Genomic DNA, 57,671 nt, shown 5'->3' with positions numbered 1-57,671 from the left:
AAGGCCCGCGACCGTCGAGCCCCCCGCGCTGGAGCCCCTCCCGGCCCCGCCAGCGCGCCCCGAGCGCGAGCCCATCGCCATCGTGGGAATGGCGGCCCGCCTGCCCGGCGCCGACGACACGGACGCCTTCCTGTCGCTGCTGGTGGACGGCAGGAGCGCGTTCCAACCCTTCCCCGCGGGGCGCCGCTCCCCGGCGGAGAAGGGGCCGCCGCCCCTGGGTGCGTATGTCGAGGATGCGGACTGCTTCGACGCGGCCTTCTTCGGCATCTCCGCGCATGAGGCGCGGTTGATGGACCCACAACAGCGGCTGCTGCTGGAGACGACGTGGGCCGCCATCGAGAACATGGGACAGCGTCCATCGCGGCTGCGAGGCAGCAGGACCGGCGTGTTCGTGGGCGTCTTCTCCCATGCCCACGTGACGCGGCTGCGGGAGGAGGGCCAGGTGGATGACCCCTACCTGCTGTCCGCCAGCGATCACGCGATGATCGCCAACCGCGTCTCCTTCTACTTCGACTGGCGCGGCCCGAGCGAGTCCGTGGACACGGCCTGTTCCAGCTCGCTCGTGGCGCTCCACCACGCCCTGCAGGCCCTTCGCTCCGGGGACTGTGACACGGCGGTCGTCGCGGGCGTCCACCTGCTGTCCGAGGCGGGCTTCGCCGTCACCACCAAGGCGGGACTGCTGAGCCCGGACGGGGTCTCGCGGCCCTTCGACGCCGAGGCCCGTGGCTACCTCCGTGGCGAGGGCGTGGGGGTGCTCCTCCTCAAGCCCCTCTCGGCCGCGACCCGGGCGGGCGATCCCGTGCACGCGCTCGTGCTGGGCTCCGCCGTCACCCACGGAGGCAAGGCCTTCGCGCTCACCGCGCCCAGTGCTCCTGGCCAGACGCGCGCGGTCGTGGACGCCCTGCGCGCCTCGGGCGTGGATCCGCGAAGCGTGAGCTACGTGGAGGCCCACGGAACAGGCTCTCCCGTGAGCGATGCCACCGAGCTGCGTGCGCTGCGGCAGGCGTTCGTGGAGGTGGGCAGTCCGGTCGCCGAGGGAGTGCTCCAGGTGGGCTCCCTCAAGGGCAACATCGGTCATCTGGAGGCCGCCTCCGGTGTGGCGTCGCTGATCAAGATGGCGCTCTGCCTGTCCAGCCGACAGCTTCCCGGTGTCGTGGGCTTCTCCCGCATGTCGGAGGAGACCCGCGCGCTCGCCGGTCCCCTGCGCGTGTCGTCCCGGACGGAGCCGTGGCGGGCTCCCTCGCCGCTGCGCTGTGGCGTCCACACCTTCGGGCTCGGTGGGACCAACGCGCACGCCATCCTGCAGGAGGCGCCGGCCGGGCTTCGTGCCGCCATGTCCCGGCCCGCCGGCGCTGTGCTCCTGGTCTTCTCGGCGCGCACCCGCCAAAGCCTGGAGGGGGGACTCATCCGCATGGTGCGCGCTCTCTCCACGGAGCCCGCGCCCTCGCTGGAGGATGTGGCGCACACGCTGGCGCTCGGGCGTGAGCCGTTCGAAGTCCGCGCGGCCCTGCTCGCGGCAAGCCCCGCGCAGGCCGTCCAGCGGATCCTCCAGTTGATCCAGTCGGGGCCGGTGGAGGGCAGCTCCTGGACGAGCTGGGCGCGGGCGTCCCGGCCGGTGGAGGGGCTGGATGCGGCCGTCGCCCGGGGCGAGCTGTCCGTGCTCGCCGCGGGATGGTGCGCCGGGGCGGACATCGCATGGGAGCGCCTGGAGGGGCTCCAGCACGGACGGCGCATCCCGCTGCCGACGTACCATTTCGAGCGTCAGCGGCACTGGGAGATGCGGCCTCAAGCTCAGGCCCCGGCTCCCCGGAGCGCATCCATGGACCTGGCCACCCAGGTGCTCGCGATGCTCGCGGCGACGCTGGGCGGCGATCTGGGACCCGAGCAGCTACACGTCCCGCTGGCGGACCTGGGCTTCGACTCCATCATGGCGCTCAAGCTGCGCCACCGCTTGAACGAGACGCTCGGCATGGACTTCTCCGGGGCCCACCTCACGGAGCGGGACACGCCGCACGCGCTCGTCCAGTTCGTGGTGGCCGAGACCGACCTCGTCCGACCGCGTGGGAGCACCGTCGCCTCGCGGGAGCCGGTGGATGCCGGCGTGCGCGAGCGCGTCTTGCGTGGGGAGCTTTCGGTGGATGAGCTGAGCCAGGACCAGGTGGACGCGTTGATGAAGACGCTCGAATCGGAGACGCGATGACGCCAGGGAGCCCGAAGGACACGACGCGGCCGGAGAGCCCTGGTGAGGCCAGGCGGCGGCTCGCGGAGCTCGTCCGCGCGTCGCGAGCCCGCGCGGCCGCGGGCGAGCAGCGCTGGCCGCTCAGTGACCTCCAGGAGTCCTTCCTCGTGGGTCGTCAGCTGGCCCTGGATGGCGACCACGTGGGGTGCCATGCATACCTTGAGTTCGTGGTCCCCTCCTGTGATGTCCGGCGCCTGGAGGACGCGCTCAACCGCCTCGTGAGCCACCACGAGATGCTCCGCGTCGTCATCCACGAGGAGGGCGCCCAGGGCCTGCTTGAGACGCCTCCCGCGGTCCGCGTGGGCGTGTCGGACGCCCGGACCTTGAGCGGGGACGACGTGGAGCGCTCGGTGCTGGGGGTGCGCCAGCGGATGTCCCACCAGGTCTACGCACCGGGGCAGTGGCCCCTCTTCGAGGTGCGGGTGTCCCTCCTGCCGGACGGCCAGGACGTGGTGCACGTGAGCCTGGATGAGTGGGTGGCGGATGCCACCTCCATGTCCATCCTGCTCGGGGATTGGCGGCGGCTCTACGAGGGGACCGGGTCGCTCGTGGCGCCGAGGCGGACGTTCCGTGACTTCGTCCTGGCCACGCGCGCGGAGGAGGGCACGGCGCGCTTCCAGCGCGACCTCGCCTTCTGGAAGAAGAAGCTCGCGGCGCTGCCGGCCGGGCCCCAACTGCCGCGCCTGGCGCGTCCTCCGCCCGGCTCCCGCCATTTCCAGCGTGCGCGACGGGTGGCGAAGCTTGGTGCCGACCACAGCGGTGTGCTCGAGCGGCTGGCCCGCGAGGCCCGGGTGTCGGTGACGAGCTTGCTGCTCACCGTGTTCGGGGATCTGCTGGCCCGGGAGGGCGCAAGCCCCCACTTCTCCCTCATCCTCACGCTGTCGAAGCGCGACGTGGCTCTGCCGGGCATCGAGGACGTGGTGGGCCCCGTGCTGTCCACGGGCATCGTGATCCGGGAGCCGGTGGCGCAGGGTGAGAGCCTGGAGGAGCGCGTGCGGGGCATGCACCGGCAGCTCTGGGACGCGCTCGACCACGGCAGTGTCAGTGGCATCCGGGCGCTTCGGGAACTCAACGCCGACGGCCGGCCCGCGCGGACGCTGACGCTCCCGGTGGTGTTCACGAGCATGATCCACAGCCTGGGCCAGCGGCAGGGCTGGTTCGAGCAGCAGCGCTTCGGGGTGACCCAGACGCCCCAGGTGTTCCTGGACCACCATGTTCTCAAGCGCGATGGGGGCCTGGAGCTTCACTGGGACGTGGCGCTCGACGCCTACGGCGAGGCGCAGGTCGACCGCTGGTTCCAGGACTACCGCGACGCCGTGCGCGCGCTCTGCGTCCGGGGCACGCTCCGCGAGGCGGCGGCTCCGTCCGGGGGGCGGGACCTGCCGCTCGATGATGTGCAGCAGGCCTTGATGATGGAGCGCCTGTCCGGAGCGGCGACGCGCGGAGGGGCGGTCATCTACGAGGAGTTCCGCCTGGAGCGGTGGGACCTGACGCGGCTGACGGACGCCTGGCGGATCCTCATGGCGCGCCACCCGGCGCTCCGGTCCTTCGTGACGGAGGAGGGCTGGAAGCGGGTACTGGACACCGCGCCCGCCTTCACGCCCCCGCTCACGCGGCTGACCTCGGAGGAGGCGTTGGCCGGGGTGCGCGCGCGCCTGGTCGCGCAGGTCTTCCCGCAGGGCGTCTGGCCCTTCTTCGCGCTCGAGGTGAGTGTCGTGCCGGGCTCCCAGGCCGTCGTGCACCTCGCGGTGGATCCGGTGGTGGTGGGCGGGCCGTTGCTGCGAAAGCTCGCGACCGAACTCTTCCTGCTCCACGCGGGGCACCTGCTCGCGGAGGAGCCCGCGTCCTCGCCGGTGCCCATGCCGGCCGCCCCTCCGGAGGCCGTGGAGGCCGACCGACGCTACTGGACGGCGCGGCACGCCGACGTGCCGGGAGGCCCCACGCTGCCGGGCGTCGCGCCGGAGCAGGATGGCGTGCCCACGCGGTTGAGCGGACGGGTGGAGGGGGCCGCCGCGCTCAAGCGGCTCGCGAGGCAGTGGGGCGTGGAACTCGATGGGCTCCTCCTCACGGCGTACATGGATGTCCTCCGCGAGTGGAGTGGCGCCCCCCGCTTTAGCTGTGTCCTCGTCGCATGGGATGAGGCGTGCGCCAGCGGCACGCGGTTCCATTGGCTTTCGTATCCCGAGGACGCGGGGACGGCCGGGCAGCGCGCGTCCCGGTATCAGGCGCAGCTCGACAGCGATCGCCGCCACGACGCGGTGTCGGGTCTGGCCGGGCTGCGCAAGCGCGCGCACGCCGGGGGCCCGGTCCCCTCGTTCGGCTGTGTCTACACCGGCCTGCTGCGGGGCGTGGATGCGTCCCTGCCGTCGGGGGTGCGGTCCGGCGAGGGACTGTCGAACACGCCGGGCGTGGGGCTCGACTGCATCACCTTCGATGAGGGCGAGGCGCTCGCCGTCCACTGGGACGTGCGCGCCCGGGGAGGAGACGACCGCGAGGCGCGGGAGATGTTCCAGCGCTACCTGCACACGCTGTCCGGACTCGTGGGCACGGCGGGTGCGCCGGCCAGCACGCACGCGGCGCCCGGCACGAAGCGGGTGCACCGCGGGTTCGAGGACGTGGTGAAGCGCTTCCCCGAGCGCATCGCCGTGAGCCAGGGCTCGCGGCGGCTCACCTACCGTGAGCTCAACGCGCGCGCCAACCAGCTCGCGCGGCACCTGCGCTCGTTGGGCGTGGGGCCGGAGACGCTCGTGGCGCTGTGTCTGGAGCGAACGCCGGAGTTGGTCATCGCGGTGCTGGGCGTCCTCAAGGCCGGCGGCGCCTACGTTCCCCTGGACACCACCTATCCGGCGGACCGGATCCGCGACGTCGTGGAAGACGCGAGGGCGCCCGTCTTCATCACCCTGGCCTCGGCCCCCCAGGGGATGGAGCTGGACGGGGTCACGATCCTGCGGCTCGACGCGGACGCGGGCCTCATCGCCCTCCAGGGGACGGAGGACCTGGAGGGCGAGGTGCCGGAGCACGGCGCGGCGTACGTCATCTACACGTCCGGCTCGACGGGCCGGCCCAAGGGCGTGGTGGTGGAGCACCGCAACGTGGCGCGCCTGTTCTCCTCCACCGAGCCCTGGTTCCACTTCGGTCCGGAGGACGTGTGGACGCTGTTCCACTCGTATGCCTTCGACTTCTCCGTCTGGGAGATGTGGGGCGCGCTGCTGTACGGCGGCAGGCTCGTCGTCGTGCCCTATGGCGTCTCCCGCTCGTTCGACGCCTTCCACGAGCTGCTCGTGGAGGAGGGCGTCACGGTCCTCAACCTGACGCCCACGGCCTTCCGGCACCTGGTGGAGTCGGACGTGCGCGCCCCCCCATCCGCGCGCCTCCAGTTGCGCTACGTCATCTTCGGGGGCGAGAAGCTCAACCTGCACACGCTCGTCCCGTGGTTCGAGCGGCATGGCGAGTCCGCCACCCTGGTCAACATGTACGGCATCACCGAGACCACGGTGCATGTGACGTATCGCCCCATCCGCCCCGGAGACGTGCACCGGCCGAGCCTCATCGGCGTGCCCATTCCCGATCTCGGCCTCTACCTGCTGGATGCCGCGCGCGAGCCGGTGGCCGAGGGCGTCATCGGCGAGCTCTACGTTTCGGGGGCCGGGGTGAGCCGGGGCTACCTCCACCGGCCCGAGCTGACGGCCGAGCGTTTCGTCTGGCATCCCGGTCTGGGACAGCGCCTCTACAAGACGGGAGACCTGGCGCGGCGGCTGTCGGACGGGGAGCTCGAGTTCATCGGTCGTGGCGACCACCAGGTTCAGCTACGCGGCTTCCGGGTGGAGCTGGGCGAGGTGGATGCGGTGGTGGGGCAGGTCCCCGGCATCCGCTCCTGCGCCGCGCTCGTCGCGGACGCGGAGAGCGATGATCCGAAGCTCATCGCGTTCGTCGTGCCTGAAGGGACGATGCCGCCCACGGCGGAGATCCGCCGTGTGGCGCGGCTGAGACTGCCGGACTACATGGTGCCGAACCTCCTGGTTCCCGTGGCCGAGTTGCCGCTCACGCCCGAGGGCAAGCTGGACCGGCGTCAACTGCTCGCCCGGGTTCCTCGGGCGTCCCCGGAGGCAGCGGGCCCTCCCGCCGAGGGGAGCACGCGGCTCCAGGAGCGACTCTCGCGGCTGGTGGCGGAGGTGCTGCGCCTGCCCACGGTCGCCCCCGAAGCGGACTTCTTCGACCTTGGCGCCACCTCGCTCAGCCTGGTCCAACTGACCCGCCGCATCGAGCGAGAGCTGGGCGCGCGCATCCCCGTGGAGCTGCTGCTCAACGGCGGCTCGGTGCAACGGCTGGTGGCGCGGCTGGAGCGCCCCGCGGAGGAGGGGCAGCCGCCCGTGCCCGCACCGCGCGCGGCCGTGCTCCTCGAACAGGTGCTCGCCGTCTTGCGGCAGTTGCTGCGGCGCGAGGAGCTCGCGGCCGAGCAGGACCTGTTCGATGCGGGGGCCACGTCGCTCTCCCTCGTCAACGCGTCGCGCCTCCTCCACGCGGTGACGGGCACGCGCGTGCCCATCGAGGTGCTCCTGGCGAAGCCCACGGCCGCGGCGGTGGTGACCTACCTCCTCGCGCGACCGGAGGGCACGCCCGTCGCGGCTGCTCCGGTGGAGCCCCGGCCCTCGGGTGTCGCGCTCACGCGGGACGCGCGGCTACAGGCTCCAGGGCGGGAGCAGGCCGGGTTCCAGGTGGCTTCCGCGCGGGGCACGCTGTCCCGCCCGGTCCTGGAGGCCCTCCTGTCGCTCCTCCTTCCCGCGCACGCGGGGGAGGGGGCCCGCAGGCTCCATGCCTCCGCGGGAGGCAAGTACGCCGTGGAGGTCCTTGTCGGCGTCGCCCCCCAGCGGGTGGTGGGGCTGGAGGGCGGCCTGTACTGGCTGGACGTGGCGCGCGCCGAGCTGTGCCGGGTGGACGCCGCCCTCGCCCCGGGGGCGATTCCCTCCGAGAACGAGACGGGGGCCGTGCGGCTGCACTTCGCCGTGCGCGAGGATCGCCTCGGGCCGACCTATGGCGCCATCGCCTACCCCCTGGGAGTGGTGGAGGCGGGCTACATGCTGCAACTGCTCGCTCCGAGGCTGGCTCGGTGGGGCGTGTGTTTCTGGCCGAGGGCGGTCGAGCCGGGCGGCCTGCGTGGCGCCTTCGCGGCCGGGGTGCGGATCCGCGTCGGGCTGAGCGTGGACCTCGCGATGGCGCAAGCAACGCCCACGCTTTTGACGCCGGAGGAGGTCCTCGGGTGGGGCCTGCGCGGCGACTCCTGGCTCCTGGGCCGGGAGGACGTGGCGCGGTTGTCAGGCCCCCTCGTGCTCCCAGAGTCCATGAGCACGGGCGCCGAGGCCCCGGCGGCCCCGGCGACCTTCTCCGTCCGCCTGCCGCTTCAGACCGTGTCGCCCGCCGCGGCGGACTTCCTGCTGCGCGCGTCCCAACGCGGCAGCCACCCGTCGGGCCCCGTCACGCTCGCCCAGCTCGGTGGATTGCTCGAACTCGTGGGACAGCCCTCTCCCCAGACGCCCGCGCACTACGCCGCGCTGCCGGGAGAGCGGCCCGTGAACCTCCTGCTGCATTGCCGCGAAGGAGGCGTGGAGGGACTGCGGGAGGGCATCTGGCGCTACGACGCGCGAGCACATGCGCTGGTGCGCGTGGCGGAGCTTCCGATGCACCGGCTGAAGGAGGGGCACGCGCCTTCCAACCGGGCGCACTTCGCGCGCGCCGCCTTCGGCCTGCTCTTCACGGTGGACATGGCGCGGGCCGAGCGGGCCTGGGGCCGCGCGGGAGTCCACTTCTCCCTGCTCCAGGTGGGGCAGATGGGCCAGTTGCTGATGGAGAACCAGTCCGCCTTCGGGCTCGGGCTGATTCCGATTGGTGGCCAGGGCCTGGAGGGACTGCGCTCCGAGTTGGAGCTCGCGCCCTCCGAGACGCTCATCCACACGCTGCTCGGCGCGACCTGTGCGTACGCGGAGCCGCTGAAGGCGCCGCTGACGTTCCTTGCGGACCGGCCCCGCCCCGAGCCCACCCCGGCCCCGCGCGCGAGCCCGGGCGTCGCCATCATCGGCGTGAGTGGCCGCTACCCGGGCGCGGAGGACCTGGAGTCCTTCTGGGAGCGCCTCCAGGCGGGCACGGAGTGCATTGGCGCGCGGCGCTGGCCCGCATCGGGGCGTCTTCCGGCCGCGGCGTTGCTCGACGACGTGGCGGGGTTCGACTCGCGCGCCTTCGGGCTCTCCCCCGCCGAGGCGGCGCGCGTGGATCCGCAGGAGCGGCTGGTGCTCCGCAGTGTCTGGGAGTGTCTGGAGAACGCGGGACATGTCCCGGACTCCCTGCGGCGTTCGGGACTTCGTGTCGGCGTCTTCGCGGCCACCATGTGGTCAGACTACGAGAAGTGGGCGCTGCCCCGCTTCGAGGCGGAGGGCGAAGCCTCCGTCGCCTCGCTGCATTCGTCGATCGCCAACCGGGTGTCCTGGTTCTTCGACTTCCGGGGGCCCAGTGTGTCCGTCAACACCGCGTGCAGCTCGGCGCTCACGGCGCTGGGGCTCGCGCGGGAATCGCTGCTCCGGGGCGAGTGCGACCTCGTCATCGTCACGGCGGTCAACGTCATCGCCCACCCGTACCACCTCGCCGCGCTCGCCTCGCAGGGGCTGCTGACGCCCGAGGCGGCCGCGAGGCCCTTCGGCGCGGAGGCGGCGGGGCTCGTCGTGGGCGAGGGCGTGGGCTCCGTGCTGTTGCGGCGCGTGGAGGACGCGGTGGCGGACGGGGACTGCCTGCACGGGGTGCTGCGGGCGGTGGTGACGGGACACACGGGCCGCACCCGTCGCCTGGGCCTGCCGAGCGCCCAGGCCCAGGCGGACATCCTCCGGGCCTGCTGCGCGCAGGCGGGGGTCGAGCCGTCGGACGTGACGTATGTGGAGAGCGCCGCCGCCGGGACGGCCCTCGCGGACATGAGCGAGGCGGAGGCCCTGGTGGAGGGGCTGGGCACGCGCGGCCCTCCGTGCCTCGTCGGGACGGTGAAGGGGCAGTTGGGGCACCTGGAGGCCGCGTCCGCCATGTCCCAGCTCACGAAGGTGCTGTTGCAACTGCGCGCGGGCGTCGTCGCGCCGGCCGTGCGCCCGGAGACGCTCAGCCCGCTGCTGCCGTTCTCCGGCACGCGCTTCCAGGTGGCTTCGACACTCCAGCCCTGGCCACGGCGCGAGGGGACGCCACGGCTGGCGCTCGTGAACGCCGTGGGCGCCACGGGGAGCGTGGGCAGTCTGCTCGTGGAGGCGCCGCCCCCGCCGTCGCATCCGGTGGAGCACGAGGGGGTGGAGGGGCCCACGCTGATCGTCCTGTCCTCCGCGTCCCAGGCGCAGCTATCGCGGACCACGCGCGCCCTGGTCCGTGCGCTCCGGCACGGGCTCTTCGCGCCCACCCGCCTGTGCGACGTCGGCCACACGCTGCTGACGGGACGAAGGCACCTGGAGGTGCGGGTCGCCCTGGTGGTCTCCACCCGGGAGGCGCTGGTGGAGGCCCTGGAGGACTGCCTGCTCGGTGACTTCCGCCGTCCCGGTGTCTGGACGAACTTCGGCCCGCCCCACGCGGAGCCGGATCCGGGCGAGCCCCTGGGGGCCGCGGCCCGGGCCTGGGTGGAGGGGCGACCACTGGACGCGTTTCAGCGGCTCATGGCCCCGGGAGCCCGCCGCACGCCGCTGCCCGGCCATGCCTTCCAGGAGGAGCGGCTGTGGCTGGAGGTGGCCCCCCCGGCTTCCGAACCTCCGCGTCCCGCCGCCGTCCCGACGGCCCCCCCGCCGGACGTCGAGTCGCTGGAGGCGCTGACGGTCTGGCTGCGCGACCTGTACGCCGAGGTGTCTGGGATTGACCCCGTCCACCTGGGCGCGCTGCGTCCGTTGGAGGAGTGTGGCCTCGGTTCGGTGCTGGTGGGCCTGCTGACGACGAAGCTGAGCGCGGCCGTGGGACGGGTTCCCGCCACGCTCTGGTACGAGTGCCAGACCCTGCGGGAGGTCGCCGCCTGGCTCCAGGCGCACCGAGCCTCGGCGCTTGGCGCGTTTTCGCTCCCGCGTGAGCACCCGCCGACCGTTTCGAGGCCGGAGCCGGAGCCGGAGCCCGGCGGCGGCGGCTCGTCCCTGTCCACCGGGGAACTGCCGCTCGCCATCGTGGGCCTCGCGGGCCGCTATCCCGGCGCGCAAGACATCCGCTCCTTCTGGGACAACCTGCGGCGGGGCGTGGACTCCGTGCAGGAGGTCCCCGCGGAGCGCTGGGACTGGCGCTCACTGTTGAGCGCGGATGAACGCGAGGCGGGGGTGGACCGGTGCAGGTGGGGTGGCTTCATCGACGGAGTGGATCGCTTTGATCCGCTCTTCTTCCGCATGTCGCAGGCGGAGGCGGAGCTGACGGATCCGCAGGAGCGCTTGTTCCTGCAGACCGCGTGGGAGGCTGTCGAGGACGCGGGCTACAACCGTGCCGAGCTGAAGCGCAGCACGGAGGGGCAGGTCGGCGTCTTCGTCGGGAGCATGTATGACGACTATGCGCTGCTGGGCGCCTCCTCGACGGCACGGGGACGGCCCCTGGCGCTCGGCTCCAGCTCGGGCTCCATCGCGAACCGCGTCTCGTATGTGTTTGGCCTTCGCGGGCCGAGCCTCGCGCTCGACACCCTGTGCTCGTCCTCCCTGGTGGCCCTGCATCTGGCGGCGGAGAGCCTCCGTCGCGGCGAATGCCGCGCCGCCATCGTGGGCGGTGTCAATCTCTCGCTTCATCCGAACAAGTACCGGGTGCAGTCGCAGATGAACATGCTCTCGTCCGTGGGCCGCTGTCAGGCATTCGGGGCGGGGGCGGATGGCCTGGTTCCCGCGGAGGCTGTTGGCGCGGTGCTGATGCGGCCCCTGGCGGATGCCCTGCGCGAGGGCGACCACGTGTATGGCGTCGTCCTGGCCACCGCCATCAACCACGGAGGTAGAACGAACGGCTACACCGTTCCGAGCCCCAGCGCCCAGGCGGAGCTGATCGCCTCGGCGCTGAAGCGCGCCCGGGTGGAGCCGCGCTCGGTGAGCTACCTGGAGGCGCATGGGACGGGTACTTCCCTGGGGGATCCCATCGAGCTTGCCGGGCTGGTGGAGGCATTCCAGGGCGCGACGGAGGCGGCCTTCTGCTCCGTGGGCTCGGTCAAGTCCAACATCGGCCATGCGGAGGGGGCGGCGGGGATCGCCGCGTTGACCAAGGTGCTGTTGCAGCTCGAGCACCGCGAACTGGTGCCCTCGCTCCACTGCGCCCCGCTCAACCCCCGGCTCGAACTGGAGGGGTCTCCCTTCCGGATCCAGACGTCCCTGGAGGCCTGGGCTCCCACGCGGCCGCTGGACGGCGTCACGAGCCCCATTCCCCGCCGGGCTGGGATCAGCTCGTTCGGTGCCGGGGGCGTCAACGCTCATGTCCTCCTCCAGGAGGCGCCGAGAGCCTCCCGGGGCGAGGACGGCGCGCGGGACGCGGGTCCCCAGCTCTTCGTCTTCTCGGCCCGGGATGAGGAGCGGCTCATTGAATCCGCGCGGCGCCTCCATGCACACCTCGCGCGGTGGAGCTCCGTCGCGGAGCAGGTGCCCGCGGGACCTGCCACGCCCGGCCATCGCGAGCCGGAGGGGCCGGCGCTGGAGGCGCTCACGGCCTTCCTCTCGCGGACCCTGGGCCTGCCGGTCGAGGAACTGCGGGCGGACGCGCTCGTGGAGGAGCTGGCGTTGGACACGGCGCAGCTTCAGGAGGTGCAGGAGTGGGCCGCGGTGCGCTTTGGCGTGGTGCTGGCGCCGTCGGAGCTGGGCGCGACCGTGTCGCTGCGTTCGCTCGCCGAGCGTCTGCGGGGACCGGCGGCCAACGCGGACGCGGTGGCCAGGGCGGACGGCGCGACCCAGGTGGACGCAGCGGCCACGGCAGCGGTGGTGCGGGAGCGGGACGCGGAGCTGGCGCCGTGCCCGCGGGACCTCGCCTACACGCTCCAGCTAGGCCGTGAGCCGCTGGAGGAGCGCCTGGCCTTCGTCGCGAGCACCCTGCGTGAGGTGGTGGATCGGCTGGCGGCCTTCGTGGAGAAGCGCGGCGCGCCGCAGGGGCGTCTGCACCGAGGCGTCGCCAGGTCGACGGCCGAGTCGCTGGAGGGCCTGTTCGATGGCGCGGAGGGTGCGGCGTTCGTGAAGGGCCTCGCGGAGCGCGGCCGGCTGGATACGCTCGCCACGCTGTGGGTGAGGGGGGCGGCCGTCGACTGGCGGCTCCTGCACGGCGCCTCGCGTCCCCAGCGCGTGTCGCTGCCGACCACTCCGTTCGCCCGGGTGCGCTGCTGGGCCCTCGACGCGCCCCATGTGGAGGTGGCGGTGGTGGATGGCGCGATCGCGCAGCCTCCCGTACGGGAGCCCACTCCCCTGGCGCCGCCCGTGGAGGAGCCCCTCCTGACGACCCTCCAGGCGCTGATGGCGGAGGTGCTCAAGCACCCTCAGGCCTCGATGCCGACGGACGTCTCCCTGGAGGCGCTCGGCTACGACAGCGTGTCGGCGGTGAAGTTGCGGCACGCGCTCGAGCGGCACCTGAAGTTGGAAGTCCCCTTGTCCGAACTCGAGCCGGGCCTGTCGATGGAAGCCCTGGCCCGGCGGATCGAAGCCCAGCCCGGGTTCCGCGCGAACCGAGCGGCGCCACCGCCCACCGTGGCGCTCCCTCTTCCTCCGGACCCGTCCAGGACGCCGCCCGGCCTCCTCCCGGAGCCGGTGCGCGAGGAGCCGCCCTTCCCGTTCACCGACATGCAGCAGGCGTTCATCGCCGGGCGTGAACTGGGACGCAAGACGGACCCCGTGGGCTGTCACCTCTACCTCGAACTCCTCTTCGAGCGACTCGACGTGCCCCGTCTGGAGGTGGCGTGGACGCGACTCGTGCGCCACCACGCGATGCTTTCCACGCGCATGTCCCGGCGTGGCCAGCAGCGGCTCACCGAGGTGCCGGAATACCGCATCGCCGTCCGGCGAAGCGAAGCGCCCCGGGAAGCTCCGCTCGCCGAGCACGTCGCGGCCACGCGGGAGGAGCTTTCACACAAGCTGTACGCCCCGGACGTGTGGCCGCTCTTCACCGTGTGCGTGACGCGGCTGCCCTCCGGCGCCTGCGTGCTCCACCTGAGCCTGGACGAGCTGGTGGTGGATGCCAGCAGCGTGGAGCTCCTCCTGAGCCAGTGGCAGGCGCTGTACGAGGACCCGTCGCACGTCCTGCCCGCCGGGGGGACGAGCTTCCGCGAGCATGTCCAGGCGGCCCGGCGCATGGAGGCGGAGGAGGGGTTTCGCAAGGACCTGGACTATTGGATGGCCAAGCTGACGGACATCCCTCCGGGCCCCGGTTTCAGCGCGCCCCCGGAGGCCCCGGCGGGCAGGCGCCAACGGCTGGAAGTCCGACTGTCCCCTCCCGAGCTGGAGTCGCTCCGGCGGCTGGCGCGGAGCCTGGGCTCGACGGTGAATACCCTGCTGCTGACGCTCTACTGCGACACCCTGCGCGGCTTCGCGGAGCGCGGCCGCTTCTGCGTCGTCCAGACCTTCTTCAACCGGCTGCCGCTGGTGGGAGACCCGTCGCTCGTCGTCGGTCCCTTCACCTCCAGCTCCCTCTTCCTCTCCGAGGCCTCCGCGAGCAGCTCCTTCGAGTCCCGTGTCCGCGCGGCGCAGGCGCAGTGCTGGGCGGATCTCGAGCACTCACGGGTGGGCGGCGTCCGGGTGCTGCGCGAGCTGCGGCGCGCGGGACGCCTGCCCGCCGGCTTCAGCCTCCCGGCGGTGTTCACGAGCACCGTGGGGAGCGTCAAGCAGGGCGGGGGACGCTGGTACTCGCTGCGCGTCTTCGGCATCACCCAGACGCCGCAAGTCTACCTGGACCATCAGGCGCACGAGGAGGAAGGGGCACTTGTCCTCCACTGGGACTTCGCGGCGCACTGGCTGCCCGCGACGTTGGCACAGCGGATGTTCGACACCTACGTCCGCGCGCTGCGCGAGGCGGCCTCGGCGCCGGAGGGGCAGCGGCCCCTTGCGCCGACGGAGGCACGCCCCGCCTCCATGCTCCTGCATCGGGATCCGGAGCGGAGCGGCCCCTTCGGGTTGACGAGCCTCCAGCGCGCGTACGTGGTCGCCCGCAAGGTGTTCCAGGGAACGGATCGCAGTTGCGCCGTGTACCAGCAACTGGACCTGCCCGGACTGGACCTGGCCCGGATCGAGGCGGCGTGGCGGCGGCTGGTGGAGCACCACGAAATGCTGCGCACGGTGGTGCTCGGCAATGGCACCCAGTGCCGCTACGACGGCCCCCTGGACATCCGCGTGGGCGAGACGCTCGTCGCGTCACACGAGCCGCGCCACTGGGAGGCGGCGACGCGGGAGACGGCCGAGCGACTCTTCGGGCACGTTCACGCGCTGGGGGAATGGCCGCTCTTCCAGTTGCACGTCGTGACGTCGCGAGACCGGCGGCGGTCGGTGCTGCACGTGGCGATGGATGGGATGATCGCGGATGGGCCCAGCATCGAGATGCTGATGGCGCAGCTTCTCCGGCTCTACGCGGAGCCCCAGCTCCGGTTGCCCGAGCCGGCGCTCCGCTTCCGGGACTGGGTGCATTCGCTCGAATCGTTCGCCGCGTCGGAGGCGGGACAGGCGGCGCGGGAGTACTGGCGCGAGCGGTTCGCCGGGCTGCCTCCGGCGCCGGTGCTCCCGCGTGCCTCTGGTGCGCACACGGGGCGGGTCCGGCTCACCGCGCGCATCGAGGGTTGGGCGGCGGTGCGGCAGCGCGCGGGCGCGCTGGGCGTGGACACGGACATGGTCGCGCTCGCGGCCTATCTGGAGGCGCTCGCCACCTGCGCGGCGTCTCCGGTCTTCACCGTCGTGGTCGCCAACTGGGACCGCCCGTCGCTCCATCCGGACATCCACGAACTGGTGGGTGACTTCTGCAGCCTGGCCTGGGTGACGCGCGGCGCGGAGGACCTCCGGTTCGATGAGCGGGTGCGGCGTTATCAGCGGGTGCTGCGCGAGGACTGGTCGCGCTCCGGGGTGAGCGGCACGGAGGTGATGCGGGAGTTCGCCGTGCGACGGCGGAGCCCGGGTCCCTTCCCGGTCGTCTTCACGCGTCCGCTGGGGCAGGGCCGTTGGCGGATGCCGCGGGAGGTGAACCTGGGCGAGGCGCGTTCGCGCACGCCGCAGGTGCTCGTCGACCATCTCAGCCATGTGGGCGAGGACTGGCTTCGGGTGGACTGGGACGTGGAGCGGTCGTCCGTCGACGAAGCCGCGCTCACCGCGGCCTTCTCCACCTATGTGGCGCTCCTGGAGCGGCTGGTCCGGGATGAGGCGGCATGGGCTCGCCCCCTGCTTGCCTCCGAGCCGCCCCGTGGCGCCATCCGTCCTACGGGCACGAACCGAGCAGTGGAATGAGGGAACACATGCGCAACCTCCAGGAGTGGTTCGAGCAGACCGCCCAGCGTTTCCCGGAGCGCACGGCGGTGCAGTGCGAGGGGCGCACGCTCCGCTATGGCGAGCTCGATGCCCGGGCCAACCAGGTGGCTCATGCCCTGCGGCGCCGGGGCGTGGGACCCGAGGTGCTGGTCGGACTGTGGGCCGACCGGACCCTGGAGACGGTGATTGGCATTCTCGGCATCCTCAAGGCCGGTGGGGCCTACCTGCCCCTGGACGCGAAGTACCCGCGAGAGCGCACCGAGCGCATCCTCCAGGACGCGGAGGTCCGCCTGCTGCTCGTCACCCCGGGGGTGGAGGTGGGGGACGCCGCGCGGGGACGCGACGTCCTGGTGCTCGAGGAGGCCGCGGCCTGGTTCGCGAGCGAGTCACCCTTGAGCCCGAGCGTGGAGGTGGCCAGCACGGACGCCGCCTACGTCATCTACACCTCCGGCTCCACGGGGGTGCCCAAGGGCGTCGTCGTGGAGCACCTCCAGGTGCTGCGCCTCTTCACCCAGACGGCGCATTGGTATGGCTTTGGCCCCGGTGACGTGTGGACGCTGTACCACTCGCACTCGTTCGACGTGTCCGTGTGGGAGATCTTCGGCGCGCTGCTCCACGGCGGGCGGCTCGTGGTGGTCCCGTACGCCACGTCCCGCTCCTTCGATGTGTTCCACCGCCTCCTCGTCGAGGAGGGCGTCACCGTGCTGTGCCAGACGCCCACGGCGTTCCGCTACCTGCTGGAGGCGGATGCGCGTTCGGCGCGGGCCCGTGAGCTGAAGCTGCGGACCCTCATCTTCGCGGGGGAGCGGCTCGACTTCGCCATGCTCCGGGGGTGGTTCGAGCGGCACGGCGACGCGGCCATGCTGGTCAACATGTACGGCATCACCGAGACGACCGTGCACTCCACCTTCCGCGTGGTGCGCGCGTCGGATCTGGAGGCCCCCAGCCTCATCGGCGTGCCCATTCCCGATCTGCGCATCCACCTCCTGGATGAGCACCAGCGCCCGGTGCGGGACGGGGAGACCGGGGAGATCTATGTCCAGGGACCAGGCGTCGCGCGGGGCTACTACCGCCGGCCCGACCTCACCCAGGCCCGCTTTCTTCGCGCGCCCGAATCGCAGCCTGGCCGGATGTACCGCTCCGGTGATCTCGCCCGGAGGCGGGCGGACGGAGACATCGAGTACATCGGCCGCGCGGACCTGCAGGTCCAACTGCGCGGCTTCCGGGTCGAGCTGGGCGAAGTCGAGGCGGCGCTGCTGCGGCTGCCGGACATCCGTGCCGCGGCCGTCGTGGTGCGCGACGCCCACGGGCCCGACCCCAAGCTCGTCGCCTTCGTCGTGGACCGCCAGGGCCAGAAGAGCGACGCGCAGGAGGTTCGCCGCGCGCTGCGACGCATGCTCCCGGACTACATGGTGCCCAACCGCGTGGTGCCCCTGGAGGCCCTTCCGCTCACCGCCGTGGGCAAGCTCGACCGCAAAGCCCTCCAGTCCCTGGCCGAGGGACGCGAGGAGGAGGCGCGTTCCTCCGCCACCGCCCCGGTGTCCCTGCGCGCGGACCTCTGCCGCTTCGTCGCCGCTGAGCTGGAGCTGAGCACGCTCGGGGGCGAGGACGACATCTTCGAACTCGGCGCCACTTCGCTCACCGTCACCAACGTGTCCGAGCGGGCCCGCAGGGAGCTGGGCGTGGAGGTGCCGGTGCCCTTGTGGCTGGAGTTCAACTCGGTGTCCGCCGTGTGCCGGGCCCTCGAGTCCGCCGCGTCCTCCTCCGCCGCGGTCGTCCCGCCAGCGCCAGCGCCGCTCCCCGTCCAGGCTCGCGTGGAGATGCCGGCCCTCTCCGTCTCGCAGTTGGAGACCCTGCGGACGCTGATGTGTGGCGAGCTGGAGCTGAGTCGGTTGCCGGACGACGCGGACTTCTTCGAACTGGGGGCCACGTCCCTCACCCTCGCCAATGTCGTGGCGGCGTTCATGGAGCGCACGGGAGCGGAGCTCGGGGTGAGTGTCCTGCTGGAGGCTCCGACGCTCGCGGCGCTCCGCGCGCGCTTCCTCCCGCGAGAGACGCCGGTCGAAAGCCCGCGCGGCTCCTCCGGAATCTCCGCGCCGCGTCCGGCGCCCGGCGAGGCGCTCTCCCTGGAGCGGTTGAGCACGCAGCTCGCCCCGTTCAGGACGCGGCTCATCGACGGCGCTCCCCGGCGCCTGTACGCCTCCGCCGGGGGCAAGTACGCGGTGCGCGTCCAGGTCGAAGTCCGGCCAGGAGGGGTGGCGGGACTGGAGCCAGGCCTCTATGCCTACGCGTCGGACACCCATGCGCTTCGCCTCCTGCGGAAGGAAGGGCTTGCGGCGGAGGACCTGCTCAACCCGGTGGAACGCGCGGCCCATGCCCGCGCGCCGTACTGCCTCCACTTCGTGGCGCACCTGGAGGACCTGCGGGCGACCTACCAGGGCTTCAGTGAGTTCTTCTCCTTCCTCGACACGGGCTACATGGAGCACCTCGCGGAGCGCACCGCGGCCCCGTTGGGCCTCACGCTGCGGGCGCTGCGGGGGCTTGAGCCGGAGCGGCTCCACGCGGCGCTGGGGTTGGACGGGCACCGGCTCGCCGTCTCCAGCCTCGTGGCCACGCGCGGCGGGTCGGACCCTGCGTGGCCTTGCCTGGACGAACTCGCGCGGAGCCTGCCCGCGTCCACGGAGGCCGGGCGCTCGCGCTTCCTGACGCGGCGCGACCTGGAGGCGCTCTACGCGGACATGCGCTACGGCGCTGGCGCGAAGGATTCCCCGGGGAAGCCGAGCGCTGAGCCTGCCCCGGCCACGCCGTGGGGCGAGCCCGTGCGCCTTCCCCCCGTGGAGATCGCGCCGGAGCGCTACCGCCAACGCTTCAGCCACCGGACCTACGAGGAGCGCGCCATCGAGCGCGAGGCCCTGCTCGGGCTGCTCTCCACCGCGTGGCCACGGGACGTGGCGACGGAGGAGCGTCGGGCCCTCGAGCTGTTCGTGTATGTGAAGGCGGGCCGGCTCCAGGGCCTGGAGGAGGGGCTCTACCGGTTCGCGCCGGGCGAGCGCGCCCTGCATCCCGTCTCGTCCCTGTCCCCGGAGCTGCTCAAGCGCGGTCACACGCCGTCCAATCGCACTCACTTCGCGGCCTCGGGCTTCAGTCTGTTCTTCGTTTCGGACGTGGAGGCGTACGAAGCGAGCGTCGGACCGCGGGCCCTACAGTCCCTGCTGCGGGAGTCGGGCCGCATGGGACAGCGACTGATGGAGGCCCAGGCGTCACACGACGTGGGTCTGGTGCCAATTGGGGGCTTTGGCTTCGAAACCGTGCGCACCCACTTCGGCCTGGGCGCGGGCCATGTCTTCCTCCATGGCATGGTGGGAGGCTTCGTCCCGCACGCCCGCGCGACCGCGGATGTTTTGCGCGAATCCCGGGCCCGGCCGGTGGAGACGCGGGAACCCGATGACATCGCCATCGTGGGGATGAGCGGCCGCTACCCGGGGGCCCGCTCCCTGGAGGAGTTCTGGTCGCGGCTTCGCTCGGGCGGATGCTCCATCCTCCCGCCCCCCGAGTCGCGTCCCGCCCTGCGCGGGGGGGACAGCGCCAGGGCCCGGTGGGGTGGCTTCCTGGAGGACGTGGATCAGTTCGACGCGGCCTTCTTCGGCATCGCTCCCTCGGAGGCGGACACGCTCGAACCGGAGGCGCGGCTGGCCCTGGAGACGGCCTGGGAGGCGCTGGAGGACGCCGCCTGTTCGCCCGCGTCCCTCCATCGCGCGGGGCTGGGCGTGGGCGTGTTCCTGGGGTGCATGTATGAGCACTACCGGATGCTGGTCGGGGATCCGCTGCTGCGCGACCAGATGTCCTTGCAGTCCTACTCCGGCATCGTGAACCGGGTGTCGCACCACCTGGACCTGCGAGGCCCCTCGGTCGCGGTGGACGCCGCCTGCGCCTCCTCGGCCATCGCCATCCACCTGGCCGCCACGAGCCTCGCGATGGGGGAGTGCGACGTCGCCCTGGCGGGGGGCGTGAACCTGACGCTCCATGGCGCGAAGTACGCGGGGCTGGAGTCGCTGGGGCTGCTCGCGAGTCGGGGGGACCGGGCCGCGTTTGGCGCGAGCGATGGCTTCGTGCCAGGCGAGGGCGTGGGCATCCTGGTGCTCAAGTCCCTGCGCCGCGCCCGCGAGGACAAGGACCGCATCCACGCTGTCATCAAGGGGAGCGCCACCAACCACAATGGCCGCACGCGCTCGCCCAACATGCCGAGCCCCGAGGCGCAGGCCCAGGTCGTGGAGCGGGCGCTGCGCCGCGCGGGCCTGTCGCCAGCGGCCGTCAGCTACGTGGAGTCCTCCGCGACGGGCTCGCCGCTCGGGGATCCCGTGGAGCTCGCGGCGCTCAGCCGGGTGTTCCGTGGGAGCGCCGCCACGGGCACCTGCGCGCTGGGGTCCGTGAAGGGCAACATCGGTCACCTGGAGGCCGCCTCGGGGGTGTCCCAGGTGACGAAGGTGCTGCTCCAGCTCAAGCACCGCACGCTCACGCCCTCGCTCGGGCATGAGCCCCGCAATCCAGCCATCGTCTTGGAGTCCACGCCCTTCCGGCTCCAGACGCAGGCCGCGGCCTGGGAGGCCGGGAGCACGACGACGCCCCGCGTGGCGCTCGTCACGTCCTTCGCCGCCGGGGGCTCCAATGCCTGCCTCGTCCTGGAGGAGCACGAGGCGGCCGAGCGCGTCCAGCCCGCCCCGGGCCCGCGGTGCGCGCTGCCCGTGTCGGCGCGGACGGTCACGGCGCTGCGGGCCCAGGCGGGACGGCTCTCCGAGCTGTTCGCGCGCGCGGGGGACCTGCGGCTGTCGGATGTGGCCTTCACGCTGGCACGCCGGGCCTCCCTGGAACACCGCCTCGTGGTGCTCGCCTCCGACCTGGACGAGGCGCGCCAGGCGCTCCAGGGCTTCGCGAGCGAAACCCCGACCGGGCACGCGCTCTTCACGGGGCGCCGCGGCGACTCCCACGCGCTGGCGGCGCTGCTCAACACGGATGCCGGTGCCCAGGGCCTCGTGGAGCGGTGGCTGGGCGAGGAGCAACTCCCGACGCTGGCCGCCGCGTGGACCCACGGGGTTGAGGTGGATTGGACGCGGCCGCGGGGCGCGGCGGACGGCCGGGTCGTCTCCCTTCCGACCTACCCGTTCGAGCGGCGCTCGCACTGGGTGGCGCAGGCGGTGGACACCACGTGCGCGCCCGAGCGGACCGGGCCCCGGCTGCCCGAAGAAGCGCCCCGGCAGGCGCGGGCGCTTCTGGCCGAGGTGCTGCGCGTTGCCGAGGCGTCGCTCACGGAGGAGGCCCAACTCGCGGAGCTGGGACTGACCTCGCTGCTGGCGATGCGCCTCATCCGGTTGGTGGAGGCCCGGTGGGCCGTGCGGCTGGAGCCCCGGGACATCCTGGGACAGGCCTCCGTGGGGGCGCTGCTGGCGCGCCTGTCCCGGCCCCCTACCTCCGAGCCACCCGGAGCCCCGGTGGAAGCGAGCCCGCGGGCCCCGCCCGACGGGCTGGAGCAACTGCTGCGGCGATTGAGCCGCGGCGAGCTCACGCCGCAGCAGGCCCTGACCGAGTCGAACTGAAGCGCCCTTGTGGGGACGAGAGAGAGCGGGAGTGATGGATACGCGCACGGTCTTCGAGAAGGTGTGGAACGCAGAGCTGTCGCCCGAGGAGGCGCTCCGGTTGCTGCGCTCGACGACGGCGCGGTGGCCCCTGGGGGATGGGCAGCAGGCGCTCTGGCTCGCGCATGCGCTCGCGCCCGGAGGCGCGAGTTACAACATCCCTCTCGCGCAGTACGTGCGGCCCGGGGCGGACCTGGTGGCCCTGCGGCGCGCGTTGGATTCGGTGGTCCGGCGACACCCCGTGCTCGCGTCCACCTTCGTGGAGGAGCAGGGCACCGCCTTCCAGTGCGCACCCGGTGAGCCCGCGCCCGTGGCCTGGACGGAGGTGGACGCGGAGGGGCTGGAGGACGCGGCGCTCGTGGCCCGGGCGCGGGAGCAGGGCCGGCTTCCCTTCGAGCTGGAAGCGGGGCCCGTGCTCCGGGTGACCCTCTTTCGCAGGTCGACGCGGCCCTCGCTCCTGCTCACGTGCGTGCACCACCTCTGCTTCGACGGCGTCTCCCTGGGACTGCTGCTGCGCCATTGGATGGAGGCGTACGCGGGGCGCCCGGCGCCGCTCGCGGCGGAGCCCGTCGGCGCCTACGCGGAGTTCGTCGCGCACGAGGAGGCGTTCTCGCGTTCGCCCGCGGGCCTCGCCGCGGAGGCGTTCTGGCGAGCCCGGCTCGAAGGCGGACTGCCGACGCTGGAGCTTCCCATCGCACGGCCCAGGCGGGGCCCCACGCTCCGGGGCGACACCGTGGTGCATGCGCTGGACGCGGCGATGGGGGCGCGCGTGCGCGCGTGCGCGAGCCGGAGGGGCATGACCCCCTTCACGCTCTTCCTGGCGGCCTACCAGGTGCTGCTGTCCAGGTACTCGGGACAGCGCCGGATCGCGGTCGCGGTCCCCATGGAGGGCCGGCCCACGCCGCGCTTCGACGAGGTGATTGGTTACTTCGTCCGGGTCCTTCCGCTGGTGGGCGAGGTTCGCGAGGAGTCCTCCGTCGCCGGGTTCCTCGCGCAGGTCCATGATGGGGTGATGGAGGCGCTGCGCCACGGCGACCATCCGCTCTTCACGCTCGCCCGCCAGATGCGGGTCTCCCCCACGCCGGCCGTGGGGCTCTACTTCCAGAGCTGGACGCGGGACCTGGACGTGCAGGCCGAAGGCTCGCCGCTGGGGCCGCCCCTGCTCGACGTCCAGCAGGAAGGGGAGCTGGGCCTCATCCTGGAGGTGCTCGAGTTGCCCACGGGCTTCCGGCTGCGGTGGAAGCACGACCCGGACGTCATGCCCCGGGATGGCGTCGAGCGGCTGGCGCGGCACTTCGCCGGGCTCCTGGAGCAGGTGGTCGACGCGGATGACGCGCGGCGGGTGGGCGAGCTGCAACTGCTGCTGCCCGAAGAGCGCGCGCTCCTGCTCGGAGACTGGAATCGCACGCGGACGGACCGGGAGCCCGCTGGCACATGGGTGGAGCGGTTCTCGGCCCAGGCGCGGAGGTCACCGGAGCGGGTGGCCGTGCGCTCGGGCGAGCACACGCGCACGTACCGGGAGCTGGAGGAACGCTCGGATGCGCTGGCGCTCGCGCTGCGGGAGCGGGGCGTGGAGAAGGGGAGCCTCGTGGGGGTGCTCATCCCCCGCACGGTGGAGCTGCCCGGCGTGCTGCTCGGCGTGCTGAAGGCGGGGGCGGCCTACGTGCCGTTGGATCCCATCTATCCGCCCGAGCGGCTCGAGGCCATGCTCACCGACGCGCGGGTCCGCGCGGTGGTGACGGACCTGGCCGCGTTCGGCACCCACCCCGCGCTGCGCGATGTGGCCGTGAAGGTGGATGCGGCGGCGACGGGACGGGCCGGCGCGCGGCTCGCGCCGGAGCACGCTCCGGGCCCTGACGGCGCGGCCTACGTCATCTACACCTCCGGCTCCACCGGCGCGCCGAAGGGCGTCCGCGTCCTGCACCGCAACCTCGCCAACTTCACGGACTCCATGCTGCGCGAACCGGGGCTGTCCGCCGAGGACACGGTGCTCGCGGTGACGACCGTCTGCTTCGACATCGCCGTGCTGGAGCTGCTCGTGCCACTGGCCGCGGGGGCCTGTGTCGAAGTGGTGCCTACCGAGGTCTGCCGCGATGGCGTGCGGCTGTGTGAATGGCTGGAGCGCTCGGCGGCCACGGTGATGCAGGCCACGCCCGCCACCTGGCGGATGTTGCTGAGCGCGGGCTGGAGCGGGCGGAGACTCTCGAAGCTCTTCTGTGGCGGTGAACCGCTGCCCCCCGAACTGGCGCTGACGCTCCAGGGCCGCTGCGACGCCTTGTACAACCTGTACGGCCCCACCGAGACGACGGTGTGGTCCACGCTCAAGCGCATCCACGGGGCGGAGGTCTCCATCGGCCGGCCTATCGACAACACCTTCGTGTACATCCTGGACGACGCCGGTCGTCCCGTCCCGGTCGGCGTCCCCGGGGAGCTGTGCATTGGCGGCGCGGGCGTGGCGGACGGCTACCTGCGCCAGCCGGAGCTGACGGCCGAGCGGTTCGTCCCCAATCCCTTTCATTCGGAGCGCTGGCCCACGATGTACCGGACCGGAGACGTCGCGCGCTTTCGCGAGGACGGGGAGCTGGAGTGCCTGGGCCGGCGCGATGGTCAGGTGAAGATCCGCGGCTTCCGGGTGGAGCTCTCGGAGATCGAGGTCACCCTGCGCGCCCGGTTGACGGGGCTCGACGCGGCCGTCGTGGTGTCGCGCAAGACGGCCCAGGGGAGTGATCAGCTCGTGGCCTTCCTCGTCTGCGCGCCGGGCGTCACTCTGCCGGCCGAGGCGCAGTCAAGGTCCGTGCTGGGACGCTGGCTGCCGGAGTACATGGTGCCCTCGCGCTTCCTCCAGCTCACCCACCTCCCCCTGACGGCCAACAACAAGGTGGACCGCAAGGCGCTGGCGGTGACCCCACTGGAGCTGCTCTCCGCCCGCCTGGGGACAGGGACCGTGGCGGACACGTCTTCCGGGCGCTCCGTCCCCGACGCGACCCTGTCGCCCCTGGAGCGTTCCCTCCGCGACGTGGTCGCCAGGGTGCTCGAGTGCGAGCCCCAGTACGTGGACGTCCATGAGACGTTTGGAGCCCTGGGGCTCGACTCCGTGGGTTTCACCCGCCTGGGGGTACAGCTCAAGCGGGAGCTGGGCCGCGGCGTCAACCCGGCGCTCTTCTTCCAGTACTCCAGCGTGTCGGCCCTGGCGGCCCACTTGTCCACGCAGTCGCCCACGGAAGCTCCCGACGGCGCCCGCGCCGAACTCTCCGCCGCGCGGGAGCAGGAGGCCGTGGCCGTCGTGGGCCTCGCGGGTCGGTTCCCTGGCGCGGAGGACCTCGACGCTTTCTGGGCGCGGTTGTTCGAAGGGAACGATTGCATCCAGGACGTCCCGCGCGAGCGCTGGGACTTCCGGTCGCTGCCCGAGGGTGAGCACGCCCGCCACGGCGGCTTCCTGAAGGACGTGGACTGCTTCGACGCGCCGTTCTTCGGAGTGTCGCCGCGCGAAGCCGCGCAGATGGATCCGCAACAGCGGCTCTTCCTGGAGACGGCCTGGGCCGCGCTGGAGAACGCGGGCATCCACCCGGAAGCGCTGCGCGGGGGGCGCACAGGCGTCTTCGTGGGGGTGAGTGGCGCGGACTTCCTCGGCTCGGCGGCGGAGCGCTCCCTGGAAGGTCATACGCTGACGGGCTTGGCGCGAAGCATCCTCGCCAATCGGCTTTCGTTCCTGCTGGACTTGCATGGTCCGAGCGAACCGGTGGACACCGCGTGCTCAAGCTCCCTGGTCGCGCTCCACCGCGCCCTCATGGCCATGCGGCAGGGCGAATGCGACAGCGCGCTCGTCGGGGGCGTGAACCTCATCCTCGGCCCCTTCGCGCATCTGGCGGCGCGCAAGACGGGGATGATGAGCCCGGATGGGCGCTGCAAGCCGTTTGATGCCTCGGCCAACGGGTACGTGCGAAGCGAGGGGGTGGGGTGTCTGGTGCTGCGCCGGCTGTCGGACGCGCTCCGGGACGGAGACCACATCTGGGCTGTCCTCGCGGCCAGCGCGGAGAACCACGGGGGGCGCTCCAACTCGCTCACGGCGCCCAATGGCACCGCCCAGGCCGACGTGGTGGCCACCGCGCTGCGGCGCGCCGGATGGGATCCCCGGACGGTGGGCTACATCGAGACGCATGGGACCGGCACGGCGCTCGGAGATCCCATCGAAGTGGAGGGACTCAAGAGCGCCTTCTCGACCGTCCTCGCCGAGCGTGGCGACACGGCCCCGGTGGACCCCTGGTGCGCGCTGGGCTCGGTGAAGGGCAACATCGGCCACCTGGAGGCCGCCGCGGGCCTCGCCGGGGTGTTCAAGGCCATCCTCTGCGTCCGTGAGGGCGTGCTGCCCTCCCTGGTCCACTTCCGCGCGCGCAACCCCCACATCGAACTGGACGGCAGTCCCTTCCGTCTGCACTCCACCCGTGAGACGTGGTCGCGGTCGGCGCAGGCGCCCCGCAGGGCGGGCGTGAGCTCCTTCGGCATGGGCGGCTCCAACGCCCATGTGCTCGTGGAGGAGGCGCCCCTCTGCCTCCTGCCTCCGGACGTGGAGCAGGACGCCATGGACCACCTCTTCACCTTCTCCGCGCGTGAGCCGGAGACGCTGAACGCGCTCCTGGAGCGCCATCGTGCGTTCGTCTCCGGGGCCTCGCGCGCACCTGGCTGGATGGCCCGCTACGCGCGGACGCTCCAACTGGGGCGCGCGTCACATCGCGAGCGCGTGGCGGTGGTGGCCCGGACGGCGGAGGAGCTCGCCGCTTCGCTCGGTGCGTTGCTGCGCGGCGAGACGCCACCGGGCGGGGTGAGGGGAAGCCTGTCCTCCGGGGCCCGGACGCGCATCGTCCCCACCGCGGACACGCGGAGCCAGGGGCGTGACGCGCTCATGGCCCTGGCGGCGTCCTGGGTGCGCGGCGCCGACATCGAGTGGGCCGCGCTCCTCCCGGTCCCGCTGCCTCGCCGACTCCCAGTGCCCTCTTATCCCTTCGCGAAGGTCCGCTACCCCCTGGCGTCCGTCCAGGGCGCGACCGCCCAGGAGCTGCCCGCCATCACCGCCGTGTCCGACAGCCATTTCCGCGTGCGCTTGTCCGGCGAGGAGTCCTTCCTCGTGGATCACCGCGCCGAGGGACAGCCCATCCTCCCCGGGGTGGTTCACCTGGCGCTGGCGCTGCGCTGCGTGGACGCGCTCCGTCCGGGCACGGGGGTGCGCGACGTCCTGTGGTCCCACCCCGTGATGGGCGGGGGGCCGCGAGAGCTCGAGCTCCACCTCCAGAGGGAGGCGGCGTCGACAGGCTTCGAACTCGCCAGCGCGGAGGGACAGGATGGCCCCCGGCGTTCGCACAGCCAGGGTCGGGTGGAGCCGCTTGCCGGGAGCGACGTGGCGCACGCCCTCGAACTGGACCCCATCCGGGAGCGGTGCGGGACCCCGGTGGACGTGGAGGCCGCCTACGCGACCTTCGAGTCGCACCGCTTCGTCTACGGTCCCTCGCTCCGCGTCCTGCGCGGGCTGTCGGTCGGGCCCGGCGAGGCCCTGGCCAGGCTCGAGGTGCCAAGCGCGGCCTCCGCTGGCGTGGGTGGCTCCACGCCCTTCATCGCCCTGCTGGATGGCGCGCTCCAGGTCGCGAGCGTCCTCCTGGGCCTGCAGGCGCGGGAGCAGGACACGCTGTCGCTCCCCTTCGCCCTGGAGCGCCTGATGCTCCACGACGAGCTTCCGCGGGAGGTCCTGGTCCACGTGCGAGAGCGGCCGGAGCGTCAGGCCTCGGGCATCCGCAAGCTGGACCTGGACCTGGCGGATCCCACAGGCCGGGTGTGCGTCGCGCTGCGGGGCTTCACGACCCGGGCCCGCCCGAGCAGGGCTCCGGACGCCCCCACCGAGGCCACCGAACGCGTGGTGCTCGTGCCGAGATGGCAGGCGGTCCGGGAACCAGCGCGAGCAGCCGCCCCCCGCGAGGTGCTGCTCATCACATCGAACGAATCACTCGCGAGGGCGTTCGCGTCCTCCGGGCCCACCACGGTCGTCCTTCCGGGCGAGCACTTCGCGCAGCTCGGCCCCCGGCGCTTCCGCGTGAACCTGGGCGAGCCGGAGGGATTCCGGCGGCTGCTCGAGTTGGCGGACGCGCAGGGGCTGGGCGCCGAGCACCTGCTGTACGCGGTGGACGCCGGAGGCTCGCGGGACGAGGCCGGAGCCGCCCGGACGGCGCTCCTCGGCCTCATCCACCTGGGGCAGGCGCTGATCCATCGCAAGCCGGGGGGGCCGTGCAAGGTCCTGGTGGTGGGGTGGAGCACGCCCGGTGACACGCTGGACGTCGCGGCCGCCGTGCACCGGGGACTCATGGGCTTCGCCCAGAGCGTCGTGCGCGAGAGCGACGCGCTGCGGATGCGCGGGGTGTGGTGGGAGGGCCTCGCGGAGGATGGCGCCTCGGCGGAGGTGCTGCGCTCGGAACTCGGCGCCACGGAGCGTGGCTTCGCGGACGTGCGCTACGCGGCGGGAGCGCGTGAGGAGCGGCGTCTGTCGCGCGGAGTCCTCCCGGAGCACGCGCGCTTCCCATTGGAAGGGACGTGCCTCATCACCGGCATCCCGGGGGCACTGGCCAGTCAGGCGGCGTTGCACCTGGCCGAACGGGGCGCTCGTCGCTTCGCCCTCCTCGGCCGCCGCGCGGAGGATCCGAAGGTCCGGGCGCTGGTGGCCGCGCTCGCAGCGAAGGGCGTGGAGGCGCGGTATTTCCAGGCCGACCTGGGCGTGGACACGGAGGTGGCCGCCGCCGTGCGCTCCATCCATCAGGGCCTGGGCCCCCTCCGCGCGGTGGTGCACGCAGCCGGGGTGCTCGACGATGGGTATCTGGCCACGAGGACGGCCTCGCGGGTCGCGGGAGTGCTCGCCCCCAAGGTGGACGGCGTGCTCCACCTGGAGCGCGCGCTCGCCGGAGAGCCGCTCGAACTCTTCGCGCTCTTCGGCTCCACGTCGGGGGCGCTCGGCAACCCGGGGCAGGGCGACTACGCGTTCGCCAACGCTTTCCTGGAGGGCTTCGCGGCCGGACGCGAAGCGCTGCGCCGCCGCGGGCTGCGCCAGGGCCGCACGGTCTGCATCGCGTGGCCCTATTGGAATGACGGGGGCATGCGTCTGCCGCCCCCGGTGCGCGAAGGGCTCCAGCGACAGGCCGGCATCGTGCCGCTGGGTTCGCGCGAGGGGCTGGACGCGTTCGAACGGTTGGTGGGGATGGATGAGCCGCAGCCGGTGCTGTTCTCGGCGCACGCGCAGCGGCTGCTGTCCTTCCTGGAACAGGCGGGCGTGATGGCGGGGACCCCCGTGCCCCACGAACCCGGATCAAGAGGAGAGTCCATGGAGCGGAACGTCCCGGTGGCGTCTGGGCGCGGGCACGAAGCGTCGTCCCTGCGCAACGCCCTGTTGGAGCACTTGCGGCGGATGGTCTCCGAGGCCACGCGCCTGGCCCCGCATGCGCTGCGGGACGATGGACCCCTCCAGGATTACGGCGTGGATTCGGTCATGACGCTCGAGCTCCATTCCAGGCTGGAGCCCCAGTTCGGCTCGCTCCCCAAGACGCTGATCTTCGAACACCCGAGCCTCGAACAGCTCACCGCGCACCTGCTCGAGACGCGCCTGGACGCCGTGACGAAGCTGCTGGCGCCCCGGAGCCAGGCCCAGGCGTCGCCAGCGTCCACCCCCGCGTCCGTGTCCGCGCCTCCCCAGGCGACGACGCCCCAGGTGCCGGCGGTGAGGCCGTCAGGCGTGGACCCCCGGCCCGCGTCACGGCCGGAGACGTCCGAGCGGATGGACATCGCCATCGTGGGGGTCGCGGGCCGCTATCCCCAGGCGCCCACGCTGGAGGCCTTCTGGGAGAACCTGTCCAACGGCCGGGACTGCATCGAGGAGATCCCCGCGGGGCGCTGGGACTACCGGGATGACTTCGACCCCGAGAGGCGGCGCTCGGGCAGCAGCCGCAGCAAGTGGGGAGGCTTCGTCGAGGACGTGGACCGCTTTGATCCGCTCTTCTTCAACATCACGCCCTTCGAGGCCCAGTTCCTGGATCCCCAGGAGCGGCTCTTCCTCCAGACGGTCTGGCATTCGCTGGAGGATGCGGGCTACACGCGCGCCCAGCTCAAAACCGAGCGTGTGGGCGTCTATGTGGGCGTCATGTGGGGCCAGTACCAACTGTATGGCCATGGCCGGGACACCTCGGGAGGCATGGTCACCCCCGCGTCCTCCTACGCGTCCATCGCGAACCGCGTCTCCTATACCTTCAACTTCCAGGGGCCCAGCATCGCCCTGGACACGATGTGCTCCTCGTCGCTCACCGCGCTGCATCTGGCCTGTGAGGACCTGCGAAGGGGGGCGACGGACATGGCGGTCGCCGGAGGCGTCAACGTCTCCGTGCACCCGGCCAAATATGTCTTCCTGAGCCAGACGGGCTTCGCCTCCACGGACGGCCGCTGCCGCAGCTTCGGGGATGGGGGCGACGGGTACGTGCCAGGCGAGGGCGTGGGGGCCGTGCTCCTCAAGCCCCTGTGGAAGGCGCAACGGGACGGAGATCGGATCCACGCCGTCATCCGCGCGACGACCATCAACCACGGGGGACGCGGCAACGGCTACACGGTGCCCAACCCCACCGCGCAGTCGGCCCTCATCCGCTCCGCGTTGGAGCAGGCCGGGGTGTCCGCGTCCGCCCTGTCCTACGTGGAGGCGCATGGGACGGGGACCGCGCTGGGGGACCCCATCGAGATCCGGGGGCTGTCGCGGGCGTTCGGGCAGGAGGAGAACAGGCAGGCGCCGTGCGCCATCGGCTCCATCAAGTCCAACATCGGCCACCTGGAGTCGGCGGCGGGCATCGCGGCGCTCACCAAGGTGCTGTTGCAGATGCGCCACCGCAAGCTCGTGCCTTCGCTGCACAGCGAGCCGCCGAACAGGAACATCGACTTCGCGGCCTCGGGGTTCCGCGTCCAGCGGACGTACGAGGATTGGACGGCCCCGCGTCTGCTCGCAGCCATCTCGTCCTTCGGTGCCGGAGGGGCGAACGCGCACGTCATCCTCGAGGAGTTCCGCGCTCCGGCGCGTCCTGCGCACGGCGCCGCGCCAGGACCCGAACTGCTCGTGCTCTCGGCGAGGAACCGGGAGCGGCTGCTGGAGCATGCGCAGGGCCTGGAGCGGCAGCTCGCCCGGTGGGAGCATCCCGCGGCCGCCGCGTCGCCCGTCGCCGCCGCGGGGGCGCGGTGGGTGGAAGAGGCGCTCCTGGAGGTGCTCGGCCTGGAAGGGTCGGGCCACGTCCTGGCGTCGGAGACGTTGGAGGAACTCGGGCTGGATGCCGCGAGCCTGGTGCGCCTGGGGGAGGTGCTCGAGGCGCGCTCGGGCCGCCCGCTCCCCGCCGACCTGCTGGGGCTGCACCGCTCGGTGCGCGAGGTGGCCGGCCTGTTGTCGCCTCCCGGCGGCGCGACAACTCCGGCCGTCGAAGAGACGTCGGAGGACGTGGCGGCGGCGTTCATGGACCTGGCCTTCACCCTGCAAACGGGGCGGGAGGCGCAGGAAACGCGCCTGGCGGTGATCGCGTCCTCGCCCGCGGAGGCCCTCGCGGTGCTGCGCGGTTGGCGGGAGGGCAAGTCCCACCCGAACCTCTTCGAGGGGGACCTGCGGCAGGGCCCGAGCCGGGCGTCCGCGCTGTTCCAGGGGGAGGAGGGGCGGCAGTTCCTCCAACGGCTCCTGGCGAACCAGCGGCTGAATGAGCTGGGGCTCGCGTGGACCGAGGGCGCGGAGCTGGACTGGCGCCAACTGGCGCGGCCCTTCCAGGCGCGGAGGACGGGGGCGCCGCTCTATCCCTTCGCGCGGGAGCGGTGCTGGGTGCCCTTCGCGGCGCGCAAGGTCGTGACGCGACGCTTCGTCCGGCCCCTGCTCCATGACCTGGACCCCCGGCGCAGCGCGGGTGAGGGGCTCGTGCTTCGCGGTTCGCTGCGGGCGTCCTCGCCGTGGGTCCGCGCGTGCGTGCTGGAGGACGGGACGCGCGCCCCGGTGGGCGCGCTGCTCGAACTGCTGGCCGAGGCCTTCGAGCAGGTGAGCGACCAGCGGCCGGTGATGCGGGAGCTCCGCATCCTGGAGCCCCTGGGGTTGGAAGAGGCGGACACGGTCTGCGAGGTGGTGCTGAAGACGGCGTCCGAGGGCGGCTGGACCGCCTTCATCGAGTCCTCGCACGAGGGTCGGCGGACGCGCCACCTGACGGTGTTCCTGGAGGAGGGGGGCTCCGAACCGCCGGCCCATGTCTCGCTGGACGAGGCGCGGCAAGGGGCGGAGCTCCTCGATGCGGAGTCCTGGTACGCCCAACTGGAGGTCCAGGGTGTCAGGGCGCGTGGACCGGGGCGGCTGGTCACCCGCGCGGCCCTCGGCGAGGCGCGGGTGCTGCTCGACTACGAGGCTCCGAAGGGGTTCGAAGCCGACCTGGAGGCCTTCATCCTCCACCCGTTCGTGATGGATCTGATCCAGCAGGCGGCGCGGATGCTCTCGCCGGAGCCGCTCGGGGTGGCGGGGCTGGCGCGGCTTGAGCTCGAAGGGGCGCTGCCTCCGGCGGGCCAGCTCCTCGTCCAGAGGGACGCGGAGGGGCGCTTCGATGCGTTCGTGGCGGATCCGGAGGGTCGGTGCGTATCGCGACTCACGGGGCTGCGCCTGGAGGCGCGAGCGGATGGAATCTCACGCTTCTTCCAGGTGCCGCGGTGGAGGCCGCTGCGGGAGTCCGTTCCCCTGACGGCGGAGCTGTTCCGCCGGGTGGCCCTCCTGTCCTTCGACGCGCAGGACGCGCTGGCCGAGCACCTTGCTCACGCGTTCGCGGGCACGGAGCTCACCCACGTGCGGTTGTCGGCGGAGCAGGCCAGGGGCGGCGTGGAGGCGCTGCTTTCCTTCCTTGAGCCCCTGCGTGGCGCGGATGCCGTGTACCTGCTCTGTGGGGCGGAACTCCAGCCGGTGGAGTCCCGGGATGCCGCCGCCACGGCAAGCGCACTGCGCCTGCTGGCCGGGCCGGTGCTCGCGCTGCTTCGCACGGTGGCATCGGGGGGCGGTGTGCCCACGAAGCTCGTGGCCGTCACCCACCGCGTGTTCGATGTGACGGGCGAGGAGCCGCTCCAGCCCGTGGGGGGCGTCCTGGTGGGCCTGCTCAAGAGCGCGGCCCGCGAGTCCCCCCACGTGTCCGTGTCCGTGCTGGACCTGGACCTGGGCGCGGTACCCGTTCAGGCGCCAGCGCTGGCCGAGGCCGCGCGGGTCCTCGCGGGAATGCGCCCTGGCCCTTCGCCACGGGAGTTCGCCCTTCGCTCCAACAGGCTCTTCGAGAGGGTGCTGCATCCTCTTTCGTTGCCCGCCCCTTCCGCGTCGGAGGGACGGCTTCGCGGGTCGGGCACCTACGTCATCGTGGGCGGCCTTGGCAACGTGGGCTTCAAGTTGGCGCGCTACCTCGCCAGCCGCTACCAGGCGCGCGTCGCGTTGGTGGGCCGGCGCGCCGAAACCCAGGACATTCGTGAGCGCCTCCAGGAACTCGAGTCCGCGGGGGGCAAGGGGCTCTACGTGAGCGCGGACGTGGCGGACGCCGCCCAACTGCGCGACGCACTGGCGCGCGTCAGGCTCCGCTTCGGTTCCATCCAGGGGGTGTTTCATTCGGCCATGCACTTCAACCCCACGCGGACCGTGGAGCTGACCGAGCAGGTGTTGCTGGAGCACCTGTCCTCCAAGGTGATGGGCTCCGTCGCCCTGTTCGAGGCGTGCGCTGCCGAACCCCTGGACATGCTCGTCTACTTCTCCTCCGGTGAGTCCTTCACGGGCAACGCCCTCTGGGGAAGCTACGCCGCCGGCTCGGCCTTCGAGGATGCCTTCGCGCACCTCATCCAGCCGCGTGCGCCATTCCCGGTGTCGGTCATCAACTGGGGATTCTGGGACGGGGAGCTGGGTGATTTCGGCCACGTCCTGCGTGCGCGTGGCATCCAGCCCCTCGGGACGCAGGAGGGGATGGATGCCCTGGAGCGCGTCCTGGCCCATCGCGTCCCGCAGGTGCTCGCGCTCGACGTCAAGGACGCCATCCTGGAGCGGATGGGGGTGGACTTCAGCCGGCGCTACACGCTCCCGCCGCCAACGGCCCGCGCGGGCGCCAGCACCCTGCGTCCCCAGGCGTTCCTCGAGACGCTGTCGTTCGATGAGCTGGGGGGCTCGGAGTCAGCACGGGGTCGGGAGGACCGGCCGACCGTGCCTGGGGCAACGGCGCCCCGAGCGCGGCCGTTGCCCCTCCCGGCCGCCGGGGCTCCGGCCTCCCCCGCGACTGTCCCGCTCGAGCGCCGCGCGGAGGCGTGGGTGCGCGACGTCTTCTCCACCACCCTCAAGATCCGCGCCGCGGAAGTCCTGCCTGGCAAGAGCTTCACGGACTACGGCGCGGACTCCCTGGTCATCACGGAAGTCCACAAGACCTTCGAGAAGCACCTCGGGAAGCTTCCGGCCACGTTCCTGCTGGAGAACGACTCCGTGACGGCGGCCACCACCTTCCTGCTCACCCACCACCGCGAGGTGCTCGAGCAGGCCCTGGGTGGGGGGCGAACCCCGGAGCCGGGCACGCCGGCCCGGCCGGCGGAGCCTTCCCCGCGACCAGGATCCTCCCGCGAGGCGAGTCCCCCGGCCTCGGTCCGGGACCCGGCTCCGCGCGGCGCGCCCCTGTTGATCGCGGCTCCGGGGGCGGAGGCCCTGGGCTCCTATCTGCGCGCCTATGGCAGCACCTGGAAGGATGGCTCGCTGCGCGCCGAACAGGAGCGCGCCCGGACGCGGCCGGCCTCCCGGCAGGTGGCGTCGGAGTCCGCCCTGCGCCACTGCGTGGTGGAGGTCGAACCCGGTGCGCACATCGAGGCCTTCCTCGCGGGGGCAGGCAGTCCCGTGCTGCTCATTCCGCCCATTGGGTTGACGGCGCCTGTCTGGCTTTCGCAGTTCGAGCACTGGTCGCGCACGCACCAGCTCATCGTCTTGCACCCCCCGGGGTATGGCTTGAGCACGCCGCAGAAGGATGTCTCCTCGGCATCCATGGTCCGGCTGTTCCTGGGCGCCCTGTCCGCGCTGGGCCTTCCCGGACCGCTGCATGTGGTGGGCTCCTGCTTCGGCGGTGTGGCGGCGCAGTACCTGTCCGCGCACCACCCCGAGCGCGTCTTGTCTTTGACGCTGGTGGGCGCCTTCTACCGGAACTTCGGTCTTCCAGACATGCCCATCGAGGCGCTGTCCATCGACCAGATGGTCGAGGCCACCCGGATGGTGGGGGCCTCCATCCAGCGGGACTTCGACACGGTGGCGTCCCCCATGGACGCCCAGGCCGCCGCGAGCTTGGCGGGGCCCCGGGAACTGCTCCTCCAGAGCCAATGCTCGCCGCCCGTGCAGGTGATGCGCTACATCGCGGAGATCCTGCGCTTCGAGGGCATGAAGGACCTGGGCCTCATCCAGGCGCCCACCCTCTGTATTTCCGGGACATTGGACACCATCGTCGCCCCGGAGATGTCGCGAATCATCGCAAGCACTGTCCCAAGGGGGCGCCTGGTGACGATTGACGGCGCAGGTCATTACCCCTATCTGACCCACGATGATGCCTTTTCGCCCAGGGTGCTGGAGCACCTGCGGGAGGTCGACAAGGCATCCTCGGGCATGGGCACTCCCCTCGATGGGGGTCATCAAGTGAGGCAGCATGTCGCAAGCGGAACGTGAGGAGCGGGGCAGGCTGACGCGTCAGACCAGCGTCAAAGACTTTCGTGACTTCTATTGGTTGAAGGAGGAGTTGCTAGTCTTCTGCCGTGAGCAGGACCTGTCGACCGTGGGTGGAAAGCGGGAGGTCGCGGAACGCATCGAGCACTACTTGCGGACGGGCCAGCATCTGGCGCCGCAGGTCTCCCGTGAGAAGGAGACGGATGCGGCGTGGCGCGTGAACAACGCGTCGTCCCAGGAGTTCTCGTTGAAGACCCAGGCCCCCAAGGGCTTCCGCTGCACCCAGGAGATCCGCGTCTTCTTCGAGCAGCACCTGGGCAAGACCTTCCGCTTCACCGTCACGCTCCAGCGGTTCATCAAGGATCATCCCGGCGTCACGTTCGAGGAGATCATGAAGGAGTGGACGCGGCAGGAGAGTACGAAGAAGGCGGGGGAGTGGCGACCGGAGATCGCGCCGCAATTCGAGTTCAACCGATTCACCCGGGACTTCTTCGCGGACCCGCTCAACAAGGGCAAGACACGGCAGGACTGTCAGGAAGCCTGGAAGCGCACGCGCGAAGGCCGGGGTGAAAAGAAATACGTACCCAACGAGACGTGAGCCCCCCGTGCAAACCCCTCCTCCCCCGGACACGCGCATCCTGCATGTGGACATGGACACCTTCTTCGCTTCGGTGGAGGAGTTGGATCAGCCCTCGCTCAAGTCCGGGCCCCTGGTGATCGGGCGGAGCCTGGGGGGGCGTGGCGTGGTGGCCTCCACGAACGGGGTGGCGCGGGCGCGGGGGGTGCGCTCGGGGATGCCCTACACCCTGGCCGAACGGCTCTGTCCCCAAGGGGCTTTTCGGGTCCCGCGCATGGCGCGCTACCGGGAGGTGTCCGAGCAGGTGTTCGCCGTGCTGAAGCGTTTCTCCGATGTGGTGGAGGGGCTGTCACTGGATGAGGCGTGGCTCGACGTGTCGCGGTGCACCCACACCCTGGAGGACGCGCGGGACCTCGCCGAAAAACTGCGCGAGGCCGTCCACGCGCGCACGGGCCTGACGTGCTCCGCGGGGGTGTCCTTCAACAAGTCGCTCGCCAAGATGGCATCCAAGAAGGCCAAGCCCAATGGCGTGTTCCTGGTGGCACCCGAGGCGGCGCGGGACTTCGTGGACGCGCAGGGCCTCGAGTCCATCTTCGGCCTGGGCGAGGCCTCCCTGAGCCGGCTGCGGAGCCTGGGCGTGGCGAATGTGCCGGCGTTGAGGGAGTGCGACCTGGCCATGCTCCAACGGCACTTCGGACCGCGCACCGCGCAGATGTTGCATGAGCGCTCCCGGGCGCGGGACTCGACGCCCGTGAGCCCTCGCGGAGAACCGACGTCCGCCTCGGTGGCGCGGACGTTCGAGACAGACGTCGCGGACCGGGAAGGGTTGTTCGCGGAACTGACGGCGTTGGTGCAGCGCCTGTCCGAGCGTGTCGACCTCGCAAGGGTCCGGCCCCGGAACCTCTCGGTGATGATCACGCGGGTGGACTGGACGCGGCTCGCCCAGTCGGGCAGCGCCCCCTCGGGGCTCGCCGATGCCGGAGGGCTCGAACGGCTGGCGCGCGAGGTGGGCGGGGAACTCCTTGAGAAGGATTGGGGGCCCGCGCGTTTGTTGGGGTTGCGCGTGTCCGGGTTCGCGCCTCGGGCCCAGGAGCCGGGAGTGGGCGCGCAGCTCGATCTCTTCGGACGCCCGGTGATGTCCTGAAGTCTTTCCGCAGGGAGTGAGGGGGCTGGCCCGTGAGTCAGATGCGAACGGTGTTCATGTTTTCTGGAATGGGCTCGCAGTACTTCCAGATGGGCCGCGAACTCTTCGAGCAGCATCCGGGGTTCGCGAGGTGGATGCGGCATTACGACGCGCGCACCGTGAAGTCCTCGGGGGCCTCCGTCCTGGAGGACCTCTACGCCGATGCGCGAGCCCGCGGGGATGACTTCTCCGACTTGAAGCGCGGTTCCGCCGCCCTGCTCACGCTCCAGTGCGCCCTGGCCCGGACGCTGATGGACGAGGACCTCGCGCCGGATCTGCTGTTGGGAACGAGCCTGGGGGAGACGGCGGCTGGAATCATCGCCGGGGCGCTCGACTTCGAGCAGATGCAGGCCCTCTTCCGCCAGCACACGGATGCCATCACCGCGACCTGCGAGCCGGCGTCGCTGCTGGGAATCCTGAAGAGCGAAGCGTGGGTGAGGGATGATGCCTTCCTGCGGACCCGGTGCGAGCTGGCCGCGTGCAACTTCGACGGTTATGTCGCGGTGGTGGTGCGCGACGGGCACCGGCACGAGGTGGGCGCCTACCTCGAGTCCCTCGGCGTGGTGAGCCAGCCCATCGCGGTGGGGCAGGGGTTTCACTCCTCCCTGATCGATCCCGCCGAAGCCCTGTGTCGACAGGCGCTGGCCGCCGTCGTGCCCAGCTCCCCCACGCTGCCGGTCATCTCCTGTGCGACGACCCGGCCGGTGGACTGCTTCGACGCAGCGCACCTGTGGTCTGTCCTGCGCAATCCCATCCTGTTTCAACAGTCGCTCCAGGCCCTGGACACGCCGGAGACGGTCTACGTGGATGTGGGGCCGTCTGGAACCCTGGCGACCTACGCACGTGCCGTGCTGGGCCGGGCGGAGGCCCATCGCGTCTTCCCGATCCTCACGATGTCCAGCCGGGACATGCGCAACTTCTTGGGTCTGCGGCAGGCAATGCACACGCGGCGCACGCGAAAGGGAGCACACATGAAGGCCGTCGTTTTTGCCGGTCAGGGCGCGCAGCAGAAGGGAATGGGGCGAGACCTGTTCAAGGCCTTCCCCGTGCTGACGGAGCACGCCAATGACATCCTGGGGTATGACGTGCGCGAGCTGTGTCTGGAGGATCCGCGCAAGCAATTGAGCAGGACGCAGTACACCCAGCCCGCCCTCTTCGTGGTGGGCGCGTTGGCCTACCTTCAATGGCGCGAACACACCGGGCGCGCACCGGATGCCGCCGCGGGGCACAGCCTGGGTGAATACAACGCGCTGTTCGCCGCGGGAGCCTTCGACTTCGAGACGGGCGTGCGGCTCGTCCAGAAGCGCGGAGCGCTCATGGCGGCCGTGGATGGCGGGGCCATGGCGGCGGTCATCGGCCCGGACGAGGAGACACTTCGCGACGTGCTCCGCACCAGGCGCCTGGACTCCCTGGACGTGGCCAACCTCAACACGCCACGGCAGACCGTCCTCTCCGGTCCCCCAGAAGACATCGAGCGGGCCCAGTCCTTCCTGGAGGCGGTTGGCGCAAGGTATGTCCGGCTGAATGTGAGCGCCGCATTCCATTCGCGATACATGGAGCCGGTGGCGCGGGAGTTCGCCGCCTTCCTTTCGACACAGCCGCTGCGTGACCCCGCGTTTCCCGTCCTCGCCAACGCGACCGCACGACCCCATGCGCCCGGGGCGCTGGTCGCCAATCTGGCGGCGCAGCTATGCAGCCCCGTGCGTTGGTATGAGTGCGTGCGCTTCCTTCGTTCCCTGGGCGGGATGGACATCGAGGAACTCGGGAACACCCAGGTGCTGACCCGCATGCTGTCGGAGATCGATGCTGCGTCCCCGCCCGTCGAACTCCCGCGGGAGCGGGTTGCCCTCCAGCCCGTTCCCTCCGTGCCGTTGGGTCTTGTCTCCGCGCCGCCTTCCGCGCGGAAGGAAGAGCCCGCGCGGTCCCCGCTGACGCCGGGCAGCGCGCTGGGCGACGCGGCCTTCCGTGACGAACATGGGGTGCGCTACGCGTACTACACAGGGCCCATGGGCAAGGGGGTGTCGGGGGTGGAGCTGGTGTCCCGGCTGGCCCGCTCGGGCATCCTGGGAGTGCTTGGGAGCTGGGGCCTGCCCGCGGCCCAGGTGGAAGCGGACATCGCGGAGGTTCGCCGGCGCGCGGGTGCCCACGCCGCCTTCGCGGTGGACCTGCGTGCGGGGGCGAACGAGGCGGAGCGCGTGCGGCTCCTCCTGCGATGCGGGGTGCGGGTCATCGAAGCCTCGGACCATGTGCGAATCACCCCGGCGCTGGTCCTGTATCGGCTCAAGGGCGTGTCACGGGGCCCGGACGGCGTGGTGAGGGCGCCCCACGGAATCATCGCCAAGACGTCCCGGCTGGAAATGGCGGAGCGCTTCCTGGCGCCCCCTCCCGCGGAGCTGGTCGCGGAGCTGGTCGAGGCCGGTCAGCTTCGACGGGACGAGGCGCAGCTCGCCCCGGGATTGAGCATGGCTTCGGACCTTTGTGTTCGCGCGGATTGCGCGGCCACGACCGAGCAGGGGGCCGCGCTGGCCCTCTTCCCCGTCTTCGAACGGCTTCGTCAACGACAGCTTCATCCCGGCGCGCGCGGCGTGCGGATGGGGTTGGCAGGCGGAATCGGGTCGCCCGTCGGTGCCGCGGCGGCGTTCATGATGGGGGCGGACTTCATCTCCACGGGCTCCATCAACCAGTGCACCGTGGAGGCGGCCACGAGCGAACGGGTCAAGGACCTGCTGGCGAATGCCAGCATCCACGACACGGCCTATGTGCCGGACACGTCCTCCTTCGAGCTTGGCGGACGCGCGCAGGTGCTCAAGCGCGGACTCTTCTTCCCCGCGCGGGCGAACAAGCTCCATGACGTCTATCGAGAGAACCCATCGCTGGAGGACCTCTCGCCGGAGACGCGGCGGATGCTGGAGGAGCGTTGGTTCGGCGAGCCCCTGGGCCACGTCTGGGCGCGTGTCGCCGCAGAGCTCCCGGAGGAGTCGCGGGCCCTCGCGGAGCGCAACCCCAAATCCAGGATGGCGCTCGTCTTCCGCGCCTACCTGGACCGGGCCTTCGACTCCGCCCGGGACGGAGTGGCGCAGCAGCAGACGCAGTTCCACATCCCATGCGGTCCTGCGATGGGGGCGGCGAACGCCTGGCTCGAGGGTGGCCCTTTCGCGTCGTGGCGCAACCGGCATGTGGATGCGCTGGCGGTCCTGCTGATGGATGAGTCGGCCGCGCTGCTGGGGCAGGGGGCGACGGTGGATGCGCCGCGGCGTCAGCGGGATGTGGGGTGAGGGCATCCCCGCCCTGTCCCGGGGACGCTGCCGGAGGCCTCGGCGCGGACCGGGCTTCAGTCCCGGAGCCATGAGCGGACCCACCCTGTAAGCACCCTGTATTTCCGGGTACTTATGGGGTTGCCCAGGATCCCCGCTGGGATTCGGGCCCGTGGAGGAGGGGGCCTCGACCCGCGATGGGGCCTGCGCCTTGGGCTGAATCATGAATGAATCCGGGCACTTCAATCCTACGGGCCGGTTCCTTCAGTGCTCGGGGCCCCTTCTGCTTGGGCGGCATTGGGGAGACAGCCGGTGGGAGTTCCAAGGGCGTTCGCAAGCGCTCCCGGGGTGAATGCGCCCCGGCGGGGTGTGGCTGGAGCAGCCCTCGTCGGTGGCCCCCGGCCGTTCCGCTGCACCAGGTCACGGGCCTCCCATCCTGCGGATGCGTTTCGAGGAGGCTCCCCGTGTGCGCTGAAATCACGTATAGGCCCCGTACCAAATTTTGCGGCACACGAGCGGCCCGCAGGGGGGGAGGTCTGTCCCCCGCGACTGCTCCGGAGGAACGGATGGAGTTGTCGAGTCTCGAGTCGAATTTCTGGACAGTCGCACCGGGCGTCGTCGGCGCCGTGGGGCTGCTCTTCTCTGCGTTCTTCTACTTCCGCGTCAAGGGCCTCCCGGACGGTGACGCGACCATGAATCGCATCGCGGGCTACATCCGCGAAGGCGCGATGGCGTTCCTCGTCCGCGAGTACAAGGTGCTTGCGGCCTACTGCGCGGTCGTCGCGGTGATCATCGGCCTGACGCTGGGGTGGATCGCGAGCGCGAGCTTCGTGCTGGGCGCGTTCCTGTCGCTGCTCGCGGGCTACATCGGCATGAAGGCCGCGACGTTCGCGAACGTGCGCACCGCGCAGGCCGCGCGCACCGGTTCGAAGCCGAACGCGCTCCTGGTCGCGCTGGATGGCGGCGCCGTGATGGGCCTCGCCGTCGCCGGCCTGGGTCTGATCGGCATGGGCGGCGTCTACTACGTGTTCCAGAAGAGCGCGCAGCTGGCCCCCATCCTCCACTCCTTCGCCGTGGGCGCGAGCTCCATCGCGCTCTTCGCGCGCGTGGGCGGCGGCATCTACACCAAGGCGGCCGACGTCGGCTCCGACATCGCCGGCAAGGTCATCGAGAACATCCCCGAGGATGATCCGCGCAACCCCGGCGTCATCGCGGACAACGTGGGTGACAACGTCGGCGACGTGGCCGGCATGGGCGCCGACATCTACGAGTCCATGGTGGCGGCCCTGGTCGCCGCGATGGCGATCGCGCTGACCGCCAGCGCGGGGGACCTGTCCCGCCTCGTGGTGGACCCCTCGGCGACGGGGCTCGCGAGGACCGCGGGCGTGGTGCTTCCGCTCGTGCTCTCCGCGGTGGGCCTGATTGTCAGCCTGCTGAGCATCTTCATCGCACGTGCCCTCAAGCACATGAACCCCGCGCAGGTGCTGCGCAGCGCGCTCATCATGCCCCCCGTCATCCTGGTGGGCCTGTCGTTCGTGATGATGAATGTGTTCGGCCTGTCCCAGGACATCACGGTGGCGCTGGCCGCGGGCGCCTTCGGCGGTGCCATCATCGGCCTCGTCACGGACTACTACACGTCGTCCACGCCGGTGCAGCGCATCGCGGAGGCCTCCATCACGGGTGCGGGCACCAACCTCATCCGCGGCCTCGCTGTCGGCATGGAGAGCGTGGGCATCTCGATGGCCACCATTGCCCTGGTGGCGTACATCGCGGACCGGGCGCTCGGCCTGTACGGCATCGCGATGGCGGCGGTGGGCATGCTGGGCGGCACGGCCGTCGTGATGACGGTGGACGCCTACGGCCCCATCTCCGACAACGCGGGCGGCATCTCCGAGATGTCGGGGCTCGGCCCCGAAGTGCGCGCCATCACCGACGAGCTGGACGCGGTGGGCAACACCACGGCGGCCATCGGCAAGGGCTTCGCCATCGGTTCGGCGACGCTCACCGTCATCGCGCTCTTCTCCGCGTTCAACCTCGAGGTCAACCACACGCGGCTTGCCGCCGGCCTGCCGGAGATGAGCCTGCTGCTGACCAACCCGAACGTCATCGTGGGCATGCTGCTGGGCTCCATCCTGCCGTTCCTGGTGGGCGCTTCGACGATGCTCGCCGTGGGCCGCGCCGCCGGCGCCATCGTCGAGGAGATTGGCCGTCAGTTCCGTGAGATCCCGGGCCTGATGGAGCTCAAGGCGGATCCGGATCCCAAGAAGATCGTCGACATCGCGACCAAGAGCGCGCTGCGCGAGATGATCTTCCCGGGCCTCGTCGCCATCGTCGCCCCGCCGCTGGTGGGCTACGTGCTGGGGCCCTCGGCGCTCGCGGGCCTCCTGGCCGGCGCGCTCGTCGTCGGCGCCACGATGGCCCTCTACATGGCCAACGCGGGTGGCGCGTGGGACAACGCCAAGAAGTACATCGAGAAGGGCAAGCTGCCGGGCCACGCGAAGGGCTCGGCGGTCCACAAGGCCGCCGTCGTCGGCGACATGGTGGGTGACCCGTTCAAGGACACCTCCGGTCCTGGCGTGGCCATCCTCATCAAGGTCATGAGCGTCGTCTCGCTGCTCGTGGCCTCGCTCATCGCGCTGCGGTAGTCAGTGCTCGCGGTGCGGCGCCTCCAAGTCAGAGGCGCCGCTTCGCGAATGGCGGTAAGCACCCGCGGCCCCACTTGAGGGGCCGCACGGTGACTCGGAGCCCCGGTGGGAAGCAGGCGTGGCCTGGAAAGGCCGCCCGCCCCCGGTAGTGGCTTGAGTCGCGGACGCAGGACACCTGACACCCAGGAGCCATTGGAACGGGCATGGGGCGGTGGGCGAGCGCGTGCTTACACTTCATGTGTTCCGCGACCGCCCGCGCACCAGGCCATCAGGAGCAGCAGCGGCCCCTCCGGCCCTGACGCGCGCGCTCGTACCCGCTCCCTCGGGTGTGAGGGAGGAGTGCCACGACTGATCCGCTGACAGAAAGGTGTCCCATGGTCCTGGAGCTCTCCCAGCAGCAACTCCACCTTCTCCACGCCTGCCTGGCTGAAAGCATCCGGGAGCTGCGTGAGGAGGCCATCCACACCGACGCGCGTGCGCTGCGCGAGGAGCTCAGGCGGAAGCTCCACCGGGTGCAGGCCCTCCAACGCCAGGTGGAAGGGCTGATGCAGAGGGAGCAGCCGTCCCTCTGACGTGGGCGCGTCGCCGCATCCGCCGAACGTTCCGTCGCCCCCTCCTCATGCGAGGTGGCTCGCCGTGCTCCTTCGCCGATGAGGGAGAAGGGGGGGCCCCGGGTCTCTCGCGTGGAGACCTCCATGGGCACGCGCCAGAGCCTGAAAAACACCGAGGCCGGAAACCGCTGGTGCTCAGCGGCTTCCGGCCTCGGCTTACTGTGTCCCCGACGGGATTCGAACCCGTGTCGCCGGCTTGAAAGGCCAGTGTCCTGGGCCTCTAGACGACGGGGACGTCTGCACTGCGCTTCACTGCTTTGAGTCGCGGGGGGCTCGAACCCCCGACCCTCGGCTTAAAAGGCCGGTGCTCTACCAGCTGAGCTAGCGACTCGCTATTCTTTTTTTCGCCGCCACCAACTGCTCGGCTGTCGCGAGGCGCTTCCTACCAGCAGCGCCCCAGGACTTCCACTGGCGATCGCAGCCCCCGCGACCTGACAAGCCCTTCCCACCTCCGGGTGAACATCCGCCCGGCCGGCGGCAGCCGTCTGTCAGCGTCCAGGGCTATACACAGGAGCATGGCCCAGGAAGTTCCCGACCCGCCCGAAGCCCCCGAGGACGAAGAGGAGGGGGAGCATGCACCGCTGCGCCGCTACCTCACCCGGGCAGGGGCCGAGCGCATGCACAAGGAGCTGCTCCAGCTCCTCAACGAGGCGCGCCCCAAGGTCACCGCCGAGGTCTCCGCCGCCGCCGCCCAGGGCGACCGTTCAGAAAACGCCGAATACATCTACGGCAAGAAGCGCCTCCGGGAGATCGACCGGCGCATCCGCTTCCTTTCGAAGCGCCTGGACACGGCCACCATCGTCACCCCTTCGGAACAGGGGGATCGCACGAAAGTCTACTTCGGGGCCACGGTGACCCTGGAGGACGAGGGCGGAACGAAGCTCACGTACCAGATTGTCGGCTCGGATGAGATCGACGCCACCGGTGGCCGCATCAGCGTCGAGTCACCCATGGGCCGCGCGCTCCTGCGCAAATCCCCGGGTGACACCGTGGAGGTGCGGCGCCCCCGGGGCGAGATTGAACTCACCCTGGTGGACATTCGTTACGACTAGGACGCTCCCATGCCCTCCCGGACGCCGCAGATCAGTCCCCGGTTGCGCCGCACCTACCCGCGCTTGAGCGGCCTGGACCTGTCTTCCTCCGAAGGCGAGTCCCTGTCCCTGGACGATCTGGGCCTGGAGTCCAGCGGCGACCGCGTGGCCCTGGCGTTCGAGACCTACAGCCGCGAGGGCCTGGAGCGCGCCCTGGCCGCCTACGGCTTCACCCAGCGGCTGGAGGAGCGGGTGGGCCCCTTCGAGCTGCGCCTGTCCTGCCAGGAGCCGTTCCAGCCGCGCCTCACCTTCTGGAGCCGCCGCTACCACACGCCCGTCGCGGACCTGTCCCTGCGCCGGGCCCTGGGCGCGGAGGTGGGCTTCACCCACGCGGCCGCGGAGGCCCCGCTGCTCTACGTGGACAGCCTCCTGTTGCAGCACCCCGGACGCCCCTTCGACTGGAACCGTCCGCCGCTTCCCGGGCAGCTCCACCCCGGGCTGTCCCTGTCGAACGACATCCTGGAGCTGCTGCACCTGATGGCCCGCCGCATCGGCGCGGAGGCCGTGGCGCTGATGCCCGCGACGTTCGCGGCGGCATGCGTCTACGAACCGCGCTACGCCTTCGTGGACGGCGCCGCCCAGGGCCGCTTCAGCGCCCTTCGCCGCGCCGGACGGGGCTGGCCGCGCTGGCTCCTGGCCTGGGCCGTGGAGCTGGGCTGCATGCGGGACGAGCAGGGACAGCCCACCCTGTTCGCGCCCTCCGCGATGATCAGCCCCCTGTCCCGCCGTCTGTCCCGGCGCCTGGACACGCGCGGCTGGCACGAAGCGCAGCGCTTCAACGCGAAGCAGTCCCTGACCCTGGATGAAGAAGCCCTGCAGGCGCGCTTCCCCTGGGCCCAGATGCCCCCTGGCCCCCCGCCCGAAAGGGTGGTGGAGCTGCTCGGGTATGATCCGCTGTCCCCCGCATCGTCCTTGGCGGAGGGCTGGGACCGCGCGTCACCGTCCCTGCGGTCCATCGCGGGCGCCTGAGGGCGGCCCTGGGACGGTCGCGCCCGGGCGCGACATGGACGGTGGCCGTGCTCTTTTGGACGTCACTTCAGCGTCCTGGACGGGAATGCCGGTGGTGCCCCCTCGTTCGGTGCGTATATTGGGTTCAGCAGTCGTCCTCGTCCGTCGCTCGCCGTCCGCAATCGCACCCGAACCAGGTCAGGTCGCGAAGCCCTCGATGCGAAAGAACTTCATCCTCGACACGAACGTCCTCCTCCATGACCCCCGCAGCATCTACGGGTTCAAGGACAACAACGTCATCATCCCCATCTACGTCATCGAGGAGGTCGATAACTTCAAGCGCGACCTCTCCGAACTGGGACGCAATGCGCGACTGGTGGCGCGCTACCTGGATTCCTTCCGCGCCGAAGGCTCCCTGAAGGAGGGCGTCCCGCTGCCGCACGGCGGGATGCTGCGCGTGAGCTTCACCGACCGCGCGCTGCCGTCGTCCATGGTGGACAGCAACCTGGTGGACAACCGCATCCTCGCGGTGGCCCTGGACCTGATGGAGAAGGAGCCGGAGACCCAGGCCGTCTTCATCACCAAGGACACCAACCTGCGCATCCGCGCCGACGCCCTGGGCCTGTCCGCCCAGGACTTCGACACCGAGCGCGTGGAGATCACCGACCTCTACACCGGCTTCACCGAACTGCTCGCGCCCCGGGAGCTGGTGGATCAGCTCTACAAGCCCGGCGGCGAGGTGGAGATTCCGCAGCAGGACCGGCTCTTCCCCAACCAGTTGGTGCTGCTCAAGGACGAACTCAACCCGTCCCATACGGCGATGGCGCGCTTCAACGCGACCAAGGCGCGGCTCGTGCCGCTCGCGCGCCAGAGCAAGGAAGGCACCTGGGGCATCCGTCCGCGCAACATGGAGCAGGCGTTCTGCCTGGACCTCCTGCTCAACGACGAGATCAAGCTCGTGACCATCGTGGGCAAGGCGGGCACGGGCAAGACGCTGCTCGCCATCGCCGCGGGCCTGCAGAAGGTGACGGAGGAGGGGCTGTACCACAAGCTGCTGGTCAGCCGGCCCATCTTCCCCCTGGGCCGTGACATCGGCTACCTGCCGGGCAGCGTCGAGGAGAAGCTCAATCCCTGGATGCAGCCCATCTTCGACAACGTGGAGTTCCTCATGAACCTGAGCCGCGCGGACAAGAAGGCCGGGCGCGGCCACCACGAGCTGATGGACCTGGGGCTGATGGAGATCGAACCGCTCACGTACATCCGTGGACGCAGCATCCCCAACCAGTTCATCATCGTGGACGAGGCGCAGAACCTCACCCCCCACGAGGTGAAGACCATCCTCACCCGCGTGGGCGACAACACGAAGATCATCCTCACCGGCGACCCGTTCCAGATCGACAACCCGTACGTCGATTCGACCAACAACGGGCTCGTGCACGTGGTCAACCGCTTCAAGAACGAGAAGATCGCCGGCCACATCACCATGGCCAAGGGCGAGCGCAGCATGTTGGCCGAGCTGTCGGCCAACCTGCTGTGAGGCACCCGCGGTCTCCATTGCGAGAGATGTCATGACCCAGGACGGCTCCGACAAGCCCGCGGCCCCCGGTGAGGAGAAGAAGCCCCTCATCGAGTACCCCACCACCTACGAGTTCAAGGTGATGGGCAAGGTGTCGAGCGGTGACACGCTCGACTTCGCTGAACACGTGCGCCAGCTCTTCAGGCGGAAGATGGGGACGGAGGTGTCCCCGGACTCCATCCAGGTGAAGCCCAGTAGCAAGGGCAACTACATCTCCCTGGGCGTGGCGGTGTTCCTGCTGTCCGAGGAGCAACGCCGCGCCATCTACGAAGCGCTGCACGAGGATCCCCGCATCGTCTACTACCTGTGAGGCAGGCGCCGCGCGGGGCCCATCCCAGGGTGGGGAACGGGGCGTGCGGTGGCTGGAAGTCCGGCCGGGCTGCGTATATGAGGGTGGCATGAGTCCCGCCGAGCCATTCCCGCTGTACCACCCGCCGGGTGCGCAGCGCGCGTTCGGCTCCGACGACGCCACGCGCCGCTTCGCCAAGGTGGCCCAGCTGGACCCGGGCTCGCGTGTGCTCGTGCTCGGCTGTGGGCCCGAGGGCGGCGCCGCCGTGCTGCTGGCCGAGGAGCTGCGGTGCTCCGTGGTGGCCGTGGACACCGACGAAGCCCTGGTGTCGCCCGTGCGCGAGCGCGTGCGTTCGCAGGGCCTGTCGGATCGCATCGAGGTGCGCCGCGTGGCCCCGGATGCGCTGGGCATGTTGGACGGACCCTTCCACGGCATCCTCGTGCCGGGGCGCGTGCAGTACCCGCTGGACGTGTCGCTGCGCGTGTTCCGCGCGCTGCTGGGCAAGCGCGGCCGCGTGGGCTTCACCTTCCCGGCGCGCGTGGGTCGCTTCACGCCCAAGCCGGTGCTGGAGTTCTGGGAGAAGCGCCTGGGCGCGCCGCTGCTCCTGCCGCGCGAGCTGCTCCAGGCGCTGGAGGGCGCCGGCTACGAGCCGGAATCCGTGGAGTCGCTGCACGACACGGAGCTGGAGGCGCTCTACCGGGACATGGAAGCGCACCTGCCCCAGGGCGCCGCACCGGAGAGCGCGGCCCTCCGCGAGGAGCTGGCCCTGCACCAGGAGCACAACCAGCGGCCGGGCGTCAGCTACGCGTTCGCGGTGGGACGGCGCAAGGAACCGGGTGAGAAGCCCCCCGCGTCGCGCGACCGGGGCTGAACGCCGCTTGTGGTTGGGGGGCATCACCGCCCCTCACCTGAAGGGCCCGTGACGAAGGGCCCCCACCTTCGAGTTACTGCACGCCGTTGAAGTCGAGCAGCTCGATGGATTCCGAGGCCACCGACAGCGTGAGCTGCTCGCGGTAGCCGGCCGCGTCGCCGCCGACCTGGAAGGGCATGGGGCGCGCGAAGCGGATGGTGACGTCCTTCGCGTGGAAGTCGTGCAGGCCTTCCGGGGCCCAGCGGCCGTTCCAGAGGCGGGGCAGGTTGGCCAGCACCTGCGTGGGCGACACCTGGCCCAGGCGCAACTGCATGAAGCCCCGGCGGTCATTGGCGTAGGGGAACATGCGGAAGCCGTAGCCGTAGAAGGGCATGGTGCCCGCGGCGGCCATCATCAGCTTGCCCCGGAAGAGCACGGCGCCCGGCGCGATGGGGCCGCCCACCTCGTGGCCTTCCGCGCCCAGGCGGTACGCCTCCGACGCGCCATTGACGACTTCGCACTCCACCAGCACGGAGCTGGTGAGGTAGTGCGGCACCGTCTTGAAGGCCACCGCGGAGAAGTAGCCGCCACCGCCGGACATGACCCGCTTGAACATGCCCTTGCCCAGGGTCTCCTTCACGGCGATGTAATCGTTGAGCACCTTGCCATCCACGCCCAGCCCCGCGAAGGGCGCGCGCTGGCCGTCCACCTGCACCAGGTCCATGGTGCGCACGCTGGGGAACTCCGCCGCGCGCGCCCGCACCACGTCGTTGAGGATGCCGTCGCCCCGGGTGCTGGAGGCGTTGACGAACGCCGCGATGCCGTTGCCCGTGCCCAGCTTGAGGATGCCGAAGCGCGGCGCGGCCTGCCCGGCGAACTTCCCGCGCGGGCCCACCTGCTGCAGCACCTCATTGACGAAGCCCATGAAGGTGCCGTCGCCGCCGCCGGTGAACACCGTGGGGTAGCCCCGCTCCAGCACCGTCTGCGCGATGCGGCGCGCGTCCAACGGCGAGCGCGAAAGGAAGAGGTCCTCCTCCGGCACCACGTGCGACAGCAGCTTGACCACCCGGGCGTCCACCTTGCGGGCGTTCGCGTTCAGCATGACCGCGACCTTCGGTTCGGCGGACGGAAGCGCCGACGGGGAGCGGCGGAAGTCCGTGGAACGAAGGGGCTGGACCAGCATGGACGACTCCAGGGGGAGGGGGGCAGGCATGACAGCGATGACGCGGTTGGGACTGTGCACTTTTCTCGCCAACGGCTGACGCGAGGCGTCAGTCGAGGTGGTCACTGGAGTTTCAAGGGGTTGCACGGTTTGTTGGTGGCCAATGTGACCGCTCGGTTGCTACCGGCGGGTGACGGCGGTGTAGAGCGCGTTACGCACCCGTGGCGCGTGGATGGCGGGCAGGTGACAGGGCCCCTGTCCTGGACTGCGCACTGCGCTACGCAGGGAGCGTCATCACCTTTGCCCTGGGCGCCCGGGCCTCACGGGGAAACCCTCCCTCGCGTTTGACACGCCAGGGGGGGTGGTTACGTTGGGCTTACATCGGGATTTCGCAGGAAAAACGCAGTCATTTCCAGAGGATGGGAACCGTGGGCAAGATTATCGGAATCGACCTGGGCACCACGAACAGCGTGGTGGCGATCATGGAGGGTCGCGAGCCCAAGGTCATCGTCAACGAAGAGGGTACCCCCACCACGCCTTCCGTGGTCGCGTTCACGAAGGATGGGGAGCGCCTGGTCGGTCAGGTGGCGAAGCGTCAGGCCATCACCAACCCGGAGCAGACCATCTATTCGGTGAAGCGCTTCATGGGCCGCCGGTACGAGGAGACCACCGAGGAGGCGAAGCTCGTCCCCTACAAGGTGGCCCGGGGCCCCAATGGCGATGCGCGCGTGGACATCAGCGGCAAGCAGTTCAGCGCGCCGGAGATCAGCGCGCAGGTGCTCTTGAAGCTCAAGCGCGCCGCGGAGAACTACCTGGGTGAGAAGGTGACGGAGGCGGTCATCACCGTCCCGGCGTACTTCAACGACGCCCAGCGCCAGGCCACCAAGGACGCGGGCGAGATCGCTGGCCTCACGGTGCGCCGCATCGTGAACGAGCCCACCGCGGCCGCGCTCGCGTACGGCATGGACAAGAAGAAGGATGAGAAGATCGCCGTCTACGACTTCGGCGGCGGCACCTTCGACGTGTCCATCCTGGAAGTGGGCGAGAACGTCGTGGACGTGCTGGCCACCAACGGCGACACGCACCTGGGCGGTGACAACATCGACCTGCGGATCATGGACTGGCTGATCAGCGAGTTCAAGAAGGACACCGGGCTCGACGTCACCAAGGACAAGATGGTCCTCCAGCGCCTGAAGGAGGCGGCGGAGAAGGCGAAGATCGAGCTGTCCAGCGCGATGCAGACGGACATCAACCTGCCGTTCCTCACGGCGGACGCCTCAGGTCCCAAGCACCTGAACGTGAAGCTCACGCGCGCCAAGTTCGAGCAGATGATCAGCGATCTGGTCGAGCGTTCACTGGAGCCGTGCCGCAAGTGCCTGAAGGACTCGGGCCTGGATCCGAAGGACCTCAACGAGGTCGTGCTCGTGGGCGGTTCCACGCGCATCCCGATGGTGCAGGAGGCCGTGAAGCGGCTGTTCGGCAAGGAGCCGAACCGCACGGTGAACCCGGACGAGGTCGTGGCCGTGGGCGCCGCGGTGCAGGCCGGCGTGCTCTCCGGCGAGGTGAAGGACATCCTCCTGCTGGACGTGACGCCGCTGTCGCTGGGTGTGGAGACGCTGGGCGGCGTGATGACGAAGCTCATCGAGCGCAACACGACCATCCCCACGCGCAAGTCGGAGACCTTCTCCACTGCGGCGGACGGTCAGACGCAGGTGGAGATCCACGTGGTGCAGGGTGAGCGCGAGATGGCGGGCGACAACCGCAGCCTCGGCCGCTTCCACCTGACGGGCATGCCCCCCGCGCCGCGCGGCGTGCCGCAGATTGAAGTGACGTTCGACATCGACGCGAACGGCATCTTGAACGTCAACGCCAAGGACAAGGCGACGGGCAAGGAGACGAAGGTCACCATCAGCCACTCGTCCGGTCTGTCGAAGGACGAAGTGGAGAAGATGGTCACCGACGCTCGCAGCAACGAGGCCGCGGACAAGGCGCGTCGCGAGCTGATCGAAGTGAAGAACCAGGCGGAGAGCCAGTCCTACGCCGCGGAGAAGATGGTCAAGGAGAACAAGGACAAGCTCACCCCCGAGGTGGCGAAGGCCATCGAGGACGGTGTCGCGGAGCTGAACGCGGTCCGCGAGGGGCAGGACAAGGACGCCATCAAGGCGGCCCTGGACAAGCTCCAGCAGGCCAGCTTCAAGGCGGCGGAGGAGATGTACCGCGCCACCGGCGGCGCGCCGGGTGCCACGCCTCCTCCGGGTGGCGAGCCGAACGCCGCGCCGGGCTCCAGCGCCCAGCCGGCCGCGAAGGACGACGTGGTGGATGCCGAGTTCCGCCAGTCGTAAGAACGTGAGGTCCCCGCCGCCGCGCGGCGGGAGCTGAACATCCAGGGCCGGTGCTCCGATGAGGGGCCCCGGTCCTGTTCTTTTGCGCCGCGCTCCTTCCACGGCGGTGGACGGGGAGGCCGGACGCAGGATGTTCGCGGACTTCAACCCTGTGATTTCACGCGGACCCGGGGTGGCCGAGGCACTGCAAGGGACGGGCGGGTTCCTCGCTGTCCTTCAGGAAGGTGCTCCGCCATGTCCCGTATCGAGTCCCAGTTGTCCGGCCTCCTCCCCGACCTCACCGCGGCCGAAGTCCCGTCTGGTCCCGCCTCCGCTGGCCCCCAGTCCGCTTCTCGTCCGCTGTCGGCGGTGCCGGCCAACTCGGTGGAGGTGTTCCGGGGGGGAGGCGCGCCGGCCTCGACCTCCGCGCGGGCCTCCCAGGTGGCTCCCAGGGGAGCGGAGGGCAACGGCTTCGACTTCGGCGTGAGTGGCGCCTTTCCGCCCCGGCCCACGGGCTCCCTGAAGGAGCAGGTGAAGCAGGGGGCGCGGCTGCTGGAGCAGACCCAGGCGGCGGCCGTCAGCGTGGCGCTGGATGTGGGCCCCTCGATGGACGCCTACGCGCGCAAGCAGCTGGGGCACCTGGAGCCAAGCCCACCCATCGCGGGCTCGCCCACGTCGCTGACGGACTACACCAGCACCCTTCCGGGCGTGTCGGCGAAGGAGGCCTACACGTCCTTCGTGAGCCACCCGGAGCTGCTCTTCGGCGCGGCGGGCATCTCCCTCAGGCCCGCGGCGAGTTCGCTGACGGACGGTGCCCGGCTGTTCCTGGAGGAACAGGGGCCGCCGCCGGTGTGGGCGCCCATCACCGTGAAGCTCGATGCGGAACAGCGCACCGTCCACATCACCACGCTGGATGGTCACCCTTTGCGCGGCACCAACCGTTTCATCTTCGACGACGACGGCACCGGGGGCACGCGCATCCGACAGTATTCAGCCTTCCAGGGGAGCTCTCCGGCGACGTCGGTGGGGCTCGCGCTGATGGATCCCATTGAACGACAGCACGACATCTGGCGCAGCGTGCACGGCCAGCTGCATGAAATGCTCAAGGCCCGTTAGCATGGAAGGCACGGAAGGTTCGTGGGGAGGTGACGCGTGACGACGCTTCAGACAACGCCGCCGGGACATGACGTGGTCCTCTACGACAGCCACTGCCGCATCTGCAGCGGGGCCGCCAGGGAGATGCAGAAGCTGGTGGGCAACCAGGGCACGAAGCTGCTCTCGTTCCGCGACGAGGGCGTCCTGGACGCCTTCCCGGGGGTCACCCCCGAACGGTGCGAGAAGGCCATGCAGCTCATCCAGGCGGACGGCCGGGTGCTGGAGGGCGCTGAAGCCATTGTCCGGGCCCTGGGGCGACGCCCGTTGGGCCGGCTGCTGTACGTGTACTACGTGCCGGGCCTGCGCCAGCTCGCGGATGCGGTTTATGGGATGGTGGCCCGCTACCGCTTCCGCATCGCGGGTCGCAACTGCCCCGACGGGGCCTGCGCGGTGCACTTCAAATAGGGGAAGGGAGGCGGGTAGCATGCGGCCTTCCCCGCTCTCCTCTGGGCCTCCGTGACCTCGCCTCCTCCCTACCTGCAGGCCGCCCAGTCCTTTCGTCGCTTCTTCGGGGAGCTTCGGGAGACGTACCTGGAGCGGGAGACGCTCTTCACGCAGATCGAACTGGCGCTGCTGTGTCGTGAGCACGTGCTGGTGGTGGGACCTCCCGGGACGGCCAAGAGCGCGGTGGCCAGCGCCGTCCTGGGTCGCATCACCGACGAGACGTCGGGGCTGCCCTCGCTGTTCTCCAAGCAGATCGCCGAATCCACCCTGCAGACGGACCTCATCGGGCCGGTGGACTTCAAGGTCCTCACGGAGACGGGACGCACGGAGTACCTCACCGACGAGGGCATGCTGGGCTCGGTGCACGCGTTCCTGGATGAAGTCTTCGACGGCCGGGACATGCTGCTGCGCTCCATCCTCAACGTGATGTACGAGCGGGAGCTGAAGCACGGCCGCAAGGTGACGGCCGGACGCACCGAGTGCGTCGTGATGACGAGCAACCGCTACCTCACGGAGGTGCTCGCGCGCTCGCCGGAGCTGCTGCTGGCGTTCGCGGACCGGCTGAGCTTCATCTGCTTCGTGCCCAAGGCCTTCGCCCGGCGGGAGAGCCGGGCCGCGATGCTGCACCGCTTCGTGCACGGCACGCGGCCGGACCTGCACGCCACGCTGACGCTGCAGCAGTTGGATCTGCTCCAGGACGCGGTGGCGCAGGTGAAGGTGCCCGGCAACGTGCTCGAAGGCGTGGAGATGCTGACGGACGCGCTGGAGCGCTCGCTGGTGGCGCAGGTGTCGAAGCTGCCGGACTACGTGCCCACGAAGTACTTCTCCCAGCGGTCGGTGGTGAAGGCGCTGTGGACGCTGAAGGCGGCGGTGGTGCGCGATCAGATCTACCGCCGCCCGGACCGGGCGCTCGAGGCGACGGTGGAGGACCTGGACGCGCTGCGCTGGTTCTTCCTGCTGGGAGGTCCGCCCGCGGCGGAGGCGGACGCGCTGCTCAAGACGGCGGTGGATCCGCGCGAGCGGGCGCAGTTGGAGATCGTCCGGCTGGAGCAGCGCACCTTCGACGAGGTGCTGGGCAAGGTGCGCCAGGAGCTGGGCGGAGGCGTGGAGCGCGAGGCGACGACGCTCGCGGCCGCCGACGACGTGACCGCCGCGGAGGCGCTGAGCCGCAACTGGCAGGCGGGCGTGGTGTCCAGCACCGCGCGCGGCGTGCTGGGCAAGCTGGTGCCGGGTCCGCGCCACGGACAGAACCGGGCCCCGCTGCTGGTGGCGGCGCGTGCGCTGGTGGCGGCGCTGGAGCAGCGGCTGTCGCGGGGCATGGCGGGGCAGGGGGAGGGCAGGGGCGGCGTGGCGCTGCTCACCGCCATCCGCGATGTGCTGGAGCTGTGCCGCGCCGTGCCGGAGCTGCGGCCGGGCCATGCCGCGCTGTGCGAGGCGTCCGCGCGATTCCTGGAGCAGGCGCTGGAGATGAGCGCGTCCGCGGCGGAGGGGCTCGCGTTCGAGGACAGCGTGAAGATGGAGTGGCTGGTCGGGCTCGCGGAGAACCTGGAGGAGGAGCTGGGGGTGATGGGCTCGCTGGCGGTGCTCCTCACGGAGACCGTGCCTTCCCTTCACGAACCCTTGCGCGAGGCCGACCGGAACACGCGCCAGCGGGTGGTGACGGCGCTGCGGCGCCGGGTGTCGGCGGCGTTCCCCGCGGGGTCGCCCCGGGGGCGCAAGGATCCGCTGGACGCGCTCTCCGCGGACTCGCGGCGCCTCACGCAATTGGAGAAGGCACTGACGGCGCTGGACCCCTCGCAGGCCGGATTGAAGCAGGAGCTGCTCAAGCCGCTGAGCGTGGCGTACGCGCGCGAGGTGCTGGGCGCGACTCCGTTCGAGCGCATCGAACAGTACGGTCGCGCGGTGCAGGCGGTGGCGGAGAACCTGCGGCGCGAGGGCGTGACGGCCGAACCCGTGCTCATCGAGTGCCGCGAGCTGATGGAGACGCGCCTGCGGGAGCACGCCCGCGTGTTGTCGCGCGAGGTGGCGAGTCCCCCTCCGGCGCCCACGGCTGTACTCAACGGCGATGCGTACACCTACTACCGGGGCGAATTGACCACGCAGGCGCCGGACGGGGAGCTGGCGGCGCTGGTGGGCCTGGACGGCCAGTTGATGGCGGCGCGACCTCCCTCCGCGGCGGCGTTCCTCTCCGACTCGGTGCGCGCGGCGGTGGCCGAGGCGGAGCTGTCCTTCCTCCAGTCGCGCATCAAGTACCTGCGCAGTTGGTTGACGCAGTTGTTGTCCGCGCTGCCCACGCCGGAGTCCCTGACCGCGCGCGGTGACGCGGAGCGCACCTTCGAGCGGCTGGTCCGAAGCCGCTTCCCGTTGCTCGCGCTCAAGGAGGGGGAGCTGGTGCGGCTCAAGGCCACGCTGGGCATGTTGGAGACGCTCCCGGGCGAGTTGGGAGGCAGCGCGCGAAAGCTGTCCGCCCAGCTTCGCGGCATCGACGAGGACTTCGGACGCTTCAGCCGGCAGGTGCTGGAGCGGCGGACCGCGCTGTGAGCGTGGCACCCGTGGCCGGAAGGCGGCGCTGAGACGTGCTGGCGCGGCGACTCACCCAGTTGCGGCAGCGCCTGGATGCCCTGCGTCAGCCCGCGGCGCCGGGGCGGGGCAGCGCGTCGTGGTCCTGGCCCTTCGGCCGCAAGGTGAAGGGGCCGGAGGACCTGTCCCTGCCGGTGCTCGTGGCGCTCGACCGCGAGTTGGATCGGGTGGGCGTCCACACCGCGGCGGATGCGCGGTTGCTGCTCGCGCTGGGCACCCAGCGGGGCAGGGCCGGGGTGCTCGCGCAGGGCCTGGCGGGACGCGCGGCCCAGGCGCTGGAGGAGTTCGAGGAGTGTCTGCGGCGCGTGGAGCGCGCGCATCGCTCCGGTGAGATGCCAGCGGGCGCGCTCACCGCGCTGGACCGGGGCTTCGTGCGCCTGGCCCGCGCGGTGAAGGTGGCGGACCTCTTCGGACGCCCGCTGGAGCGGCTGGAGGACGATGCGCCGTTTGAAATCTTCGACCGTCCCGGCGACGCGGATCACCAGCGGCCCCCTGCCAGCGCGAAACTGGCGGTCGCCGAGCTGCTGGCCACCCGGGCGCGTGAGAACGTCATCGACCTGGTGCAGAAGCGGCGCGACCTGGACCTGGCCCACGAGATGCTGCTTCGCCTGGGCACGGACGCGGACCGCGCGCGGAGCATGGCGCTGCGCAACGACGTGGCGGAGGCGCGCGAGCGTGTGCGTGAAGTGCCTCCCACGCGTTCCCTGGAAGCGCTGGTGCGGGGCGTGCGGGAGACGGCCCACAAGGATCCTCGGGGCGCCTATCGCTCGTTGCAGGGCCTCTACGAGCGCGCCCTGGAAGCCGGAGACCCGGTGCTGGCCGCCGCGGCCCGGAGCGCGCTGACGCCGTTGCTTCCCCCGGAGCCCCGGCTGACGCGGATGGTGGAGGAGGCGGAGTCGGAGTCGCTGGTCCGGTGGCTCGGGGAAGCGGACGTCGAGGACGTGGACCGTCAGGCGGAGGATGCTCCGGACGAGCGGCTCGCGGACCTGGCGTTCTCGCTCAAGCCGGAACAACTGGCCACGTTCGACCTGGCGGCCGGGTGCGCGCGCTTCTTCGACGTGGAGGATTCGCTGTCCGAGGAGATCCTCGAAGCGAACACCACCGCCGCGCGCGCCGTCCCACGCCAGGTGCCCTATCCGACGCAGACGATGTCGTTCTCCACGACGGGAAGCCTGGACGAACTCCACCAGTTCGTCATCACCGACCCGCGGCGGATACTCCAGGACCTGGCCGCGCACCGGCAGTTGGTGCGCACCTACCTGGACGACGCGCCTCCGCCCAAGCCGCGCAAGGTGAAGCGCACCTCCGTGCGCGTCTACGTCTGCGACGCGTCGGGCTCCATGCACGGTGCGCGGGCCCGCTTCCGCGATGCGCTGATCATCGCGGAGCTCAACAACCTGCGGGTCAAGGCCCGGCGCAACGAAGCCTTTGATCCGCTCTACTTCAGCTTCTTCAACGACGTGCCCACGGAGCTGGCCCGCGTGGACACCGCCGCGGAGGCGACGCGGCAGATTGAAAAGCTCTTCCGCGACTCGCCCGCGGAGGGGCAGACGGACATCTCCCTGGCCCTCCTGTCCGCGTTCGACTCCATCCGCGCCGCGCAGGGCAAGGACCCCTACCTCGCCCGCGCCACGGTGGTGCTCATCACCGATGGCGAGGACCGCGTGGACCTGGAGCTCATCCGCCGCACCCGCGCGCCGATGGGGGACCTGGACATCGCGCTGAGCTTCATCTCGCTGGGCGAGGAGAACGCCGACCTCAAGTCCCTGGTGCTCGAACAGCGCGCCGCCGGAGGCCGTGCCTTCTACCATCCGCTCTCCGACGAGGAGATCCGCTGGGCTCGCACCGAGTTCGACACACCCTGGCGCACGCTGCTGCCGCGCGACATCCCGGCCACGCTGGAGGCACTGGAGGCGCTGGGGCCGCACCTGGACGCACTGGAGGCGGTGGCGGCCGG

The 57,671-nt window shown here is 71.1% G+C and carries 20 protein-coding genes and 2 tRNA genes (1 of these 22 running past the window's edge); 19 read left to right on the top strand and 3 right to left on the bottom strand.

Annotation, left to right across the window (positions count from 1 at the left end; genetic code table 11):
- The 9 genes from OV208_RS13850 to OV208_RS13810 form a co-directional block, all read left to right on the top strand.
- On the top strand, nucleotides 1-2,200 hold the end of the coding sequence (locus OV208_RS13850) for an amino acid adenylation domain-containing protein (protein WP_267574311.1). It extends 6,725 nt beyond the left edge of the window; only the last 2,200 of its 8,925 coding nucleotides appear in the window; the start codon falls outside the window, past its left edge; its stop codon occupies nucleotides 2,198-2,200.
- Entirely contained in the window at nucleotides 2,197-15,654 is a 13,458-nt protein-coding gene (locus OV208_RS13845) for a non-ribosomal peptide synthetase (protein ID WP_267574310.1), read from the top strand. The genes OV208_RS13850 and OV208_RS13845 overlap by 4 nt, the downstream gene beginning before the upstream one ends.
- A gap of 8 nt (nucleotides 15,655-15,662) precedes the next feature.
- Nucleotides 15,663-21,266 (top strand): amino acid adenylation domain-containing protein, encoded by a 5,604-nt coding sequence (locus OV208_RS13840; RefSeq protein ID WP_267574309.1) that lies wholly within the window; start codon nucleotides 15,663-15,665, stop codon nucleotides 21,264-21,266.
- Between the two features lie 34 nt (nucleotides 21,267-21,300).
- Nucleotides 21,301-35,031 (top strand): non-ribosomal peptide synthetase, encoded by a 13,731-nt coding sequence (locus OV208_RS13835; RefSeq protein ID WP_267574308.1) that lies wholly within the window; start codon nucleotides 21,301-21,303, stop codon nucleotides 35,029-35,031.
- Complete coding sequence (locus OV208_RS13830; protein WP_267574307.1) at nucleotides 35,012-35,626, top strand: DUF6434 domain-containing protein; 615 nt, start codon at nucleotides 35,012-35,014, stop codon at nucleotides 35,624-35,626. The genes OV208_RS13835 and OV208_RS13830 overlap by 20 nt, the downstream gene beginning before the upstream one ends.
- A gap of 7 nt (nucleotides 35,627-35,633) precedes the next feature.
- Nucleotides 35,634-36,749: a DNA polymerase IV gene (gene dinB, locus OV208_RS13825; RefSeq protein WP_267574306.1), complete on the top strand. Its 1,116-nt coding sequence runs from the start codon at nucleotides 35,634-35,636 to the stop codon at nucleotides 36,747-36,749.
- A gap of 41 nt (nucleotides 36,750-36,790) precedes the next feature.
- The gene (gene fabD, locus OV208_RS13820; RefSeq protein ID WP_267574315.1) at nucleotides 36,791-40,063 is read left to right on the top strand and encodes an ACP S-malonyltransferase; all 3,273 of its coding nucleotides are present in this window, start codon (nucleotides 36,791-36,793) and stop codon (nucleotides 40,061-40,063) included.
- A gap of 545 nt (nucleotides 40,064-40,608) precedes the next feature.
- Nucleotides 40,609-42,687, top strand: a complete 2,079-nt coding sequence (locus tag OV208_RS13815; RefSeq protein ID WP_267574305.1) for a sodium-translocating pyrophosphatase — start codon at nucleotides 40,609-40,611, stop codon at nucleotides 42,685-42,687.
- 374 nt (nucleotides 42,688-43,061) lie between these two features.
- Nucleotides 43,062-43,259: a hypothetical protein gene (locus tag OV208_RS13810; protein WP_267574304.1), complete on the top strand. Its 198-nt coding sequence runs from the start codon at nucleotides 43,062-43,064 to the stop codon at nucleotides 43,257-43,259.
- Nucleotides 43,260-43,460: 201 nt separating this feature from the next.
- Here OV208_RS13810 and OV208_RS13805 read toward each other — a convergent pair.
- Together OV208_RS13805 and OV208_RS13800 are read right to left on the bottom strand one after the other, a co-directional pair.
- Nucleotides 43,461-43,533 (bottom strand) — tRNA-Glu (locus OV208_RS13805).
- Nucleotides 43,534-43,556: 23 nt separating this feature from the next.
- Nucleotides 43,557-43,629, bottom strand: a tRNA-Lys gene (locus OV208_RS13800).
- A 184-nt stretch (nucleotides 43,630-43,813) separates the two neighbouring features.
- On the opposite strand from OV208_RS13800, the gene greB reads away from it, so the two are divergent.
- The 5 genes from greB to OV208_RS13775 all read left to right on the top strand — a co-directional run bounded on the left by greB (nucleotide 43,814) and on the right by OV208_RS13775 (nucleotide 48,073).
- Complete coding sequence (gene greB / locus OV208_RS13795) at nucleotides 43,814-44,350, top strand: transcription elongation factor GreB (RefSeq protein WP_267574303.1); 537 nt, start codon at nucleotides 43,814-43,816, stop codon at nucleotides 44,348-44,350.
- A gap of 9 nt (nucleotides 44,351-44,359) precedes the next feature.
- The gene (locus OV208_RS13790; RefSeq protein WP_267574302.1) at nucleotides 44,360-45,358 is read left to right on the top strand and encodes a deacetylase; all 999 of its coding nucleotides are present in this window, start codon (nucleotides 44,360-44,362) and stop codon (nucleotides 45,356-45,358) included.
- 196 nt (nucleotides 45,359-45,554) lie between these two features.
- Nucleotides 45,555-46,874 (top strand): PhoH family protein, encoded by a 1,320-nt coding sequence (locus OV208_RS13785; RefSeq protein WP_120541625.1) that lies wholly within the window; start codon nucleotides 45,555-45,557, stop codon nucleotides 46,872-46,874.
- Nucleotides 46,875-46,905: 31 nt separating this feature from the next.
- On the top strand, nucleotides 46,906-47,223 hold the full coding sequence (locus OV208_RS13780; protein WP_267574301.1) for a YbeD family protein: 318 nt from the start codon (nucleotides 46,906-46,908) through the stop codon (nucleotides 47,221-47,223).
- Between the two features lie 88 nt (nucleotides 47,224-47,311).
- Nucleotides 47,312-48,073, top strand: coding sequence for an SAM-dependent methyltransferase (locus tag OV208_RS13775; protein WP_267574300.1), 762 nt, complete (start codon nucleotides 47,312-47,314; stop codon nucleotides 48,071-48,073).
- A 73-nt stretch (nucleotides 48,074-48,146) separates the two neighbouring features.
- Here the strand turns inward: OV208_RS13775 and OV208_RS13770 are convergent, their stop codons facing one another.
- Nucleotides 48,147-49,235: a diacylglycerol/lipid kinase family protein gene (locus OV208_RS13770; protein WP_120541622.1), complete on the bottom strand. Its 1,089-nt coding sequence runs from the start codon at nucleotides 49,233-49,235 to the stop codon at nucleotides 48,147-48,149.
- Nucleotides 49,236-49,642: 407 nt separating this feature from the next.
- On the opposite strand from OV208_RS13770, the gene dnaK reads away from it, so the two are divergent.
- The 5 genes from dnaK to OV208_RS13745 all read left to right on the top strand — a co-directional run.
- On the top strand, nucleotides 49,643-51,556 hold the full coding sequence (gene dnaK, locus OV208_RS13765) for a molecular chaperone DnaK (RefSeq protein WP_267574299.1): 1,914 nt from the start codon (nucleotides 49,643-49,645) through the stop codon (nucleotides 51,554-51,556).
- 234 nt (nucleotides 51,557-51,790) lie between these two features.
- On the top strand, nucleotides 51,791-52,651 hold the full coding sequence (locus OV208_RS13760) for a hypothetical protein (RefSeq protein ID WP_267574298.1): 861 nt from the start codon (nucleotides 51,791-51,793) through the stop codon (nucleotides 52,649-52,651).
- Nucleotides 52,652-52,687: 36 nt separating this feature from the next.
- A complete protein-coding gene (locus OV208_RS13755; RefSeq protein WP_267574297.1) occupies nucleotides 52,688-53,095 on the top strand; it encodes a thiol-disulfide oxidoreductase DCC family protein in 408 nt (135 codons plus the stop codon).
- Nucleotides 53,096-53,146: 51 nt separating this feature from the next.
- Nucleotides 53,147-55,675, top strand: coding sequence for an AAA family ATPase (locus tag OV208_RS13750; RefSeq protein WP_267574296.1), 2,529 nt, complete (start codon nucleotides 53,147-53,149; stop codon nucleotides 55,673-55,675).
- A gap of 35 nt (nucleotides 55,676-55,710) precedes the next feature.
- The coding region (locus OV208_RS13745; RefSeq protein ID WP_267574295.1) for a vWA domain-containing protein at nucleotides 55,711-57,671 on the top strand (1,961 nt) is incomplete at its 3' end.

Origin of the sequence: Corallococcus sp. bb12-1, from assembly GCF_026626765.1 — a bacterium.
In the GTDB taxonomy this organism is placed as follows: domain Bacteria; phylum Myxococcota; class Myxococcia; order Myxococcales; family Myxococcaceae; genus Corallococcus; species Corallococcus terminator.
Note: the sequence above shows the minus strand (reverse complement) of the source record. Positions and strands in the feature narration are given on the sequence as shown.

What these genes read in the sequence shown, in the direction of transcription:
- OV208_RS13845 (WP_267574310.1), top strand. Translation starts at nt 2,197, where the DNA reads ATGACGCCAGGGAGCCCGAAGGACACGACGCGGCCGGAGAGCCCTGGT.
- OV208_RS13815 (WP_267574305.1), top strand. Translation starts at nt 40,609, where the DNA reads ATGGAGTTGTCGAGTCTCGAGTCGAATTTCTGGACAGTCGCACCGGGC.
- OV208_RS13830 (WP_267574307.1), top strand. Translation starts at nt 35,012, where the DNA reads ATGTCGCAAGCGGAACGTGAGGAGCGGGGCAGGCTGACGCGTCAGACC.
- OV208_RS13790 (WP_267574302.1), top strand. Translation starts at nt 44,360, where the DNA reads ATGCCCTCCCGGACGCCGCAGATCAGTCCCCGGTTGCGCCGCACCTAC.
- OV208_RS13835 (WP_267574308.1), top strand. Translation starts at nt 21,301, where the DNA reads ATGGATACGCGCACGGTCTTCGAGAAGGTGTGGAACGCAGAGCTGTCG.
- OV208_RS13785 (WP_120541625.1), top strand. Translation starts at nt 45,555, where the DNA reads ATGCGAAAGAACTTCATCCTCGACACGAACGTCCTCCTCCATGACCCC.
- OV208_RS13810 (WP_267574304.1), top strand. Translation starts at nt 43,062, where the DNA reads ATGGTCCTGGAGCTCTCCCAGCAGCAACTCCACCTTCTCCACGCCTGC.
- greB (WP_267574303.1), top strand. Translation starts at nt 43,814, where the DNA reads ATGGCCCAGGAAGTTCCCGACCCGCCCGAAGCCCCCGAGGACGAAGAG.
- OV208_RS13780 (WP_267574301.1), top strand. Translation starts at nt 46,906, where the DNA reads ATGACCCAGGACGGCTCCGACAAGCCCGCGGCCCCCGGTGAGGAGAAG.
- OV208_RS13760 (WP_267574298.1), top strand. Translation starts at nt 51,791, where the DNA reads ATGTCCCGTATCGAGTCCCAGTTGTCCGGCCTCCTCCCCGACCTCACC.
- OV208_RS13775 (WP_267574300.1), top strand. Translation starts at nt 47,312, where the DNA reads ATGAGTCCCGCCGAGCCATTCCCGCTGTACCACCCGCCGGGTGCGCAG.
- fabD (WP_267574315.1), top strand. Translation starts at nt 36,791, where the DNA reads ATGCGAACGGTGTTCATGTTTTCTGGAATGGGCTCGCAGTACTTCCAG.
- OV208_RS13840 (WP_267574309.1), top strand. Translation starts at nt 15,663, where the DNA reads ATGCGCAACCTCCAGGAGTGGTTCGAGCAGACCGCCCAGCGTTTCCCG.
- OV208_RS13770 (WP_120541622.1), bottom strand. Translation starts at nt 49,235, where the DNA reads ATGCTGGTCCAGCCCCTTCGTTCCACGGACTTCCGCCGCTCCCCGTCG.